This is a genomic window from Bhargavaea cecembensis, from assembly GCF_001619585.1.
Classification (GTDB): domain Bacteria; phylum Bacillota; class Bacilli; order Bacillales_A; family Planococcaceae; genus Bhargavaea; species Bhargavaea cecembensis_A.
In genome coordinates this window covers 1-55,155 of sequence record NZ_LQNT01000012.1, presented here as the reverse complement: position 1 = coordinate 55,155, position 55,155 = coordinate 1, and the positions used below count along the sequence as shown (strand labels likewise).

The 55,155-nt window shown below is 54.9% G+C and carries 63 protein-coding genes (1 of these 63 only partly in view); 14 read left to right on the top strand and 49 right to left on the bottom strand.

What is annotated here, in order from left to right:
* Positions 1-120, top strand: the 3' portion of a protein-coding gene (locus tag AV656_RS14235) for a DUF2187 family protein (RefSeq protein ID WP_008299381.1). 105 nt of this gene lie to the left of the window's left edge; the window shows 120 of its 225 coding nt (coding positions 106-225); its start codon lies beyond the left edge, outside the window; it ends in the stop codon at positions 118-120.
* 59 nt (positions 121-179) lie between these two features.
* Here AV656_RS14235 and AV656_RS14230 read toward each other — a convergent pair whose 3' ends face one another.
* Positions 180-1,178, bottom strand: coding sequence for a YeiH family protein (locus AV656_RS14230; protein ID WP_063183164.1), 999 nt, complete (start codon positions 1,176-1,178; stop codon positions 180-182).
* Positions 1,179-1,285: 107 nt separating this feature from the next.
* Between AV656_RS14230 and AV656_RS14225 the strand changes: the two genes are divergently transcribed.
* From AV656_RS14225 to AV656_RS14215, 3 genes are all read left to right on the top strand, one after another.
* Positions 1,286-2,167, top strand: a complete 882-nt coding sequence (locus AV656_RS14225) for a LysR family transcriptional regulator (protein ID WP_063183162.1) — start codon at positions 1,286-1,288, stop codon at positions 2,165-2,167.
* A gap of 143 nt (positions 2,168-2,310) precedes the next feature.
* Positions 2,311-3,537, top strand: coding sequence for a peptidase T (gene pepT, locus AV656_RS14220; RefSeq protein ID WP_063183159.1), 1,227 nt, complete (start codon positions 2,311-2,313; stop codon positions 3,535-3,537).
* Positions 3,538-3,549: 12 nt separating this feature from the next.
* The gene (locus AV656_RS14215; RefSeq protein WP_063183157.1) at positions 3,550-4,515 is read left to right on the top strand and encodes a multidrug resistance efflux transporter family protein; all 966 of its coding nucleotides are present in this window, start codon (positions 3,550-3,552) and stop codon (positions 4,513-4,515) included.
* 56 nt (positions 4,516-4,571) lie between these two features.
* Here AV656_RS14215 and AV656_RS14210 read toward each other — a convergent pair whose 3' ends face one another.
* The 10 genes from AV656_RS14210 to AV656_RS14165 form a co-directional block, all read right to left on the bottom strand.
* Positions 4,572-4,976, bottom strand: coding sequence for an NUDIX hydrolase (locus tag AV656_RS14210; protein WP_063183155.1), 405 nt, complete (start codon positions 4,974-4,976; stop codon positions 4,572-4,574).
* A gap of 1 nt (position 4,977) precedes the next feature.
* Entirely contained in the window at positions 4,978-6,321 is a 1,344-nt protein-coding gene (locus AV656_RS14205) for a peptidase MA family metallohydrolase (protein ID WP_063183152.1), read from the bottom strand.
* 109 nt (positions 6,322-6,430) lie between these two features.
* Positions 6,431-6,988 carry a YusW family protein gene (locus tag AV656_RS14200; protein WP_063183151.1) on the bottom strand — a complete coding sequence of 186 codons (558 nt, stop codon included), beginning with the start codon at positions 6,986-6,988 and terminating at the stop codon, positions 6,431-6,433.
* A gap of 519 nt (positions 6,989-7,507) precedes the next feature.
* Positions 7,508-8,602: an ABC transporter substrate-binding protein gene (locus tag AV656_RS14195; protein ID WP_063183149.1), complete on the bottom strand. Its 1,095-nt coding sequence runs from the start codon at positions 8,600-8,602 to the stop codon at positions 7,508-7,510.
* A 106-nt stretch (positions 8,603-8,708) separates the two neighbouring features.
* Entirely contained in the window at positions 8,709-9,488 is a 780-nt protein-coding gene (locus tag AV656_RS14190) for an ABC transporter ATP-binding protein (protein WP_063183147.1), read from the bottom strand.
* A 4-nt stretch (positions 9,489-9,492) separates the two neighbouring features.
* Positions 9,493-10,299 carry an ABC transporter permease gene (locus AV656_RS14185; protein ID WP_063183145.1) on the bottom strand — a complete coding sequence of 269 codons (807 nt, stop codon included), beginning with the start codon at positions 10,297-10,299 and terminating at the stop codon, positions 9,493-9,495.
* A 151-nt stretch (positions 10,300-10,450) separates the two neighbouring features.
* On the bottom strand, positions 10,451-10,948 hold the full coding sequence (locus AV656_RS14180; protein ID WP_063183143.1) for a hypothetical protein: 498 nt from the start codon (positions 10,946-10,948) through the stop codon (positions 10,451-10,453).
* Positions 10,949-10,996: 48 nt separating this feature from the next.
* Positions 10,997-11,995, bottom strand: a complete 999-nt coding sequence (locus AV656_RS14175) for a sodium:calcium antiporter (protein WP_063183141.1) — start codon at positions 11,993-11,995, stop codon at positions 10,997-10,999.
* Positions 11,996-12,466 carry a YaiI/YqxD family protein gene (locus AV656_RS14170; protein ID WP_063183139.1) on the bottom strand — a complete coding sequence of 157 codons (471 nt, stop codon included), beginning with the start codon at positions 12,464-12,466 and terminating at the stop codon, positions 11,996-11,998. It lies immediately after the preceding gene.
* Entirely contained in the window at positions 12,463-13,023 is a 561-nt protein-coding gene (locus tag AV656_RS14165; protein ID WP_063183136.1) for an ATP-binding protein, read from the bottom strand. Before AV656_RS14165 ends, AV656_RS14170 begins: the two co-directional genes overlap by 4 nt.
* Positions 13,024-13,115: 92 nt before the next feature.
* Here AV656_RS14165 and AV656_RS14160 point away from each other — a divergent pair, with 92 nt between their 5' ends.
* Complete coding sequence (locus tag AV656_RS14160; protein WP_063183134.1) at positions 13,116-13,823, top strand: hypothetical protein; 708 nt, start codon at positions 13,116-13,118, stop codon at positions 13,821-13,823.
* 70 nt (positions 13,824-13,893) lie between these two features.
* Here the strand turns inward: AV656_RS14160 and AV656_RS14155 are convergent, their stop codons facing one another.
* The 11 genes from AV656_RS14155 to AV656_RS14105 form a co-directional block, all read right to left on the bottom strand.
* Positions 13,894-14,628, bottom strand: coding sequence for a MerR family transcriptional regulator (locus tag AV656_RS14155; RefSeq protein WP_063183132.1), 735 nt, complete (start codon positions 14,626-14,628; stop codon positions 13,894-13,896).
* A 179-nt stretch (positions 14,629-14,807) separates the two neighbouring features.
* On the bottom strand, positions 14,808-15,365 hold the full coding sequence (locus AV656_RS14150; protein WP_063183130.1) for a sulfurtransferase TusA family protein: 558 nt from the start codon (positions 15,363-15,365) through the stop codon (positions 14,808-14,810).
* Between the two features lie 51 nt (positions 15,366-15,416).
* On the bottom strand, positions 15,417-15,806 hold the full coding sequence (locus tag AV656_RS14145; RefSeq protein ID WP_063183129.1) for a DsrE/DsrF/DrsH-like family protein: 390 nt from the start codon (positions 15,804-15,806) through the stop codon (positions 15,417-15,419).
* 62 nt (positions 15,807-15,868) lie between these two features.
* Positions 15,869-16,672, bottom strand: a complete 804-nt coding sequence (locus tag AV656_RS14140; protein WP_063183128.1) for a sulfite exporter TauE/SafE family protein — start codon at positions 16,670-16,672, stop codon at positions 15,869-15,871.
* Complete coding sequence (locus tag AV656_RS14135) at positions 16,669-17,022, bottom strand: rhodanese-like domain-containing protein (RefSeq protein WP_063183127.1); 354 nt, start codon at positions 17,020-17,022, stop codon at positions 16,669-16,671. Before AV656_RS14135 ends, AV656_RS14140 begins: the two co-directional genes overlap by 4 nt.
* A gap of 35 nt (positions 17,023-17,057) precedes the next feature.
* Positions 17,058-17,318: a metal-sensitive transcriptional regulator gene (locus AV656_RS14130; protein WP_063183125.1), complete on the bottom strand. Its 261-nt coding sequence runs from the start codon at positions 17,316-17,318 to the stop codon at positions 17,058-17,060.
* A gap of 44 nt (positions 17,319-17,362) precedes the next feature.
* Positions 17,363-18,766, bottom strand: a complete 1,404-nt coding sequence (locus tag AV656_RS14125) for an MBL fold metallo-hydrolase (protein WP_063183123.1) — start codon at positions 18,764-18,766, stop codon at positions 17,363-17,365.
* Positions 18,767-18,939: 173 nt separating this feature from the next.
* Positions 18,940-19,794 carry an MBL fold metallo-hydrolase gene (locus AV656_RS14120; protein WP_197462259.1) on the bottom strand — a complete coding sequence of 285 codons (855 nt, stop codon included), beginning with the start codon at positions 19,792-19,794 and terminating at the stop codon, positions 18,940-18,942.
* 58 nt (positions 19,795-19,852) lie between these two features.
* The gene (locus AV656_RS14115; protein WP_063183121.1) at positions 19,853-20,128 is read right to left on the bottom strand and encodes a hypothetical protein; all 276 of its coding nucleotides are present in this window, start codon (positions 20,126-20,128) and stop codon (positions 19,853-19,855) included.
* Positions 20,129-20,255: 127 nt separating this feature from the next.
* Positions 20,256-20,504: a hypothetical protein gene (locus AV656_RS14110; protein ID WP_063183119.1), complete on the bottom strand. Its 249-nt coding sequence runs from the start codon at positions 20,502-20,504 to the stop codon at positions 20,256-20,258.
* A 267-nt stretch (positions 20,505-20,771) separates the two neighbouring features.
* Complete coding sequence (locus AV656_RS14105) at positions 20,772-21,323, bottom strand: biotin transporter BioY (protein ID WP_063183118.1); 552 nt, start codon at positions 21,321-21,323, stop codon at positions 20,772-20,774.
* 89 nt (positions 21,324-21,412) lie between these two features.
* On the opposite strand from AV656_RS14105, the gene AV656_RS16220 reads away from it, so the two are divergent.
* Positions 21,413-21,760, top strand: a complete 348-nt coding sequence (locus AV656_RS16220) for a CHY zinc finger protein (protein ID WP_419865562.1) — start codon at positions 21,413-21,415, stop codon at positions 21,758-21,760.
* Positions 21,761-21,801: 41 nt separating this feature from the next.
* On the opposite strand, the gene AV656_RS14095 is transcribed toward AV656_RS16220, so the two are convergent.
* A complete protein-coding gene (locus AV656_RS14095) occupies positions 21,802-22,890 on the bottom strand; it encodes an AI-2E family transporter (protein WP_063183116.1) in 1,089 nt (362 codons plus the stop codon).
* Between the two features lie 151 nt (positions 22,891-23,041).
* Positions 23,042-23,902 (bottom strand): VOC family protein, encoded by an 861-nt coding sequence (locus AV656_RS14090; RefSeq protein ID WP_063183114.1) that lies wholly within the window; start codon positions 23,900-23,902, stop codon positions 23,042-23,044.
* 130 nt (positions 23,903-24,032) lie between these two features.
* Here AV656_RS14090 and AV656_RS14085 point away from each other — a divergent pair, with 130 nt between their 5' ends.
* Both AV656_RS14085 and AV656_RS14080 read left to right on the top strand, forming a co-directional pair.
* Positions 24,033-24,383: a winged helix-turn-helix transcriptional regulator gene (locus tag AV656_RS14085; RefSeq protein WP_063183112.1), complete on the top strand. Its 351-nt coding sequence runs from the start codon at positions 24,033-24,035 to the stop codon at positions 24,381-24,383.
* 215 nt (positions 24,384-24,598) lie between these two features.
* Complete coding sequence (locus AV656_RS14080) at positions 24,599-25,261, top strand: GntR family transcriptional regulator (RefSeq protein ID WP_063183110.1); 663 nt, start codon at positions 24,599-24,601, stop codon at positions 25,259-25,261.
* 52 nt (positions 25,262-25,313) lie between these two features.
* Here the strand turns inward: AV656_RS14080 and brnQ (AV656_RS14075) are convergent, their stop codons facing one another.
* The gene (gene brnQ / locus AV656_RS14075; RefSeq protein ID WP_063183102.1) at positions 25,314-26,672 is read right to left on the bottom strand and encodes a branched-chain amino acid transport system II carrier protein; all 1,359 of its coding nucleotides are present in this window, start codon (positions 26,670-26,672) and stop codon (positions 25,314-25,316) included.
* A 207-nt stretch (positions 26,673-26,879) separates the two neighbouring features.
* Here brnQ (AV656_RS14075) and AV656_RS14070 point away from each other — a divergent pair, with 207 nt between their 5' ends.
* Positions 26,880-27,071, top strand: coding sequence for a hypothetical protein (locus AV656_RS14070; protein ID WP_063183100.1), 192 nt, complete (start codon positions 26,880-26,882; stop codon positions 27,069-27,071).
* Between the two features lie 103 nt (positions 27,072-27,174).
* Here the strand turns inward: AV656_RS14070 and brnQ (AV656_RS14065) are convergent, their stop codons facing one another.
* The 5 genes from brnQ (AV656_RS14065) to AV656_RS14045 all read right to left on the bottom strand — a co-directional run bounded on the left by brnQ (AV656_RS14065) (position 27,175) and on the right by AV656_RS14045 (position 32,582).
* Positions 27,175-28,524, bottom strand: a complete 1,350-nt coding sequence (gene brnQ / locus AV656_RS14065) for a branched-chain amino acid transport system II carrier protein (RefSeq protein ID WP_063183098.1) — start codon at positions 28,522-28,524, stop codon at positions 27,175-27,177.
* 203 nt (positions 28,525-28,727) lie between these two features.
* Positions 28,728-29,651, bottom strand: a complete 924-nt coding sequence (tatC, locus tag AV656_RS14060) for a twin-arginine translocase subunit TatC (protein WP_063183096.1) — start codon at positions 29,649-29,651, stop codon at positions 28,728-28,730.
* 100 nt (positions 29,652-29,751) lie between these two features.
* Positions 29,752-29,961 carry a twin-arginine translocase TatA/TatE family subunit gene (tatA, locus tag AV656_RS14055; RefSeq protein WP_063183093.1) on the bottom strand — a complete coding sequence of 70 codons (210 nt, stop codon included), beginning with the start codon at positions 29,959-29,961 and terminating at the stop codon, positions 29,752-29,754.
* 134 nt (positions 29,962-30,095) lie between these two features.
* Positions 30,096-31,808, bottom strand: a complete 1,713-nt coding sequence (locus AV656_RS14050; RefSeq protein WP_063183090.1) for a GMC family oxidoreductase — start codon at positions 31,806-31,808, stop codon at positions 30,096-30,098.
* A gap of 18 nt (positions 31,809-31,826) precedes the next feature.
* The gene (locus AV656_RS14045) at positions 31,827-32,582 is read right to left on the bottom strand and encodes a gluconate 2-dehydrogenase subunit 3 family protein (protein ID WP_063183087.1); all 756 of its coding nucleotides are present in this window, start codon (positions 32,580-32,582) and stop codon (positions 31,827-31,829) included.
* Between the two features lie 313 nt (positions 32,583-32,895).
* Between AV656_RS14045 and AV656_RS14040 the strand changes: the two genes are divergently transcribed.
* On the top strand, positions 32,896-34,545 hold the full coding sequence (locus AV656_RS14040) for an SLC13 family permease (protein WP_063183085.1): 1,650 nt from the start codon (positions 32,896-32,898) through the stop codon (positions 34,543-34,545).
* Between the two features lie 62 nt (positions 34,546-34,607).
* Here the strand turns inward: AV656_RS14040 and AV656_RS14035 are convergent, their stop codons facing one another.
* Positions 34,608-35,816, bottom strand: coding sequence for an MFS transporter (locus AV656_RS14035; protein WP_063183082.1), 1,209 nt, complete (start codon positions 35,814-35,816; stop codon positions 34,608-34,610).
* A gap of 109 nt (positions 35,817-35,925) precedes the next feature.
* Between AV656_RS14035 and AV656_RS14030 the strand changes: the two genes are divergently transcribed.
* Complete coding sequence (locus AV656_RS14030; RefSeq protein ID WP_063183080.1) at positions 35,926-36,993, top strand: PQQ-dependent sugar dehydrogenase; 1,068 nt, start codon at positions 35,926-35,928, stop codon at positions 36,991-36,993.
* Positions 36,994-37,018: 25 nt separating this feature from the next.
* Here AV656_RS14030 and AV656_RS14025 read toward each other — a convergent pair whose 3' ends face one another.
* The 8 genes from AV656_RS14025 to AV656_RS13990 form a co-directional block, all read right to left on the bottom strand.
* Positions 37,019-37,855: a metallophosphoesterase gene (locus AV656_RS14025; RefSeq protein ID WP_063183078.1), complete on the bottom strand. Its 837-nt coding sequence runs from the start codon at positions 37,853-37,855 to the stop codon at positions 37,019-37,021.
* Between the two features lie 330 nt (positions 37,856-38,185).
* On the bottom strand, positions 38,186-38,863 hold the full coding sequence (locus AV656_RS14020; protein WP_063183075.1) for an ABC transporter permease: 678 nt from the start codon (positions 38,861-38,863) through the stop codon (positions 38,186-38,188).
* A 4-nt stretch (positions 38,864-38,867) separates the two neighbouring features.
* Positions 38,868-39,794, bottom strand: coding sequence for an osmoprotectant ABC transporter substrate-binding protein (locus AV656_RS14015; RefSeq protein ID WP_063183073.1), 927 nt, complete (start codon positions 39,792-39,794; stop codon positions 38,868-38,870).
* The gene (locus AV656_RS14010; RefSeq protein ID WP_063183071.1) at positions 39,794-40,447 is read right to left on the bottom strand and encodes an ABC transporter permease; all 654 of its coding nucleotides are present in this window, start codon (positions 40,445-40,447) and stop codon (positions 39,794-39,796) included. The genes AV656_RS14015 and AV656_RS14010 overlap by 1 nt, the downstream gene beginning before the upstream one ends.
* The gene (locus AV656_RS14005) at positions 40,447-41,607 is read right to left on the bottom strand and encodes a betaine/proline/choline family ABC transporter ATP-binding protein (protein WP_063183069.1); all 1,161 of its coding nucleotides are present in this window, start codon (positions 41,605-41,607) and stop codon (positions 40,447-40,449) included. Before AV656_RS14005 ends, AV656_RS14010 begins: the two co-directional genes overlap by 1 nt.
* A gap of 99 nt (positions 41,608-41,706) precedes the next feature.
* Positions 41,707-42,135 carry a hypothetical protein gene (locus AV656_RS14000; protein ID WP_063183067.1) on the bottom strand — a complete coding sequence of 143 codons (429 nt, stop codon included), beginning with the start codon at positions 42,133-42,135 and terminating at the stop codon, positions 41,707-41,709.
* A gap of 182 nt (positions 42,136-42,317) precedes the next feature.
* Positions 42,318-42,515 carry a CsbD family protein gene (locus AV656_RS13995; protein WP_063183064.1) on the bottom strand — a complete coding sequence of 66 codons (198 nt, stop codon included), beginning with the start codon at positions 42,513-42,515 and terminating at the stop codon, positions 42,318-42,320.
* A 35-nt stretch (positions 42,516-42,550) separates the two neighbouring features.
* Positions 42,551-43,603, bottom strand: a complete 1,053-nt coding sequence (locus AV656_RS13990) for a YsnF/AvaK domain-containing protein (protein WP_063183062.1) — start codon at positions 43,601-43,603, stop codon at positions 42,551-42,553.
* Between the two features lie 229 nt (positions 43,604-43,832).
* On the opposite strand from AV656_RS13990, the gene AV656_RS16215 reads away from it, so the two are divergent.
* Positions 43,833-44,129 (top strand): hypothetical protein, encoded by a 297-nt coding sequence (locus AV656_RS16215; RefSeq protein ID WP_082818770.1) that lies wholly within the window; start codon positions 43,833-43,835, stop codon positions 44,127-44,129.
* 167 nt (positions 44,130-44,296) lie between these two features.
* On the opposite strand, the gene AV656_RS13980 is transcribed toward AV656_RS16215, so the two are convergent.
* From AV656_RS13980 to AV656_RS13970, 3 genes are read right to left on the bottom strand one after another with little or no spacing between them, the layout of a single operon-like run.
* Positions 44,297-45,082 (bottom strand): ABC transporter permease subunit, encoded by a 786-nt coding sequence (locus AV656_RS13980; protein ID WP_063183059.1) that lies wholly within the window; start codon positions 45,080-45,082, stop codon positions 44,297-44,299.
* Positions 45,079-45,972, bottom strand: coding sequence for an ABC transporter ATP-binding protein (locus tag AV656_RS13975; RefSeq protein WP_063183056.1), 894 nt, complete (start codon positions 45,970-45,972; stop codon positions 45,079-45,081). Before AV656_RS13975 ends, AV656_RS13980 begins: the two co-directional genes overlap by 4 nt.
* A complete protein-coding gene (locus AV656_RS13970; RefSeq protein WP_082818769.1) occupies positions 45,969-46,178 on the bottom strand; it encodes a PLD nuclease N-terminal domain-containing protein in 210 nt (69 codons plus the stop codon). Before AV656_RS13970 ends, AV656_RS13975 begins: the two co-directional genes overlap by 4 nt.
* A 168-nt stretch (positions 46,179-46,346) precedes the next feature.
* Here AV656_RS13970 and AV656_RS13965 point away from each other — a divergent pair, with 168 nt between their 5' ends.
* Positions 46,347-47,249 carry an EamA family transporter gene (locus tag AV656_RS13965; RefSeq protein WP_063183054.1) on the top strand — a complete coding sequence of 301 codons (903 nt, stop codon included), beginning with the start codon at positions 46,347-46,349 and terminating at the stop codon, positions 47,247-47,249.
* 78 nt (positions 47,250-47,327) lie between these two features.
* Positions 47,328-47,759, top strand: a complete 432-nt coding sequence (locus tag AV656_RS13960; protein ID WP_063183051.1) for a FixH family protein — start codon at positions 47,328-47,330, stop codon at positions 47,757-47,759.
* Between the two features lie 60 nt (positions 47,760-47,819).
* On the opposite strand, the gene AV656_RS13955 is transcribed toward AV656_RS13960, so the two are convergent.
* From AV656_RS13955 to AV656_RS13925, 7 genes are all read right to left on the bottom strand, one after another.
* Positions 47,820-49,904, bottom strand: a complete 2,085-nt coding sequence (locus AV656_RS13955; RefSeq protein ID WP_063183049.1) for an MMPL family transporter — start codon at positions 49,902-49,904, stop codon at positions 47,820-47,822.
* Positions 49,904-50,302, bottom strand: coding sequence for a hypothetical protein (locus AV656_RS13950; RefSeq protein WP_063183047.1), 399 nt, complete (start codon positions 50,300-50,302; stop codon positions 49,904-49,906). Before AV656_RS13950 ends, AV656_RS13955 begins: the two co-directional genes overlap by 1 nt.
* Before the next feature lie 79 nt (positions 50,303-50,381).
* Positions 50,382-51,767: a sensor histidine kinase gene (locus AV656_RS13945; RefSeq protein ID WP_082818767.1), complete on the bottom strand. Its 1,386-nt coding sequence runs from the start codon at positions 51,765-51,767 to the stop codon at positions 50,382-50,384.
* Entirely contained in the window at positions 51,764-52,441 is a 678-nt protein-coding gene (locus AV656_RS13940; RefSeq protein WP_231877313.1) for a response regulator transcription factor, read from the bottom strand. Before AV656_RS13940 ends, AV656_RS13945 begins: the two co-directional genes overlap by 4 nt.
* 167 nt (positions 52,442-52,608) lie before the next feature.
* Positions 52,609-53,337: an amino acid ABC transporter ATP-binding protein gene (locus AV656_RS13935; protein ID WP_063183046.1), complete on the bottom strand. Its 729-nt coding sequence runs from the start codon at positions 53,335-53,337 to the stop codon at positions 52,609-52,611.
* A complete protein-coding gene (locus AV656_RS13930) occupies positions 53,334-53,978 on the bottom strand; it encodes an amino acid ABC transporter permease (protein ID WP_063183043.1) in 645 nt (214 codons plus the stop codon). The genes AV656_RS13935 and AV656_RS13930 overlap by 4 nt, the downstream gene beginning before the upstream one ends.
* Before the next feature lie 81 nt (positions 53,979-54,059).
* Positions 54,060-54,857, bottom strand: a complete 798-nt coding sequence (locus tag AV656_RS13925) for a transporter substrate-binding domain-containing protein (protein WP_063183041.1) — start codon at positions 54,855-54,857, stop codon at positions 54,060-54,062.
* Between the last annotated feature and the right edge of the window lie 298 nt (positions 54,858-55,155).

Below are 55,155 nucleotides of genomic sequence, written 5' to 3'. Positions count from 1 at the left end.
ATTGAAAAGATCCTCGAGAACTCGGTCATCGTACAGATCACGAAAGACGACGCCGATGCGATCGGCGTGCCGTCCGACCGCACCGTTGTGTCGCACAAGAACTATCACGTCTTTGAATAAGCTTACAGAAAAACAGCGCGCCGCTGTCCAATATGGACAGGCGGTGCGCTGTTTTTGTATCAGCCAATGAGTAAAACATATCCGTAGACAACACCGGCCAGCACGATGGAACCGATCAGGCAGGCCGCGAATGGTCTGAAGCCGGCTTTTCGGAATGCATTGAAGCTGACGCCTAGGCCGATGCCCGCCATGGCCATCGCCAACAGAACATAGGCGAGATCGACAAAGCGCGTCGCGACCGCTGCCGGCACGATTCCTGTCGAGTTGATCGCACTGACAGCTAGGAAGCCGACAATGAACCACGGAATCGGGAGCTCCCGGAACGTCAGGCGGCGTCCCTGTTTCCCTTCCTTCTGCATTTTCCGGGCGGCGTAGATGCCAATGCCCGCCGCGACAAAGACGAGTAGGACGACGCGTGTCAGCTTGACGACGAGTGCGAAGTCCAGCGCTTCGGCGCCTGCCGCGTCCCCGGCAGCGACGACGTTCGCAATCTCATGCAAGGAGCCGCCGGCAAACAGACCATACTGCTGCTCGGTCAGGCCCATGACCGGGTGCAGGAGCGCATACAGAAACGTGAACAGTGTCCCCACGATTGAGATGATCGCGACACTCACAGCGGTCTCTTCGGGCTTTGACTTGACCTGTGAGGAAACCGCTCCGATTGCAGCCGCTCCGCAGATGCCGGTGCCGGCCGCAGTCAGGAATCCGATCGACGGGTCCGACTTCAGGATCTTCGCCGCTGCCCAGACCGCGCCCATCCCTACAGCCACACTGATTGCCGCCAGACCGAAAGCTGACCAGCCGGCCTCTGCAAGGTCACCGAGATGGAGCCTCATCCCGAGCAGGATGATGCCCGCCCGGAGAAGTTTCTTCGAGGCAAACTTGAGTCCGCTCCCCCATTCATCCTTCACCGGCAGAAATGTATTCCACAGCATGCCGAGCAGGATCGCAAAGACAAGCGGCCCGATCAGCGATATATAAGGGAGGCCGGCTGCCAGCTCCGCGATGACAGCCAGCAACAGCGCCAGTCCGATCCCTGTCCAGAAACCTTTATTCATGAATGGTGCCCCTTTCCTTGTATTTATTATAGGCTTTGACCGTCAATCATTAAAATGAACCTTTATGATAGAATCAATCAGAAATACTGATGGAAAGGGTGCGGGTTATGCTTCTTGAACAACTGAGGACCTTCACGGAAGTCGCGGAGAGGCGGAATTTCACCAAGGCGGGAGAAGCGCTGAACCTTGCCCAGCCGACTGTCAGCCTGCACATCCGCCAGCTGGAAGAAGAGTTCGGCACACCGCTTTTTATCCGGTCAAGAAAGCAGTTCAGCATTACGCCGGCAGGAAGGCTGCTTTATGAACGCGCCAGGCAGTTGCTGGCGCTTGCCGAAGAAACGAAGGAAGACATGATGCGGCAGAGCGGCGAGCTCACCGGGACACTGACGGTCGCGGCAAGTTACACGATCGGAGAATATGTACTCCCCCGCCTGCTGGAAGACCTGCTCGCCGAGCATCCGAAGCTTGAAGTCGTCATTTCGATCAGCAATACCGAGGAAGTCGAGGCGAAAGTGCGCGAGTTCCGCTGTGACGTGGGCTGTATCGAAGGTACTGTCCGGCTTGAAGGGCTCCATGCCGTCCCATTCATGGAGGACGAGCTGATCGTCGTCTGCGGCACGGGCCATCCGCTTGCCCAAAAGACCGATGTCACTCCTGAAGACCTCCAGCAGGCACGCTGGATCACCCGCGAGGAAGGGTCCGGAACGCGAGAGCACACCGACCATCTGCTCCGCTCCCTCGGACATGTGAAACCCGGCCGCATGATTATCGGGTCTAACGGCGGCGTGATTCAGGCAGTCATCGCGGGCCTCGGCATTGCAGCCGTATCCATCCATGCCGCAAAAGACGGAATCGAAACCGGACGGCTTGTTCAGCTGGACGCCAATCTTCCGCCGCAGAAACGGACATTTTCCATGCTGCATGCGCCGTCGATGGCCGGCCACGCCGCCGTATCTGCGTTTCTGGAGGCGGTTGCCGGGAGCAGCTGAAGTCACCCCGGCAAAGCCGCCGGCTCCAGCCATAGTGATATTTACTGGGGTCATGTGATCTTTCGCCCCGCGCTCCCCCTCCTGAGGGAGAAATGCTAAAATGTTACTATTCCGAATTTATCCAACACCAGGGGGGTATTCCGTTGAAAGAAAAGCTGATCGAGCGCCTCGTGCGCTACGCAAAGATTGATACACAGTCCAATGAAGAAAGCACAACGACGCCGTCTACAGAAGGCCAGTGGGACCTGCTCCGCCTGCTCGAGAAGGAAATGGCGGAGATCGGCCTGACCGAGATCACGCTGGACGAAAACGGCTACCTGTTCGGTACGCTTCCGGCGAACACGGACAAGGAACTGCCGGTGATCGGTTTCCTCGCCCACGTCGACACGGCAACGGATTATACGGGCAAGAACGTCAATCCGCAGCGCATCGACGACTACGATGGATCCGACATCAAACTGAACGAAAACACCGTCATGGCCAAGTCCGTGTTTCCTCAGCTGGACAACTACAAAGGCCATACGCTGATCACGACGGACGGCACGACTCTTCTCGGCGCCGACAACAAGGCGGGCATCGCGGAAATCATGACGGCGATGGAATATCTCGCACAAAACCCGGATATCAAGCACGGCAAACTCCGTGTTGCGTTTTCGCCGGACGAAGAAATCGGCCGCGGGCCTCACAAGTTTGACGTCGAAGCGTTCGGTGCGGGCTACGCCTACACGATGGACGGCGGCCCGCTCGGCGAGCTCCAATACGAAAGCTTCAATGCGGCTGCGGCGAAAGTGACGTTCAACGGCACGAACATCCACCCGGGCTCCGCCAAGGACAAGATGATCAACTCGATCCTCATTGCGCATGAATTCCAGGCGGCGATGCCGGCGGACGAAATTCCTCAGAAAACCGATGACTACGAAGGCTTCATCCACCTCATGTATGTGGACGGCGCGGTCGAGAAGACCACGCTCTCGTACATCATCCGCGACCACAGCCGAGAGAAGTTCGAAGCCAAAAAGCAGCTGATCGAGGAGACGGCCGCCAAACTGAACGGCCAATACGGCGAAGGCACGGTCGAACTTGAGCTGAACGACCAGTACTACAACATGGCCGAGAAAATCGAACCGGTCATGCATATCGTTGACATCGCCTCCGATGCCTTCAAGAACCTCGGCATTGAACCGAACATCATCCCGGTGCGAGGCGGCACGGACGGCTCACAGCTGTCCTACATGGGCCTGCCGACACCGAACATCTTCACAGGCGGCGAGAACTTCCACGGCAAGTATGAATTCATCTCCGCCGACAACATGGAAAAAGCGGCGAATGTCATCATTGAGATGGTGAAGCTTTACGAAGAGCGCGCTTAAGGAGGCCGCTTCATGAAGGAGATCACGCTTGGCATCCTTGCCTCTCTATTTTTCGCGGTGACGTTCGTCCTGAACCGCTCGATGGAGCTGGACGGCGGCAGCTGGATGTGGAGCGCATCACTCCGCTTCTTCTTCATGGTCCCTTTTCTGTTCCTGATCGTGGCGGTGCGCAGGGGGCTGAAATCCCCGTTCACCGAAATGAAGCGCATCCCCGGTCCGTTCATTCTCTGGAGTTTTTTCGCGTTTGTGCTGTTCTACGCACCGCTGACTTTTGCAGCGGCATTCAGTCCGGGCTGGCTGGTAGCGGGAACGTGGCAGCTGACGATTGTGGCGGGCGTGCTGCTCGCACCTCTGTTCATTTTCACCGAGAAAACAGTTGACGGCGAAAAAACAGCGCGACACCGGGTTCCGCTCATCTCACTCGGCATTTCCTGCATCATCCTGCTCGGCGTCGTGCTGATCCAGCTGCCGCATGCCGGTGCGGTAGACGGCCGGACCGTCCTGCTCGGCATTCTGCCGATTGCCGTCGCGGCGTTTGCCTACCCGCTCGGCAACCGGAAAATGATGGAGGCGCTCGGAGGTCGGCTCGATACGTTCCAGCGTGTGCTGGCCATGACGATCGCCTCGCTGCCGTTCTGGATGCTGCTTGCCGGTATTGCGGTTGCGACTGTCGGGTGGCCTTCCTGGGGACAGGTCGTCCAGTCGTTCATCGTCGCGGTCTCGTCCGGTGTGATTGCAACGACGCTGTTTTTCATGGCGACGGACCTTGCCCGGCATGATCAGGGCCGGCTCGCAGCAGTCGAAGCGACCCAGTCGCTTGAGATTGTCTTCGCCCTTGCCGGAGAGATGATCCTGCTGTCGCTCCCGCTCCCCGGCCCGGTCGCCCTCGGCGGCATCGCCGTCATCATCGCCGGTATGTCGCTGCACAGTTTTCAGACCATGCTCGCTAAGCGCAAAGCCGTCGCACAGGCTTCATAAATCAGACATCAAAGGACCGTTCCGATTTACTCGGAGCGGTCCTTTCGCATGGGGATTCATCTGGTTTGAGAGGACGCTGATTCCTCAAAAAGAGACAGCAGGAACGGCAGATCTTCCGGAAAGGAAAGCGCCAGGTTACTGATCTCGGCCGCCGCTTTCCAGGCGATTTCATGAATCAGACCGTCCGGATCACGGACCTCCATGCGGCCGCCGGTCATGACCACTTCGAAATACCGGACCTCAACCGCGCCGTCAGACTTCACGAAAAGCGGACGGACCACCTTACCTTCATACCCGGTCTCTTCTTTCAGCTCACGAAGACAGCAGGTTTCAAACGTTTCCCCTGCTTCCTTTCCTCCTGATGGCACCGCCCATTTCTTCTCTTCTTCGGGTGTGCCCTGCAACACCATCAGCAGCCGGTCTTCTTCATCCAAACAGACCGCCGCAGCCCCCCGCCACATATTAATCCCCACTCCTCTCTCCAAAATCTTCATTTGGGAATTCTTTCTTCCATTTCGCAATCAGTTCCGTCCTGATTGCCTGATTGAAAAACATCTCTTTTTCAAACAAAGCCTGATACCCCTCTAACGGTTGGGTACCGGCAATCTGTTCATACGGTTCCGCCACTTCATTGATGAAATGATAATATGTGGCATCCTCCGGCAGGTTGGTCAGTGCTTCTTTAACCAAACCGGACGCCTGTTCAGGATGAAACAACAGAGTCACCTCCGCCAGCAGAGCATAGTTAAGGGAACTCATGTCATCCGGATAGGATGATCTCTTATCCTCCAGGTACTCCATCAGTTCTTCATATTCCCCTGCTCGCAGCAACAGATTCTGTTGATAGCTCTCCAATTCTTCAGGGGCCCGGCTGCCTGCAGTTGTAATCTCAGCCAAGACCTGTTCTGCAGCTTCAATTTCGCCACTGTCTAAGAGCTCATAGAAATGATTTTCGATTTTCTTCTTTCTTGCTTCATCGTCCAAATACGCTTCCATCAGGGATTCACTGAAATCTTCGATACTTTTTCCGGTCATCTTTTCCAGTCGGGTATAGAACTGATTCTGTGTAGAAACATGGAGGAGGCGGAAAGTGGATTCTTTTCCGTAATGCTCAATCAGGTGGGTGACGGCAAAATAACTTTCACTATATGCAGCTGTGCTCTCAAGAGCAGCCTGAAAACCTTTCTGACTGCTCATGCTTCTAAGATCTCCTGAAACCTCGAACCCAGTCGGATCCGCCGGTGGTACGTCATGTTGAAGATACATCGCCAATCCTTCCTCGAACCATATGGGTATGGCCTCAGGGGAGATGTTGCGGATTACTTGGTATTGATGAGAACGAAAATGGACGTATTCATGAATCAAGGTTGGTTTCCAATCAGGTATGTCAGATAACAATGTGACTGTATTCGCCTCCCAGTCATAGAAACCGGCAACTCGATCTGGACTCTCTGCTCTCCTAAGACGATCCGCCAGACGGACTGTCAGCCGCGTTTCTGTATCTTCGCCAAAAAACTCCGTGATCTCCGGTTCAATCCCAAGGAGTACCAAACTCACTTCTTCTGCTTTCTGCTCCTGTCCCTCCGGATAGATAATCGTGTACCGATCAGTCTCCAGTGCATTCTCGGTCTCTAATATTTTCTCGGTCTGACCTGGCAATTTGATGAGTACGAACGCCCCGGCAATCAATGATGCGGCGCTTAGCGCGATCAGCGGAACTGCTAGCCTAACCTGTTCGGTTTTATAAAGCGAAACAATACCCAAGATAAACAGTATGACACCGATTACCAGCACAAAATAAACCATGATCCCTCCAAAATCCCTATTTATGTAATATTAAAATTATATGGTAATTACTAATGTTTTCCAACACAAAAAAACGCCCTCCACTATGCCAGTGGCGAACGTTCTTTACTCATTGTTCCACTTCAAATTCATGCTTGGTCCCATCACTGGCCCTGAGCTTCAGGGAAAAGTCGGTGAAATCATCCGGCAGGCTGAACATCGAAAGCACCTTACGGACCTCTTCCTCCTGATTGGAAGACGGCGTGATTTCAAGCTGCTCAACGAGCGGATAAAGGTCATTGAAGGCGTGGATGCCCTGTTTGTTGGTGCCGTTCATGTCGTCTTTATAGCCGGCCATGACTGAGTTGTCCGATTTCAGCTCGAGCCGGGCTTCGTACTCTTCGTCGTTGTCGTATTCAACCTTTAGTTCAAACTCCGCATACTCAAGCTCCTCCATCTTCTTCCTCATTTCCGCCTGGCCGGTCCCATCCGAAGCCTGCGACTTGACCGGTGCCTCATTGTCCGTCTTGGAGGATGCTTTGTCTGCGGAATCATTGTTCTCCTCTGCCGTGGTTTCCGCAGCCTCCACTTCTTCCGCCGGTGCTGCTTCCTCCGCTCCGTCCGAACCGCATGCCGCCAATGCAAGCGACCCCGTGATGACGATCGGGAATGCAAATTTCGCCTTCATCCTGATCCCTCCTTCGGTGTCTTGTTATTCGCATTCCCGGTGAAAGGCCCTGTTACACGTAGACTTTTTGAGGAAATACTTGTCCACCTGATCAAATCACCTCGCAGACAGGGGCAAAATGACCGGATTACAGAAAAATCCCGGAGCGGATAAAGAACACACGTTCGCTTTTGTGGTATAATAGGGGAGCAGACTTGTCCGGACGGCATTCCCCGGGGAGGGGGTGATGCTTTTGACCGTCGCCGAAGCGACCGGATTGATCATTGAGGTGGCCGGCGCCATCGTCGGCCTGCTGACGCTTGTCGTGACACTGATTGTCGTCATCACCAAAAAAGAATAGCCGTCCCCCTCGGCCAAGGTTGGGACGGCTATCGTCGTATCCGCCTGCCCCGTCCGGGCACAGGCTGCATCGGGCCGGATGTTCGCGCATCCGGTCTTTTTCGTAGTTCCTCTTTCTCATGCCATTATACCTTATCGCACCGGCTGCCTCAAGAAAACTCCGGTTTTTGAAACACGCGGTCAGTCGCGGTCATACGGCCCGAGAATTTCGAGTGCCTCTTCCGTAATCGAGGTATCGACTGCCTTGTCGAAATCAATCTCTCCGGAGATGGCGCCGGCCGCCTTATAGTGTTCGTACTGCTCGCGGATGTTGTCGACGAACATCTTCCCGTCAGGATCAAGGCCGGTCACCTGCACTTGCTCCCACATTTCCGGATCCTTCAGCGCGGTGTGCTTCACCATGATATCGATGATCTCATCCTTGCCTTCATCCTTCTGGAACGCGTCGTTATAATCACGCAGTCCCTTCAGGTAAGCGAGCATGAACCTGAGCGAGATATCCTTTTCCTGGGTCATGAACTGAGGAGAGCCGAGCACCATGGCCACCTGGGTGTCCGGAGCGAACTCGGTCGCGTCACGGAAGCGCTCGTGCATGCCCTGAAGGACGCCCTGTGCAATAAGCGGCTCGATGCTGAGTGCCATGTCAACGGTGCCGTTGTCGACCGCTCCGAGCATGCTTCCGAAGTCGGCAATCAGGACGAACTCCACTTCTTCCTCAGTAAAGCCGGCGTGCTCGATCAGCTTATCAAAGAAGTAGCTGTCGATCGAGTTGCGTGACGAGACGGCGATCTTCTTGCCCTGAATATCGGCGTATTCCTCGATGCCGCTATCCACACCTTTGACGAATGTAAAGTACGACTCCCCCGGTACGTTATGGCCTTTGTCTGCGATGATCCGGACGTCGATGCCCTGGGCAATCGCGTTGAAGAACGATGCGGTCGAAACGCCGCCCGCGATGTCAACCTCGCCCGCTGCGACCGCAGGAAGCATCTCGTCACTGTTGGCGAACTGGGCAAACTCCACATCGATGTTGTAATCCTCGAAATAACCTTTTTCCTTCGCGATATAGAAACCGGCACCCGACGCTGCACCGTCTTCTGCAATCGTGACCGTCACACGCTCTTCAAGCGGCGCCAAATCCCCGGACGGGTGCTCGCCTTCCGGCGGATCCGCAGTTTCCTTCGGCGGCGCCGGCTCTTTCTGTGTGCATCCCGCCAGAAGCAGGAAAGCTGCCGCAGCAGCGGCGAAACCTGCTTTAAATCGATGTTTTCCCATGCTGATCCCCCATCTCCCTGTCTTTTCCCGCCAGGCCGGAATGCCGGCCTGGCGATTCCCTTGAGTCAGTCACCTTGTTCACGTACGAACGCAGAAAAATCGGCATTCACCCTCTCGACCGTTGCACTTCATCCTGGAGATGCTTAAGTACCCGGACGAACTGCTCCGCGACATCCGGGTCGGCCCTGATGGCCTCCATCATCCTCGGCCTCGGCGCCGCCACACGGATCTCTTCGGAAATCCTTCCTGGCTGGGCGCTCATGAGCAGGATCCTGTCGGACAAGAGGAGCGCTTCATCGATGCTGTGCGTGATGAACAGCACCGTCTTCCTCGTCTCCGCCCAGATCTGCAGCAGCTCTTCCTGGAGGATGAACTTGTTCTGCTCATCGAGAGCGGCGAACGGTTCATCCATGAGGAGGATTTCCGGATCGTTTGCAAAAGCGCGGGCGATGCCGACCCTCTGCTTCATTCCTCCGGACAGTTCCTTCGGGAAGCGGTCCGCAAACGCCATCAGCCCGGTCTTTGCCAGATAATAGTCGGTCCGCTCCTTCACGACCTTCTTCGGAAGCTTCCGCATTTCAAGGCCGAATGCGACATTGTCGCGGACGGTGAGCCACGGGATGACCCCCCGCTCCTGGAACACCATCGACTGGAGCGGCCGGTCCTCCTTTTCACGTGCAATCTCGTATGTGCCTGCACTCGGCTGCTCGAGGTCCGCCAAAATGCGGAGAAGGGTCGTCTTGCCGCAGCCGCTCGGGCCTACCAGACAGACAAACTCCCCGTCAAGGATGTCGAGTGTGACGTTGTCGAGCGCAGTGATGCTTTCGCCTTTCTGGTAGAACACCTTCGTCAGGTTGCGGATGCGGATCTTCACGTCGTCCTTCATCCCGTCACCTCCACCTCAGGATTTTCCTCTGGAGCCCGCGCAGCAGGAGCGAGAACAGATAGCCGAAGAATGAGATTAGGATAAGTCCGACATACATCTCCTGCAGGAGGAACGCCTTGTAGGAAGTCCAGATCAGGAACCCGATCCCCGATACCGAACCCATCATCTCCGCCGCAACAATCGTCAGCAGGGCAATTGCCTGACCCATCTGGATCCCTTCCAGCATGACCGGAAGCGCACCCGGGAAGGCTATCTTGAGAAAATAGTCTTTTGAATCGGCCCCATAGTTTTTCGCGAGGTCCATGTGGATCGGGTCAATGTTCATCACGCCCGCTGCCGTATTGATGACGACCGGGAAAAACACGCTTCCCGCGATGGTCACAATCTTCGAAAAATCGCCGATGCCGAACAGGATGATGATGATCGGCAAGAGTGCCAAAGTCGGAATCGGCATGATCGCCATGACGATCGGCTGGACAAAATGCCGGATTGGCGAGTAGAGCCCCATGAGGAGCCCGATGATCACACCCGGGATGACCCCCAGCAGGAAGCCGCCGAAAATCCGGTAGAGCGAGACCCCGATATGCGTGAGCAGTTCCCCGCTCGCCGCCAGATTCCAGAACGTTTCAAGGATCGCCGTCGGCGGAGGGAAGAACCTCGGATCTAGGACAGCCGTCCGGGAAAGGATTTCCCACAATAGCAGCATGAAGATTGGGGAGGAGACGGTGAGCAGTTGCTTCATCCGTTCCTTCATCTGCCGTTTTTTCCATTCGGCCCGTTCGACCGCGACCGGATTATGGTCCAATGCCATACGCCTTCACCCCTTCCCGTACAGGATATGAGCCCGCCCGGGCGGATGTCTGGGCACCAAAAAGCCCGCCTCATTTATTGAGGCGGGCAAAAGGTTGTCCGGCTGTACATATAGGCGGACGGCCTTTTCGGAGCCGGCTGCGCAGGCCCCTTCAAGTCCAGATTAGCCAGATGAGGAATCCTGTGATGAAGAAGGCGTCGGCAATTGCCAAAAACATGCCGAGATCGCGCTTCCGCTTCCTTTTCCATACCGACGTCTTCTGCCGGGGCATGCTGTTATGCAGGCTCACGGCAAAAAGCGATGCCGACAGGACCGTGACCAATGGGTTGCCGGTCACAATTGGCGCCAGCATATAAAACAGCCACCTGCGGCTGAAGTTAAATGCAAGCGACAGAGTCAGCAACGGAAGGCTGTCCTGCTTGATGGCAAGATCCTCACCGGGCGAAAGCTCGGCAATGCCCCTGGCTTCTTCAGGCTGATCGTGAAGATAGCCAAGATTGATCCACAGGACCACCAGGCAATAGACCATAATCATGAACTCATCGAAGATACCGGCCATTTCACTCATCTCCACTCTTTCCCAGAAGATTTGCATCTCCCTGCGGATGAATGTTTCGGCGCGGAACAAAACCGCGTCTGTCCCTATCATGGCCGCCGGGAAGGTCTCTTAGACTCTATACCCGGATTATTCTTCCACTTATCCCCGGAACATGAGATAGGACGCGACGATATAGCCGATGATGATGAGAATGGACGGCACCATATAAGAGGCATGGGAAACGGTCTTCTTCCTGGCAAGTGCAACCAGGATGATGACTGAGAGTACCATGACGACAAGTGCAGTGATCTGATGGGACGGGTCAGCGACGGAAAGCACAGGTCCCTCCCGGTAGAACAGATCGGACAGGAAAATGATGAGGATGTTGAACATGTTGCTCCCGAGAATCGAACCGAGGGCAAGGTTGACGTTCTTGGCCCGGAGAGCCACAAAGACCGAGACGGCTTCCGGTAGAGAAGTGGTCGCAGCGATCAGGAAGCTGCCGACAAAACTGGATCCGAGGCCGGTGATGACCGCGATTCTGTCGCCCATAATCGACAGGACGGTGCCGGCCCCCATGATCAGCAGGGCCGCTAGGGAAAAGCCGATCACCGCGCGGCGGACGGTGATGCCGTCGTCTTCATCAGATACAACAGTTTCGTCAGGTTCCGTTACAGAAGGCGCTGCAGCTCCGCTTTTGGAAACACGCCCGACGACGCTTATTCCGATGGCGTACAGCACAACGAGAAGAATCGAGTCCAGCCCGACACCGAACACTTCCCACTCGGGGCGGAACAAAAGTGACAGATAGGTCACCGCCATGAGAACCAGACCGGTTCCTGCCGTGTATAGATGGTTGCGGCCTGCGAGTTCCAGAAGGTGGTGTCTTCGGTAGGCCAGGTCGAAACAGGCAAAGATGAAAAGGTTGAACATATTGGATCCGACAACGTTTCCGATTGCAATATCAGGGTTGTCGATCAGTACCGCCGAGACGCTCGTCGTCACTTCGGGAAGCGATGTGGCCCCTGCGAGAAGGAGCGTTCCGACGAGGAGGCCGCCCATCGCGGTCTTCGTGCTGAGCACATCCGCGTAATTGGAAAGCTTGATGGCTGCGAACACCGTGACAGCGGCGGCGAGTATAAACCAGACAAATGCCATTTACTCTTCGTCCCTTTCATTACACACTTCATCTCCTGCGATATCTGAGAGAAGCGCATTCAGATTGCGCTCAAACCGGTAATCCGCTTCCGGCTTGCGTTTTTTGGGCCCCTTCATGCGGCCGCCCGCTTCCCGCACTTTCTTTGAGACATAGCGGCTCATGAGCAGGCTGTCGATATTGTCTTCCGTGTACATTCGGCCGTTCTGGTCAATCGGCCGTCCGGCTTTGGCGAGCACCATGGCGGCAAGGCCGTAGTCCTGTGTCACGACGATGTCCCCGGGGCTCACCCGGTTCACAAGAAGAAAATCCACTGCATCGGCACCTTTTGAGACGATGACCGTCTCCGCGCCTTCCCGGTGCATCTCATGTGCGGTATCACAAAGCAAGGTGACCGGGATGCCATGCTTCCTCGCCGTACGGATCGTTTCATCGACGACCGGGCAACCGTCCGCGTCTACCAGAACTTTCATCGGCGGTCCTCCGTTCCCCGTGCAAGCCCGGTAATCCGTCGGATGACGGATTCCGTATCATCCGGCAGGCGTACCGTGAACAGATGGTCCGCCTCATCTTCTGCCGGAGCGGCAACCGGAAAGGCAGCTTTCTGCCGGTCGAGCAGTTCATCGAAGGTCAGGCTGACCCTGAAGATCTTCGTGCTCCGGCCGCTTTCCCTGATGCGGATCCGAAGATGGTCCTCCGGAATATTGAAGAAAACGAGTACCGTTGTGAAGCCATGTCTCCTGTAGTAGTCCAGCCACTCAAGACGTGCTTCCTGACCAAGATTCGAATTGGAGATGATGAGATGGAGGCCAGTATGGCGGACGGCGTGGTCGACCAATGTCTGCGTAAGGGCATATTTGATCGTGTTTGGCCCCTTGACGGGCAGCAGTTCCGGATAATGCCTATTGAGAAATTCCGCCTGAAGATCCTGGTCGACCACCATGGATCGGGGCAATGCTTCTGCAAGCCGGTTTGCAAATGTGGTCTTCCCGCTATGTGTCTTCCCCACTGTCATGATGGCCAATCGCATGCCGGCCGCCTCCTTTCTGAATAATTTCAAGATAGCACACCGGACCGGCGGAATCATTACGGAACCCCGGCCTGATGCGGTATAATGGCTGTATGATGAATCTGACCCAGGAACAGAAGCGTCAATTGAATAGTTACAGCATCTACATAGGTGAACCTGCACACCCCCTCTTTACCCTAAAAACACTGAGATCCGACCCGGAGAGTGCATTGCCGCTTGTATGTGCAGTAAGCGGTGCGGACAACCCTGCAGTCGCGGCCTCCTACTTCAGCAGGCGGGTCGGCATGTTCACGGCGATGCAACTGTACACACTGATCGTATATGAAGAGGTCTGGAAAGGGCCGGATGATGCTCTGCAGTTCGGTGCAGTCGAAGAATATGGCAAGCTCTCCGTCAGCATGTTCCTGACAGGCGGCGGCTATGTCATGGTTGACGGGGCAGAACGCCAGGAATTGATCCGGAATCTCCTGCAGTCCTATACAAAAGAGGTGTCAGATGCGCTGCGGATGGTCTCGGCCGCTCCGTCCCTCACTCACTGGGAGAATATGTTCGGATTCCTGCTGTACCACCTGCATGTCCTGCTGTCTGATCCATGGACAGCGGAAGAGGCCGAGGCCATCATGGAGATCCTGAAAGATGACCGGACTTGGGAGGGCCTTGCAAAGGAATCCCTCTTCGCCAAGTATCTCCGGGGCTCGAGTCCGTCACTCCTCCTTAATACGACCGTGCGGACCACTTGCTGCCACTCCAAGGACGTGCCGGGCCTCATGCAGTGCGGGTACTGCCCTCTGAAGAGATAGTCAAAATCAGGTTGATTGCATAACAAAGGAGCTGCGGGGGGATTCTCCATCCCTGCAGCTCCTCTTTTATTTATCCGAATATCCTCGCAAAAAAACCTTTTTTCGGTTCTTCCGCCGGAGCCGTCTCAAGGCTTGCCTGCTTTTCCCGGTCTTCCTCAATCTGCAGCAAGACTTCGTCCAGCACTTTCTTCATAAGCTGGACTTCCTGCTTCAGCGACTGATTTTCCTTGATGACGGTGTCGGCCTGTTCCTTCGAGATTGCCGGTGTTTCGGGAAGGGTTTTGCTCAACGCTTCACTTGTGCGCGCGGGAAGATCCTTGTTCAGCTCCACGATCATCTCCCTGACTTCACGGATCTCCTTCATGTCCTCTTCCTGTTTGGCCGTGTTCTCGACAAGTGCCTGGTGGATCCGGTCATTTCCTTCCACCTGACTTTTCGCCATCGTCATCAGCAGCTCTTTCAGCTGCTCATTGGCCTGCTCCTGCTTCTCGAGTTTCTTCAGCAGGTTGATGAATGTCTCCGGAGTGGCCGGAATGTTTTCCTGGCGCTCAACGACCAGGCCGCCGAACCGGTCCAGCAGGACATCTTCCACTTCCCGATAGTCGGTCCGCTTCATGCCCTTTTCGCGCTGGGCGTTAATGACTTCCTGAATGGTCCTGATCCGTTCAATCTGTTCGTCGTTGTACATGCGGCCGTGGACGAAATCCTGCTCCACGTCCCCGATGAGGCCGCGGTCTTCCCAGTTGCGCAGTGTATGAGATTCAATGCCGAATTCCTTCGTAACATCTCCTATGTATTTAACCATGGGTCCTCCTCTTTCCGGTTATTTGCTTATGTTAGCCGTTCTCCATCTCCCATTGTAGCACGGAACCAAGCTAATGTTAGGGGTGAATCATCCTAATGTTAGACTGACAGTGCCGAAGATTCATGCATATGTAAAAAGGACGGTAACGGAGCGAATCCGTTGCCGTCCTTTGAGAGTTCTTATTCGACAGGGCCGTTCCAGTCCCCCATGCCCGGTGCCACACGGATAAGGTTCTTGTGTCCGAGTGTTTCGAGCGTGTCGCACGCCATGCCCGCACGGCCGCCGGAGCGGCACATGATGTAGACTTCTCCCTGTGCAGGGATTTCATCCGCACGCTGGTCAATCTGGCCGAGCGGGATGTTTTTTGCGCCAGGCGCATGGCCTGCAGCGAACTCATCCGGTTCACGGACGTCGATCAGTGTGACCGGCCCTTTATCTGCGATTTCGATGTATTCTTCATTCGTAATGGTTTTCAACTGGGATTCCTCCTTGTCAGATGCCTGTTCTCCGCCTTTGCGGACATAGTGCTTTAATACGTCGCCTTCTTCTACGAGTTCCAGATATTCGTGTCCCGTGTTCTTTGCCCACATGGGTATATCTGCGATTGATCCGCGGTCGGTCACCACCAATTCCAGTATGTCTCCGGCCGATAGCTCCTCAATCGCTTTTTTCGTCCGGACAACCGGCATCGGGCACGCGAGCCCTTTTGCATCCAATGTCCTTGTCATGTTTTCCATTTCTGCATTCCCTCCTGAACGTTCAATGAATCTTTACCTGTCATCCTTCAATCAGAATGTGAGTGTGATGTCCGCATCTTTCGCGTAGCCAAGGAACGTCACGGCCCCGCCGACTTCTGTTCCGTCCGCGAAATCTACTTTCTTGAGGCCCATGACGTCCATCGTCATCTGACAGGCGATGAATTTGACGCCCAGTTCCTGCGCCATGCCGACAAGTTCTCCGATCGATGGGACGTTCGCATTCGCGAATCCTTCTGCAAAATGCTCCTTGCCTTCCGGCATCGGAAGCTGCTTCATGCCTTCCTGATGAATCAGGTTCAGACCTTCGAACGTGAAGAAAATCTCGACTTCCCCGTCCGTTGCCGCTGCTGCGGTTGCGATGTTGAATACTTTGTAGGCGTCGAACATACCGCCGTTTGCTGCGATGATCGCTACTTTCATTGATGTTCCTCCTTATATACATGTACCCGTATGGGTATTTTTCAGTTCAAAAAAATATCTACTTAAAGCATCTGCATGAACAGGTCTCGCCATATGTTGATGGCGGTCGCTGCGATGAGAATCGCAAGAATCCCCTTGAGAACCTTTGTGTTCATCTTCTGGCCGGCCTTTGCTCCGAGCGGTGCGGCAATGAGGCTTGCCACGATCATGATGACCGCAGGCCAAAGCAAAACCTGGCCGGTGAACACCTTGCCGGCAGTCGAGCCGATCGATGAGATGAACGTGATGGCAAGCGATGTCGCGATGGTCATCCGAGTCGGGATGTTCAGCACCGTCAGCATGATCGGCACGAGCAGGAACGAACCGGCCGCACCGACGATGCCTGCCCCGATTCCCACAATAAACGCGAGCCCCGCCGCCAGTGGAATTGAAAACGAAACGTCTTCCGTTGGCATATCCGGCACTTCCTTTTTCGGAATAAACATCATAACAGCGGCAATGGCAGCCAAAATACCGTAGACAACGTTCACCGCAATTTCACTCATTCCGGAGGAACCGAATCCTCCGATGAAGCTTCCGGCCAGAATGGCCGCACCCATCACAATGATGAGCTTTTTATGGAGATATCCGCCGCTTCGGTAGGCCCAGACCCCGCCGATGGTCGCGAAGATCACCTGTACCGCGCTGATGCCGGCAACTTCATGGGCTGTGAATGCCGCAAAGCCAAGCATCGGCGGAATATAGAGAAGCATCGGGTATTTGATAATCGACCCGCCGATTCCGACCATGCCGGATACGAATGAACCGGCAAACCCGATCGCGAACAGGGCCAGGATGAACGGCACTGTCAGTTCCGCGCCGCTCACCCGTTATAGGCTCCCATGCCGCCGCGCACATTCACGACGGTCTCAAAACCGTGCTTCTTGAGAACACGTGCTGCCTGCGCGCTCCGCATACCGCTCTGGCAGATCACAACGGTCTCTTTGGACTTGTCCAGAGAATCTGCCTTTGACGGCAATGTGTTCAACGGGATATTTTTAAATTCCTTGATATGGCGGGCTTTGTATTCCGCAGGGGTCCGGACATCGACAAACTGCACCGACTTGTCGCCGAGCTTGTCCTTCAGCCCTGCTGCATCGATGGTCCGCACGCCCTTCGCCGGCATCATCCGCCAGGCGAAAAATGCGACGATGATCAAGATAACGATCCATTCCATTTAATTGACTTCCTTTCGCAGCCCTTCAGCGACGATCAGTTCGATTTGACGAGCAGGTCGATCGCTTCCTGGACCTTTTCGCTTGTGTCCTCACCTGATTCAATACTTTCACGTACACAGGCTTCGAGGTTCGTACTGACGACCACGCCGACGGTCCGGTCGATGGCACTCTTGATCGCCCGGAGCTGCATGACGACATCCCGGCAGTCCCGGCCTTCCTCCATCATCTGGAGGACACCCTTTACCTGTCCTTCCACACGCCGCATCCGGTTTTTGACTTTCTGATCGTATTCCATCTGCTGTTCTCCTTTCCGGACCGTCCAGCCCGGGCGGTCGGGTTTTATTTCACTGTATCATATCCCTTTCCTTCGTACGCACCGAATCCGCCTTCCATGTGGGAGACTTTATCGAAACCGCGTGCCTTCAGGATGCTGGACGCGATCGCGGAACGTGCACCGCTCTGACAGTGAACAAGCAATTCCTTATCATGCGGCAGCTCCTCGTCCCAGAGATGACCGAGGAAGTGATGGGCAGCCTCGGACAGATGTCCGCTTTCCCATTCGGAATCGTTCCGGACGTCCAGGACATACGTATTCTTCTTTTTCTTCGCTTCCACGAACTCTTCGACGGTCAATGTTTCGTACGAATCCGTCTCAGCTGCGGAAACTGCGGTTTCCGGACGGGCAAATGCAAGGATCCGGTCCAGGTGGATCGATTCGAGCGCTTCACGGATTTCCTCTTCCTTGCCTTCTTCGGCAATGATGAGGAGATGCTGGTCGTATCCGATCAGCCAGCCCGCCCAGTTGGTGAACGATTTATTGAAAGGAATATTGATGGAGCCTTTAACAAGCGCTTTTTCGGCTTCTTTTGCAAGGCGTGTATCCAGTACGAGTGTGCCGCCGTGTTCACGGAGCCGGTTGAATTCCGATGCATCCTCAATTACCCGGATGTCTTCCCTGTTCAGAAGCTCCGGGCCTTCCTTGTTCACTTTCTTCATCATTGCAAAATACTTCGGTGCTTCCGGCTGGCCGTCAAGCAGCTGCTTCACAAACTCTTCACGGTCGTTTTCCTTCATCGCCCAGTTAAACTGCTTTTCATAGCCGACTGTCGTAAGGGGAACCGCTCCGAGCGATTTTCCGCATGCGGAACCTGCGCCGTGGCCCGGCCAGACGATCATATGGTCAGGGAGCTTCTTGAACTTCTGTACCGAATCGAACATCTGAACAGCACCTTTTTCTGCGGTGTCTGCGATGCCTGCCGCTTTCTCGAGCAGGTCCGGACGGCCGATGTCCCCGACAAATACGAAGTCACCCGTGAAAATGCCCATCGGTTCTGTCGCGCCGCCCCCGCGGTCCGTCAGGAGATAAGAGACGCTCTCCGGCGTATGGCCCGGTGTGTGCATCACTTTAAAGTCGATATTTCCAACAGAGAACGTATCCCCGTCCTTCAGAAGAACAGCATCAAGCCCATCTGTATATTGGTAAGTCCAGTCTTCTCCGCCTTTACCCGGCAGATACAGCTTGGCTCCAAGGTCTTCTGCCAGCTGACGGGCACCGGAAGTGAAGTCTGCATGGATATGGGTTTCGGCGGCAGCCGTGATGTTCAGGCCCTCTTCTCGGGCGCGCGCACGGATGGCCTCCGAATGCCTTGGCGGATCGATGACAATGGCTTCACCTGTACGCTGGCAGCCCACAAGGTAGGCGTATTGTGCGAGACGTTCGTCAAAAAATGATTGGAAAAACACTCTGCTATCATTCCTTTCGACTTTTTATACCCTAATGGGTATTTATAATATACTCCCATGGGTATATTCCGTCAATACGAATGCTTACCGGTACCGCCAGGCCCTCTATTCCTCTGGGCACGCCGGCTAAAAGTAAAAGCCCCGCCGGATACCCGGCGGGGCAGTTGGCTCAATTATTTCTCGCCGTCCACAAACTTCCCGTGGTCCGGAACAGCCTTTTCCCTGAAGTGCTCGGCGAGCGCAGCCAGTTCATTCTGCAAATACTCTCCAGTAGCCGGGACACCGTGTCCGGTTATGGCTGCCTGCGGCTGCAGCTGGGCAAGGGTCTTCACCGATTGCTCGGCCGATTCCCAGTCAGGGGTCAGATAGACCGGAGGGCCGCTGACCTCGAGCTCCTGGGTCATCACTTTGTACAGAGAGTCCTGTTTCACCGTGACAAATGCATCGCCCGCGATCAGCGATCCGTCAGACTCCCGGAACAGTGATACGTGACCCTCTGTATGGCCCGGTGTATGAATCCACCGCCAGCCCGTCATATGCGGCACCGTTCCGTCTGATGGCAATTCACGGGCCCGGGAGCCGATATCAATCGCCTCATGCGGGAACATTTTGGACATCTTCGCTACCAGGCCGCCTTCTACGGTCACATCCGGGTCCGGATAGTCCCGTTTGCCCGTAATGTACGGAAGCTCAAGCTGGTGTGCATAGACCGGCACATCCCAGATTTCGAGCAAATCGATCAGGCCGCCGATATGGTCAAAATGGGCATGTGTCAGGATGATTGCCTTTGGCGGGTTGTTGTCACCAAAACGGGCGCCCGCGGCCTCCATGATCTTACCGCCGGATTTTGGCATGCCCGCATCAATCAGTACCCATTCATTTCCGATACCCGGTTTTCCGTAGAAAATGACATTCACAACCTGGTTCGTATAGCTGTACAGGTCTTCTCCGAGCGGGATGCCGTCCCCGCTGTTCACGGACGTCACCGGCTGAAACCTCTCGGTCGATGAACTTCTCTCCATATCCATGAATGATCCCTCCTGTAATGACATCACCTAATTCATTCCCGTTATCAGGCAAACTAATCTAGCGGGATCGGTACGCCCGGATGGCGAGCTTAACTGAAACGTAAAATGAAACCGCCGCGGCCCCGTACATGACACCCATAAATATACCCGCGGGCAAATCTCCTCTGTGACTGAAAAATATGGAGATCAACAGGCCGATCAGAGTTGCCAGTGTCGGCACGAACGCCGGTGGAATCGGCAATGTTTTTTTCAGCAACTGTGTGGCTATAAGCACCAATGGAACGGCGACAAAAACATCCCAGACGTTCGTGCTGATTTGCGGAAACTCCGTCATGTCCGGACTCCTCCCTGATTCTGCATTCTTGCTCAGTATGGGCGGATGCCTTTCAGGTTAGACGTCAAGAAAGCTTGCTTCAGTTATTGGTAAAAATAAAAGGCACACGCAACCCAAATACAAAAGGTTAACTCAACAGAAACATGAATACATAGCTGCCAAATCCTGCAAGAGAAATCATGAAGCCCAGGGCGAGTTCTTTGCTGGACCACTTTTCTCCCTCATCCGCTTCCTCCACCCACTTTACAGCGTCCGCCTCTATTCCAGAGTTGTCCATCTGCTCGATTCTCTTCATCATTTTTTTGCCCCGTTCCTCCAGCGCAAATGTGAACAGCAGAATCGGCACGAGCAAAATGGCCATTCCGATCAATTGCATTTGTTCTGCTCTCCTCATCCACAGAAAAGTGTTTATCACAGAACTAATTGTTCCTTTCAGCGGCCTTTTCTATACTAAAATCGCTCGTATGATGCTTTACATTAAAAAAGAACTTCCATGAATTGATATGGAAGTTCTTGAACGGAGTTCTCTTGGCGGATGATTCGTATTCTGATGTTAGTGGAAAGGTTTTCAGACAAAAGACTGCAGATCAGGAGACAGTGAGAGCACTGTCCGATCTGCAGTCCGATTGATCCGATCAGGCCATTATTGCACAGCCGGAAGCAGCCGTGCAGAGGCAAGCCGGTTCCGGACCATGACGCCGAGGATAGCCGCTGCCACAGCCTTGATGCTGTCCGTGACGATAAACGGAAGCATGCCGCCGGCAAATGCACCAGTCCAGGAAAGGTTCCCCATGAACTTCAGCCACGCGGTGCCAATCACGAGAATCATCAGTGCCCCGATGATATTTGCTGCAACGACAGCCGGCGTGCGGAAACCGCCCTTTTCCGAAATCCATCCGATGATGAATGCCACCGGTATATAGCTCAGGATATAGCCGCCGGTCGGCCCGAGCAAAATGCCGAGACCCGATTTCATCCCCGCAAACACCGGAACACCGATTGCGCCGATCAGTACGTAGAGTGCTGCCGCAAGTGTTCCATAGCGTTTTCCGAGAATTGTTGCGGCCAGCGCCAGCGCCAATGTCTGTGCGGTGAATGGCACCGGCGGAATCGGGATGATGATTTGCGCCCCGATCCCCATAATTGCTGCAAACAAGGCAGCCATGATCATCATTTTCAGTCGTTCGTTCCCCATTTTCCCCATCCCCCAATTGGTTAACTCATTTAATCTTTTAGTTTACTAAATCCATCATATATAATGAGAAGATATTCAGTCAACCGGTTTTGGAGGAGGAGTTAACATTGATTATTCATGGACACGAAATACATGGCGCGGTCATCGATGAAGAGACCCGGTGCCTCCATTACCATGGAGAAACCGACCGGATTGCAATCAAGTTTTTCTGCTGCGAAAAATGGTTTCCCTGCCATGCCTGCCACTCGGAATCCGGTTGCGGCGGGCATGCAGTCTGGCCGGAGGACCGATTTTCCGAGAAAGCCGTCCTCTGCGGCGCCTGCGGTCATGAGCTGACGGTGGCAGAATACCTGGATGGAGACTCTGCTTGCCCTTCCTGCGTCGTTGCCTTCAATCCTGGCTGCAGGCTCCATCGCCATCTGTACTTCGGAGGTTGACATACAAAAGCCCGCGGATTTCACCGCGGGCTTTCCTCTGCCTATTCCTCCGCCACATCGCTGGTAGCAACTTCGCGGATATTCGTTCGCTCTTTGTAAAAGTTCTTGACGATCGACTTCCCGACCGCATAAATCGGAACTCCAAGGAGCACGCCGACGAATCCGGCGATGTTCCCTGCGGCCAAGACGACCGTGATGACGGTGAGCGGGTGGATATCAAGCGTTTTGCCCATGATGTTCGGTGTAATGAAGGTGCTCTCAACCTGCTGGGCCACAATCATGATGATGCTGACCCCGATCACGAGCTTCGGATCCTGGATGAGCGCAATCAGAATTGCCGGCACCACCGAAATCCAAGGCCCGATAAACGGAATGAGGTTCATGAAGAGACCGAAGATCGCCAGGATCAGCGCATACTCCAGGCCGATAATGAGATAGCCGATTAGCAGCATGATGCCGACACAGAGGCTGACGAGCATCTGGCCCTGAACATAGTTCGAAATGGTCCTGTTGACATCTTCCAATGTCTTAATGACAAAAGCTTTCTTATCCCCTGTAAAAAATCGGGACACGAACGGAATGAACCGCTCATGGTCCTTCAGCATGTAGATGAGGAAGAACGGGGCAAGGACAAGCATGAAGATTGTCTGGAAAAAGCCCGTGATAAAGTTGACCATGCCCCCGCCGAGGTTCACGGCAATTTCATTCACCCGGTCCTGCGCTGTTTCAATCGCATTTTCCATGAAATCCGGAAGTTCATCCCGCCGGTCCAGCCAGTAGCTGACGTTCTCCTGGACATCTTCGGTAATCTGAGGAAGATTGTTGGTGAAAGAATTGACCTGTTTCGTGATCATCGGACCGATCATGGCGGAAAGGCCCCAGAACACGCCGATGAGCAACACGAATACGCTGAGGATGCTTGCCCATCGAGGGAAGTTGCGCTTTTCCAGATAGCGCTGCACGGGCTCCGTCAGATAAAACAGCAGGCCACCCACGAGTAGCGGAAGGAAAATCGTCCTCAAAATGATGCCGATCGGTGCGAACAGGCCTTTGATATCCATGAAGAATTGAATGATGAGCAGTGCGAGGAGAATGCCGACTCCCGCCTGGAACCAGAGTTTCTTAGTCATAGGGACCCCTTTGCTATATTGGTTTCTACCAATCTTATTCCCAGTATAACCGATTCCATGCACAAATCGCATTCCCCGTCCCATTTCTTGCGGAATCATTCAGCCTTTTGAACACAAAAATAAACCGCTCCGGGTTTCGGAGCGGTTCGGGTCAGGCGCCTGCCTGCAGGATGATGCGGTTTCCGGATGGATCTGCGGTTACGGTTTTTCCGCTGTCTTCGCTGACTTCCGCACCGATCGCACGGAGCTGTTCCGCGGCTTTCTCTACGGCTGTGCTGTCCGGGAAGACAAGTGTATAGGCCTTGAGGCCGGCACTGTCTTCTTCTTGCGCCGGAATGCCCTCGCCGTTCCAGATGTTCAGTCCGAGATGGTGGTGATAGCGTGCCGTGGACATGAAGAGTGCGCCCGGGTAGTTTGTCGCGATCTCAAACCCGAGCCCTTCGCGGTAAAAGCGTTCTGTTTCGTCGAGGTCCGAAACATGCAGATGGACATGTCCCATGAGGGTTTCTTCAGGCAGGCCGTTCCATGTGCGTCCCGCTTCCTGTGCGGAGCTAACAACCCCATCTCCGTCCAGCGCGACGGTGGCCATTTCGACCTGGCCATCATTCCAGTTCCATTCGTCGGCCGGGCGGTCACGATACACTTCGATGCCGTTGCCTTCCGGGTCGTTCAGATAAAGCGCCTCGCTGACATAATGGTCGCTCGCGCCCAGACGGACACCTTTCTGGATAAAGTGAAGAATGGCTGCGCCCAGGTCTTCACGTGACGGAAGCAGAATCGCGAAGTGATAGAGCCCTGCCCGGTTAGGCTGCTTCGGATGAAGGCCTTCGCGGTTTTCAAGCACAAGAAGCGGCGTCTTGCCGTCAGCCGTTAGTTCAATCCGGCCTTCCGTCTCGCTCAGCACACGGAAACCGATGATGTCTGTATAAAATGCCTTCATGGCCTCCAGATCAAGTACATTCAGGTAAACGGCACCGGTATAGATGGCCGGTGCTTCGTGGAAAGATGTCATTATGATTGTTCCCCTCTCTCAGTTACGAATTGTAACCATCATATCGGATTTCTAAGGTTATTTCAAGTAACTGAATTACTTTCGATTAATTAATTCCTGTGATACAATATTTACAAGGAGTGAATGCCATATGGTACAGCCAGAACTGTGTCCCCGTTTTGAACAGGCTGTCGGCATGCTGAGCCGGCGTTGGAACGCGCTGATCATCTTTTCCCTTCTCGGTGAATCGCAGCGCTTCTGCACGATGACCGAGTCGATCGGCATCAGCAACCGGCTGCTGTCGGAGAGGCTGAAAGAACTGGAAAAAGACGGCATCGTCGAACGGAACGTCTTCCCGGAAACACCAGTCCGCATTGAATATAGTCTGACCGAAAAAGGACGTGCCCTTGCACCGGTCATGCAAGAAATCGAGAAATGGTCCCAGGAGTGGCTGCCCGTCCAGGAAGCGGCCGAAGATGAACAGGAACCTTCTGTCCGCTGATCGGCCAACTGAAGATGATGATCCAGCTGACATCTGCCGAAGCCGGTTAACCTGATCATAACAGGGAAGGCCAAGCGGATGCCGGCTATTTTTGTCGTTCAGACAGGTATTAGCTGATTGGACTGGTTTTCCGCTCGCGCGATATATTGTATACCCCTTTTATTGGGTTTCATGTATAATGGATGAAAGAAGATTTCCGATTGGGGGACGGGAACATGCCACTACCTACACAGCTGTCCAAGCCGGTTCGCATGACCGCAAAAGAAACCGCATTCAATCAGGTCCAAAACTGGATTATCGACGGGACACTTCGTCCCGGAGAGAAATTAAACGATATGGAAATTGCCAAGGCACTTGGTGTCAGCCGGACACCGGTCCGGGAGTCGCTGCAGCTTCTCGAGACACAGGGCTTTGTGAAGATGTATCCCGGCAAGGCGACCCAGGTGACGGAAATCGATCCGGACGCGATCAACGACCTGCTTCCGCCGCTTGCTGTCCTGCAGGCCCTTTCCGCAGAACTCGCAATCCCGCACCTGACGGATGAAATCATCAGCCGGCTCACTGAGACAAACGAACGTTTCGGCAAGGCGATCCGGGAAGGCGATGAACTATCCGCCATCCGAATTGATGAGGAATTCCACCAGATTATCGTTGAAGCAGCCGGCAACCCGTACATTACAAGCATTGTCGGCAATCTGCAGGCCCATGTCCGCAGGCACTTCTATCATGATGCCATCGTGCTGCGGGAGCAGTCGTACAAGGAACATTCCGACATCATCCGTTCCATGATGGAGGGGGATGCCGGGAAGGTGACCGGCATTATGACCAAGAACTGGCTCACCGCGATTGAAGAGCTCCGTGCACTGCGCGGCCAATAATAAAGTAACACAAACAACCCGCAGGGACTTGGATTCCCTGCGGGTTGTTTTATTAATTAGGACGTTCTTCGGTGTCCGGCCCTGCCAGCCTGGCGATCGTACCGGTAATGACCAGGGCAGCGATGACCGGAAGAACCCAGCCGAGTCCTTCTGAATAAAGCGGAAGATTGGCTGTGAGGAATTCGTCCACCGGCACGAGCCAGCCGAACTCCGTATCGAGCGAACCAGCAAGTGCCTTAAGCCCGTCAATGATGCCGATAATCAATGCCATGGTGGTAGCCGCCACATAGACGATCCGGGAGTGATGGAACAACTTCGATGTAAACGTCAGCAGCAGCAGCGAAATCGCCAGCGGGTACAGCAGCATCAGCATCGGAACCGAGAATGTGATGATATTCGAAAGCCCGAAGTTCGCAATGGTGAACGTGAACACCGTAAAGATCCATACAAACGCCTTGTAGCTGATTTTCGGGAACAAGGAATGGAAGTATTCGCCGTTGGCCGAAATCAGCCCGATTGCGGTTGTCAGGCAGGCCAAAATGATGACCACCGACATGAGAAGTGTGCCGAACGAACCGAAAAAGTGTGTGGCGGCACTGCTCAGCACCGGCCCGCCGGTCTCAAACATGCCGAACAGCTGTACACTCGTCGCTCCGATGAAAGCAATTCCGATGTAGAGGACCGCAAGCAGCAGAATGGCAATGAGGCCGGCCCTGAAGGTGGCACTGGTGATTGCTTTCTTCGACTTCATGCCCATCGCTTTGACTGCATTGACGACGATGATGGCAAATACCAGCGCGGCAATCGCGTCCATCGTATTGTAGCCTTCCGTAAATCCTTTTGTGAAAGCCCCTTCTGCATAAGGTTCTGTCGCGGGCTGGATGTCCCCCATTGGCCTGAAGACCGCCATGGCGATCAAAATGGCGAGGAGGATGACAATTCCCGGAGCCAGGATTTTCCCGACCCGGTCAACGATTTTTGCCGGGTTCAGCGACAGCCAAAGTGTGACCGCAAAGAAAGCCAATGTAAACAGGAAGAGCGGCATTCCTCCTGCATCCGTGCCAACATACGGCGTAATACCGATTTCATAGGCGACTGTCCCTGTACGGGGAGCCGCAAAAAACGGTCCGATGGTCAGGTAAAGGATCGATGTGAACAGTACTCCATACAGCGGGTGTACGCGGCTCGCAAGCTCCTGAAGATGATTGCTTCCTGAATAGCCGATGGCGATGACACCGAGAAACGGTAGGCCGACTCCCGTAACCAGAAAGCCCAAAATCGCCGGCCATAGGTTTTCGCCTGCCTGCTGGCCGAGCTGTGCCGGGAAGATCAAGTTGCCCGCACCGAAAAACAGGGCAAACAGCATGGAGCCGACTGCAATATAGTTGGATAATGACATTTTTTCCTGCATGAGACGCAATCCTTTCTGCCTGAGCTATATAATTAGCTGTTCTGTCAGATTATATCGATTGTTGTCGGTTATCAAACCAATGTTTCTCATCCTACTGTATTTTCAGCGAAATGACAAATCCAATGTTTTACTCTGTAAAAGTGTTGTTTATCATTTTGTCGTCCGGGAATATAACGGTCAGACGCACCACACAAGGAGGAAAACAACATGAATCGGAATAAAATGCTGATGACTGCCCTCGGATTGGGTGCCGCTTATCTCATGCGAAACAAGGAATCCCGTGACAAGTTAAAAGGCCAGGTAAACGACTTTGCCGGAAATGCGAAGGGCTCTAACCGCAGCCATGCAACCACTGCCAACAACAAAAAAGGCGGACTGCTGACCAACTTCTTCAGCTGATCGGCAACCGTGCTACTCCCCCGGGGGGTCTCCTCCGGGGCTTATATAATAGAAAAGAAAACATCCGGCGGACAAAATCCGCCGGATGTTCGTTTTAATAGATTTAAGCTTCTGCCGTATTGGTTGCAGGTCCTGTGACGCGTGCGATGATGCCTGTAAGGATCATCACGGCTACCACAGGGATCAGCCAGCCAAGTCCATCCGCATAGAACGGAAGGTATGCAGTGTAGAAGTCCACAATCGGCTGGAGCCACGCAAACTCCGTGTCGAGCGTGCCTGCCAGTGTCTTCAGGCCGTCAACGATGCCAATGGCAAGTGCGACGACTGTCGCCGATACGTATACCAGGCGAGAGTGATTAAACAGCTTCGAAGTGAATGCCATCAGGATCAGGGAGATGGCCAACGGGTAAAGCAGCATGAGAACCGGCACCGAGTAGGTGATGATGTTCGCGAGCCCGAAATTCGACACCACAAACGTGAACGTAGTAAAGATTGTAACAAATACTTTGTAGCTGATTTTCGGGAACAGCGAGTGGAAGTATTCGGCGTTCGCAATCATCAGTCCGATTGCCGTTGTCAGGCAGGCCAGAGTGATGATGATGGCAAGAAGCGCCGTGCCAAATGCCCCGAAGAAGTGCTCGGCCGAAGTGCTGAGGACCGGGCCGCCCGTATCAAAAAGACCGTATTGCTCAACACTTGTTGCCCCGATATAGGCGATTCCGACATAGAGGATCCCGAGAAGGGATGCAGCAACAACTCCCGCTTTGAACGTCGCGTTCATAATCCCTTCTTTCGTCTTCAGGCCCATTGCCTTGACAGCATTGATCACAATGATGGCGAATACGAGCGCCGCAAGGGCATCCATCGTGTTATAGCCTTCGGTGAAGCCTTTGGCAAACGCATTGCCCAAGTACCCTTCTGTCGCCGGCTGAATCGCGCCCATTGGGTTGAAGAGTGCCGCCGCGATCAGTACCAGGAGAAGGATGACAATGCCGGGTGCCAGGATTTTCCCGACCCGGTCGACAATCTTCGCCGGGTTGAGCGACAGCCACAGTGTGATGCCGAAGAAGACGGCCGTGAACAGCAGGAGAGCCAGAGGCCCGTTTGCATAAGGGGTGATGCCCACCTCAAAGGCAACCGTACCTGTACGGGGTGCCGCAAAGAACGGCCCGATTGTCAGGTAAAGGACAGATGTGAAAATCACTGCATAAACCGGGTGAACCCTGCTTGCAAGATCTTGCAAGTGACTGCTTCCGGAATAGCCGATGGCGATGACGCCGAGGAACGGCAGTCCTACACCTGTGATGAGGAATCCGATAATGGCAGGCCAGAAATTGTCTCCGGCCAATTGCCCCAGCTGGGCCGGGAAAATCAGGTTCCCTGCTCCAAAGAACAAGGCGAACAGCATGACTCCTACAGCGATAAATTTAGAAAACGACAAGTTTTCTTTCATGATGACAAATCCTTTCTTATGATGACTTTTAATATTCGGAAAATTGATTTTGTGGTGATGTTTTATATCCTACTATCGATTCATGAAGAATGCAATATATTAGTGCGATTTTTTTATCAGAATTATAAATGCAGAGTTTCAATCTCTTGATCAACATTGAAAAAGCGGCTCCCAATCGGGAACCGCTCTTTGAATCGTTGTCATTATTCTGCCACTGCAGCCTGTTCCTGCCTGCGCTCTGCGCGCCGGACAAGCCAGATGCTCGCTTCATAAAGAATTGCCATCGGAATGAGGACAAGCAGCTGGCTGATAAAATCCGGAGGCGTAATCAGGGCAGATATGACCGCCAGCGCGACATAGGACCATCTGCGCACCTTTTTCATACTATCCGCCGTCAGCAGGCCGATTGACCCGAGGAAAAGCGCCACGATCGGCAGTTCGAACAGCAGGCCGACCGGCATCGTCGTCATGAGCAGGAACCGCATATACTCCTGCGCCGACACCATGATGTCGAAATTCACTGCCCCGAATCCCAGGAGGAACTCGTAGCTGAGCGGGTGGATGATAAAGTACCCGAATGCCACGCCTCCGAGAAAGAGCAGCAGCATCACCGGCGAATAAAGACCGATGAACTTCGACTCATTTTCATTCAGGCCCGGCTTCACGAACTGCCAGATAAAGTGGCAAAGGAACGGAAGAGAGAGTCCAAGGGCAATCGCCGCGGACATGGTCATGTAAAACTTCACGACCTCAAGGGGGCCGAGAATGACCAGGTCATGGCCCTTCGTGACATACGGAAACCATAGGTTGATTGTCGAAAAGACCGCAAAGAACACAAGCAGGAAAACACTGATGCCTTTGATCAATGATTTCCTGAGGTCGGAAAGGTGGGTAATGTAGTTTTCCCCCTCCCCGTCCGCAGGCCTTTCCTGCGGCGGCTTTTTCGGCGGAGGTGTTCCTGCGCCCTGTTCCTGGGCCGCCTGAACAAGCGTTTCGGCAGTTGCTTCCGCCTCAGCCTCCTCTTCGGATACCTTTTCCCGCTTCTCGATTTCAGCCTTTTTCGCCTCGGCTTTCCGTTTGTCAACCGGGCTTAATGTGGCATTATAATCATTTCCGTACGGATCCATATCGATCACTTCCTGTCTTTGAACGCCTCATGATTCACAGAGAAGCGCCAAAAACGGCAGACCGGGCCCAAGCCGCCGGGCGGCCCAGCCGGTCCTGCCGTTACGCTTCTTTACGCTCTTCTTTCAATTCATCTTTTCTCGGCTTGTCATCGTCGTCGTCCATGATGTCTTTTGCCGACTTCTTGAATTCGGACAGCGTCTTTCCGACGGCCGAACCGACTTCAGGCAGCTTCCTTGGACCGAACAGGATCAGGATGATGACGAGAATAATGATCAGTCCCGGAACACCGATGCTTGCGATGCCACCCATGCGGATCGCCTCCTTTTATTAATAGAGTTCCACTGGGAAGGTTAGGGTAAACCTCCATGCCTTCCGTACTTGGACTATCCGGCTTCTGGCACCAGAGGCTCGGGTCATAAGCCTCTTAACGGCGCTATCAGCACTTAAACTAGCGAGCCGCCTTCTTTGCTGTACTTAATGATGCCTTCTGCCGCACGGTAGGCCAATGCGCCGACCGTACCGGTCGGGTTATAGCCGCCGTTGTGCGCGAAGTTCCCCGCACCGACGACGAACAGGTTGTCCATGTCCCAGTGCTGCAGATAGTTGTTGACGACACTTGTGGCCGGGTCGGCGCCCATGACGGTACCGCCGGTGTTGTGCGTCGTCTGGTAAGGCACGATGTCATAGTCGGTGATCGGGTTGCTTCCGATCGTCTGCTTAGCTCCCATTTCCTCCATGATTTCGACCGCTTTCTCCGTAATGAACTTATGAAGGGCACGGTCCTGGTCTGTGAAGTTGTAGGTAAGCTGCAGGAGCGGCACTCCGTAAGCATCCTTGTAAGTTGGATCAAGTGTCAGGTAGTTGTCCCGGTGCGGAAGCGAGGCACCCTCTGAGCCGACCGAAAGGACTCTTGTGTAATTCTCGATGGACGCTTTCTTAAATTCGGCTCCCCAAGAAGGCGTGTCCGGCGGCACAGGGTTTGTGGCGATCGGCCGCACCCCGGTCTGGGTCATTGTCAATAGGCTTCCGTGCAGGAAATCAAGGTCGCTGTGGTCGAAGTTGTCTCCATTAAAATCGTCAATGGCCATCCCCAGAGATCCGGCACCCATGAAGGTATTGAATTGTTCATCAAAGAAACCGGTCGCCCCCGGAAGAATCTGATAGCAATAGTTGCGACCAAGCGTTCCGCGGCCCGTCTTTGGATCGTACATCTCTCCGATGTCCGAGACCATGAGCAACTTTGCGTTATTCATGACATAGCTCGTCAGGACGACGGTTTCCGCCGGCTGGATGAATTCCTCTCCGGACATCCAGTTGACGTACCGGACCCCCGTCGCTTTTCCGCCCTCATGAAGGACTTCTACAACATTGGAGTGGAACCGGACTTCGAAATTCCCCGTCTCCCTCGCCGTTGGGATGACTGTGATCTCAGGTGATGTCTTTGCACCGTATTCGCAGCCGAACCGCTCGCAGAATCCGCAGTACATGCAGGCATTGATCGTCTGGCCATCCGGGTTCGTATAGGCTTCGGACAGGTTGGCCGAAGGGATCATGAATGCGGTATACCCAAGGTCTTTTGTCGCATTCTCGAATTTCTGCAGGATCGGTGTTTTCTTCATCGGCGGTGTCGGAAACGGATTGGATCGCTTTCCGGCGAACGGGTTTGTATCATCCCCTGATAGTCCGGCAGTTTTCTCAAATGTATCGTAATACGGCTCCAACTCGTCGTATGTAATGCCCCAGTCCTGGAGTTGGTATTCCGGTCCCAGCTTGTCCGCGCCGTATTTTTTATCAGATAATGTCTTGATCTCGAAATCATATGGCAGGAACCGCCAGGTCTGACCGTTCCAGTGCGTACCCGCACCGCCGAGCCCTTCACCCAGAAGGAACGAACCCATCGTCCTCATCGGGAGTGCCCGCTGGTCCCTCTTGTTCCTGAATGTGATGGTTTCCTTCGACAGATCCTGCATCAGTTCATAACGGATGGCATACCGGTATTCGTCATGGACGCGAAGGAAATCTTCAGTTCCCCGCTCCCGACCTCTTTCAATGCTTACGACTTTCAGTCCCGCCTTAGCCGCTTCCGCTGCAATGATGCCGCCGGTCCAGCCTGCACCAACCGTTACGACATCTACTTTGTCCAATGTTGTGGCCATTCCTTTACCCTCCTAAAATCAGTGATGTCCGCCAAGGGACTGTGGATCGATCTCGACGAAATCCTCGCTGTCGATCTTGTCGATGTAGGCTGCCTGGTGACCAGGGAAACCTTTCATCTTCCAACCTTCCATCCCTTTGTTGCCGCCGTACATCGGATCCGAATAGGCTCCCTCGAGCACTGCAGAACGGAGCAGGCGGAAGAAGAAGGCGGCTGACACACCTTCCATTTCAACTTCATCCTTCTGGAAGGCCGTGATGATTTCATCCATCTGGTCGCCATCCAGTTCGGCAAAGCTCGTTTCGAACCGGTTCTGCGCCTCTTGCTCCATTTTGTGGATACCTTGAAGGAAGATATCCTTCCGCCTTAAACGGCTCTGGTAGCCCTGTGTCGCCTGCGGAGCGTAGAACGGCCCCTGCATATACTCTTTTTCATTGTTGCCGTAAGCGCCGGCCAGCTGATGGTCGATAAAGTACGGCACTCCCAGTCCGATGGCACCCGGTCCGAGGTCGTCCTCAGGGAAAATCCGCTCCGTCGCCTCTGAAAGGATATTGAAGTCATGGTCGTTCGTGAAGAACATGCGGCCGCTCGGTGAACCTGCCGACTGGTCCGCCCTGCCACCGCTCCGTTCCCCCTCCTTGGTCGCATTGCCGCCATCCTTAGCGTTGTATCCGATGAGACCGCCAATGACGCCGCCTCCGACCAGGGCACCGGTCGCTACGCCCGCCGTCTTGAGAAAATCTCGACGGGAGACGTCTTTCTTTTCATCCGCCATGCCTGTTCCTCCTTTGTATGTTCTTTGAATATGAGAAATCTACAACGAAGCATACCTCCCGGAATTCCTTTTTATACCGGTAATGCATGCTTCGTCCTCATATTCATACCCTTCCCGCCTCTTCCCTCGCCTCTCATCTATTAAACTTCCACATTTTAAAATCATTCTAATAGATTGGAGATTCTCTCTGACAATGAGTCTTTCGTAGCAACAGTCTGCATTCTCCCAAAAAACTGATTGTTTCTGTGATGGAACACCCCGTATAATAATTATGACTGTTTAGTTACAGCGAACTACGAAGGGGGTTATACATATGTTTCAAAACGCCTGGTCCCGGATGTGGGATTGGCACGATGAAGTCAAACGGCTTTTTACGTTCTTTATCCGGCCAAACAAGGTCATGATGAATGCCGAAGGCTCGGGGGCGCCATTCGGCTACACGGAGAAGGACCCGGAAAGCAAGCGGAATGAGCGCAGCTACACGACTGCCCAGCTGATCGGGCTCATCGCCGGCCCGCTGCTCTTTTTCCTGATTCTGTTGTTCTTCGATCCGGAAGGGCTGTCGCCGGAGGCACGCGCCATCTTGGCGGGAACGGTCTGGATGGCGGCCTGGTGGATCACCGAGGCCGTGCCGATTCCGGTTACTTCCCTGCTGCCGCTTGTCCTCTTCCCGCTCGCCGGCGGAATGGACGTGAAGGCCACCGCTTCCGCCTACGGCGACGAAAACATCTTCCTCTTCATGGGCGGCTTCATGATCGCGCTCGCGATGGAAAAGTGGAACCTCCACCGGCGCATCGCGCTCACGATCATTTCTGCGATCGGCACGAATATCAATAGAATCGTGCTCGGCTTCATGGTCGCGACCGGCTTCCTGTCGATGTGGATCTCCAACACGGCGACTGCGATGATGATGGTGCCAATCGGCCTGGCCATTACCTATCAGGTCGCCGATGCACTTAAGAACGACCCATCCGTGGATACATCGCAGGAAAACTTCGGTTTCGGCAAGGCGCTGATGCTGGGGATCGCATACTCTGCTTCTGTCGGCGGGATTGCGACGCTTATCGGCACTCCGCCGAACACGGCGCTCGCTGCCGCGATGGAGAAAATGTATGGCATCGAAATTTCATTCGGCCAGTGGATGCTATTCGGGACGCCGTTCGCCTGGCTGTTCATTTTCCTGATCTGGCTGTATCTCGTAAAGATCGCCTACCCGCAAAAAATAAAAGAATTGCCCGGGGGACGCGAGATGGTCGACAAAGAAAAGGCAAAGCTCGGCAGTGCATCCACGGAAGAGAAGCTGGTGTTTGCGGTCTTCGTCCTTGCTGCGCTTTCCTGGATCACGCGTTCGTTCTTCCTGCAGAACTTCCTGCCGGGAATCAGTGACGGTGTCATTGCGATGTTCTTTGCAATTGCCCTGTTCGTCATCCCGGCGGTGAACGTAAAGGGTGACCGGCTGCTTGACTGGGAGACGGCCGTCAAACTTCCATGGGGCATTCTGCTTCTGTTCGGCGGCGGTCTCGCGATTGCAGCCGGCTTTGTCGGGTCGGGGCTGTCCGAATGGATCGGCAGCCAGCTGACGGCACTTGATGCCGTTCCGCTCATCGTTGTCATCATTGTCGTCACGGCACTCGTCATCTTCCTGACCGAGATCACGTCCAACACCGCGACAGCCGCGATGATGTATCCGATCATGGGCGCACTCGCTGTCGCACTCGGCGTCCATCCATTCGCGCTCATGGTCGCAGCCGGCGTTGCTGCTTCATGCGCATTCATGCTGCCGGTCGCAACACCGCCGAACGCCGTTGTGTTCGGTTCCGGTTATCTGCGGATTCCCGATATGGCGAAGGCAGGACTTGCCCTTAACATCATGGGCATCATCCTCGTGCCGCTGTTTATCTGGTTCCTGTTGCCGGTCGTGTTTGGCATCGACCTGAACACGCTGCCGGAGTTCCTGAAATAAGAATTAGAAAAAGCCATGCATCCTCAATGGGTGCATGGCTTTTCGTATGGATACATAGGGTATTACGCGTGTGCCGCAAGCCGCTTCCGCAAGGTGATGGCAAACACCAGGTAAACGACCGGTATGGTCGCTGTGAACAGGATGAGGAGCGTCCAGCCGCCAGCCATCCAAAGCGGCGACAGCAGCGTACTTCCCGCGGCGACTCCGACATAATAGGAGACGAGATAAAGACTGGAGGCGCTGCCCTTGTGATGGGTCGCATCGCGGCCGACCGTGGCCGCTGTGAGCGAATGGGCAGTAAAGAAGCCGAGGCAGATGACACACAGCCCCACGACAATCATGGTGACACTTTCTGAAAGTGCGATCAGAATCCCCGCCGACAGGATGAGCACACCGGCCATCCGGACCGGCCTGATGCCGAGCCGGTCGGAAAGCCAGCCGGCAAGCGGCGAGCCGATTACGCCGATTCCGTACGCAAAGTATGTATAGGAGATGGCTTCCAGCGACAGGCCGAATGGATCCCCCTGCAGATGGAACGGCAGGAATGTCCAGACGCCGGTGAAGCTCAGCTGAAGGACGATTCCGAGGCCGAACGAAATGAGCAGGAGCGGGTTCTTCAGGTGGAACAGGAACGCTTCCATGTCCTGACGCGCAGTACCGTCCGCCGCCTCAAACCGTCTGGACTTCGGCAGGAGGAAGATGACTGCAGCCGCGATCAGTGCCCCGGCGATGCCAAGTCCATAGAACGCAGTCTCCCAAGAATAATGCTCGGTGACATACCCCGTCAGCACGCGCCCGACCATTCCCCCGAGCGCGTTTGTCGAGATGTAAAGCGAGGTTGCGAAGCTGACACTTCTCCGGTCCACTTCCTCGTTAATATAAGCGATTGCCGCCGCTGGAACCCCTGCGAGCGTGAAGCCCTGCAGGAAACGGAGAGTGAGAATCAGCCAGAACGAATCGGTCAGCGGCATGATGAAAAATGGAATCACGGAGAGCGCGACCGACCATTTGATGTAAAGCGTCCGCCCGTGGCGGTCGGACAGGAAGCTGATGACAAGCAGGCCGACGATCAGCCCGAGCGTTGTGAGGGAGACGGACAAACTGGAAGAGGAGACCGATACGCCGAACTCCTCCGTGAACAGCGGCAGGAGCGGCTGCGTCGTATACATCGCCGCGAACACAAACAGCGAGGCAAATCCAAGTGCCCCGATGATCTTCCAGAATGCAGAGTCCCTCATCGTATATGCGGGTCGGTCCGTCCAGTTATCCATTAACAACACTTCCCATCCACTGATTCTCCCATTATAGCAAAGTGCAGGCGGGACGGAAAAAGGCCCATCGGGTATGATGAAGGAAACACCGGCGAAAAGGAGGGTCCGGATGAGACGGATTGCGGCTGTATTTGTTCTCCTGTTGGTCATGGCAGGCTGTTCGGACGAAGCGAAGGAAACGATCGGACCTGTTGAAGAAAGTGCTGAGCAGGAGCAGGATCAGGACGGCGCGCAGGAAGAGATTACGGAAGTCGCAGCCGGTTTGCGTTCCCCCTGGTCGATCGCCCGGCATGGGGATACCTTTTACATCACCGAACGGGGCGGGACCATCGCGGAAGCCGGAACAGACGGGGCAGTGAGACGGCTGGATGCCGAGCTTTCCGCTCGGCTGTCCGGTGCGTCAGAGGCGGGCCTGATGGGCTTTGTCCTGAAACCCGGATTCGGAGAAAATCAGGAGGCTTACGCCTACTACACCTACGAAGGGACAACCGGTCCGGTCAACCGGATCGTTACGCTCAAGCGCGGTGACAGCGGCTGGCAAGAGACGGAGATCCATCTGGATATGGTGATGTCGGGACCGGTGCACCATGGGGGCCGGCTCGCCATGTCCCCCGACGGCACCCTTTTCGCGACTGTCGGCGACCGGCACGAGCCCGGCACCGCACAGGACCCGGAGTCGCTGAACGGCAAAATCCTCCAGATGAATAAGTCCGGCGAATTCGAGGTGTACACGATGGGACATCGAAATCCTCAGGGGCTTGCCTGGGACGAAAACGGCGTGATGTATGCGACCGAACACGGGCAGACGGCAAACGATGAACTGAACCGCATTATTGAAGGGCGAAACTACGGCTGGCCGGTGATCCAGGGGACAGAACAGCAGGAAGGCATGGAGGGTCCGATTGCGACTTCCGGAGCCGCTGACACCTGGTCCCCTTCCGGCCTGGCCTATCACGAAGGCCTGCTCTATGCGGCTGCGCTTCGGGGTGAAGCGGTCCTGGTATTCGATCCCGGGACCGGCAGTCTTCTCCAGCGGATCGAAGGCTACGGGCGGGTGCGGGATGTGTTTTCTGACGGAGAATCGGTTTATTTCATTACCAACAACACGGACGGGCGCGGCACTCCCAGGGAAGGAGACGACCGCCTCATGGAAATCAGACACCCGGGCAGCGGCTGAACGCCGTACCCGGGTGTCGCTTTCGTTATTCGGATTGGAGGGTGACGGAGACAATCTCCGGTGTATTGAGGAGGCGGATCGGAATTTGGCTGTTGCCGAGCCCGCGGCTGATGACAAGCTGTGTTCCGCCCTGTTCATGGATGCCCGATGTCAGCTCCGGAAACCAGCCCTGCCCGGGCGAGTTGAGCCCGCCGACAAACGGGATTCGGACCTGTCCTCCATGCGCATGTCCGGAAAAAACGAGCGGAATGTCCATGTCCGCGTATGTCCCGAACTGCTCCGGCCGGTGGGCAAGCAGGATGGTGAACATCCCTTCCGGTACATCCGCGGTCGCCTGTTCGATCGAATGCCGCGTGTATGCCGACTCTTCTTCTGTGCCGACACCAGTGAGCGGATCGTCAATTCCCGCAATCGCAATGCGGCTGTTTCCCGAGCCGACCACCATCGCCTGGTTCCGGAGCACACGGACACCCGCATCCGAAAGGGCGGCTGTGAATTCATCGACCTCATTGGTCGCGACTTCATGGTTTCCTGTTACATAGAAGACTTCAGCCATCCCGGTAAGTGCGGGAATCATCGCCAGGCTGCGATCCGGGAAATACCGGTTGCTGTCGATGAAGTCCCCTGTCAGGAAAATATAATCCGGATTTTCCCGGCGGACAGCCTCGATCAGATCCGCCTGCTCCCCGCCGAATTCCGCGTCATGGACATCCGAAATCTGGACAATTTTCAGTCCGTCGAATGACTCGGGAATCCGGTTGTCCGACACGGTATAGTCCGTCACCGACAGCCGCCCGTTATCATAGACGACATACGCGGCAAACGCGGCGATCAAAAGCAGGAACAGGACAAATTTCTTCATTATAGTCTTCCTTTCTCCCTCTGAAACGGGAGTTTCAAAGTGTTCTCATTGTACCGCATGAAGACTGATGACGGAAATGAAATCCGGCTTTCGGAATTGTGCGATCATGGTCGGAGAAATAGAGGCTTTTTGGCGACTGCAATTGGCAGGTCGCTGCGGCTGTACAGGGGTACGCAGCTGGAGAATTTGGATTCGCGTCGGCAACCAACGTTTTCACGACCTCAACACTCAATTTCGCGCCGGCAACCAAACAATTCGCGACCGCATCACAAGAATTCGCGTCGCCAAGACAAAAACCACCCCCGCATGTACTCGCGGGGGTGTGGCTCATCACGTATTGGCTGTGCCTGCTTTGCCTGCCCGCTTCTGATTTGCGGGCGAGAGGGCTTTTTCGATCCAGCTCATGACAATGTCCGCAATAACTGCCATGAGGGCGGTCGGGATGGCGCCGGCGAGGATGATCGCTGCGCCGTCGGTGACGTTTGTGCCCCGGATGATGATCGACCCGAGACCTCCGCCGCCGATGAACGCGCCGATGGTGGCGACACCGATCGCAATGATGAGCGCGGTGCGCAGGCCCGCCATGATGACCGAGAGCGACAGCGGCAACTCTACCATAAACAGCCTCTGGGCACCCGTCATCCCCATGGCACGCCCCGCCTCCAAAATCGCGCCGTCGACGCTCCGGATGCCGGTGTAGGTGTTCCGGATGATCGGCAGCAGCGAGTAAAGGAATAAACTCATGACAACAGTGTTAGCGCCGAGCCCCATAGCAAGCATGAGGACTGCCAACATCGCAAGTGCCGGGATCGTCTGGATCAGGTTGGCCGCAGTGAGCACCCATCCGCTCAGTTTTCCGTAACGGGCGATCAGGATGCCCGCCGGGATGCCTACGACGGCGGCAAACAGCACACCGTAGGCCGACATGAGGAAGTGGCGGATGAACTGCTCCATGACGTAGGATCCGTTCATCTGGTAATAATTCCACAGTTCCTGGATGGTCTCCATTCCATCACTCCCCCTTGTCCCTGAAATAATTGTGTTCTTCGAGGTACTCTTTTGCGACGATGGCCGGTTCTTTCTTGTTGACGTCGGCCTCGTAGTTCAGCTGAGTCATCGTCTCCGCGTCAATCTTTCCGGTCACCCGCCGGATCAATCCGTCCAGTTCCGGGTGCTTCTCGATCACATCTTTACGCGTGACAGGCGACGTTTCGTACGGCGGGAAGAATTTTTTATCGTCTTCGAGTGTCTTCAGGTTGAACGCCTTGAGCCGGCCGTCGGTGCTGTAGGCAAGAACGACATCCATTTTGCCGCTTTTGACCGCCTGGTAGACGAGACCGATCGACATCGGGAGCGCCTCGCTGAATTCAAAGCCGTACGTCTCGATAAAGCCCGGATACCCGTCGCCCTGGCGGTTCAGCCAGCTATTGTCCACGCCGAGTGTCAGGCTGTCGGCCACCTTCTCCAGGTCAGACACCGTCACGAGCCCCTCTTGTTCGGCAAGTTCCGCCGTCACTGTGAACGCGTAGGTGTTTTGAAAACCGTAGGAGTCATACCAGATCTGATCAAATCGTTCGTCGAACTCCTTCTGTACGAAGGCCATCGCCTCTGCCGGGTCCTTCATCGGCTCGATATCAAGAATCGCCGCCATGTCGGTACCCGTATAGCGCGCCGCCGTGATGTCCACCTGCCTGTCGGTGAGCGCCTGATGCTGGATGATCGACGTGCTTAGGTTTTCGACCATCTCCACTTTCAGATCCGTCTCCTCTTCGATTAGATGGCGGAGCATGTGGCCAAGCACCTGTGTCTCGGTGTGCGTCTGCGTCGAGATGCGGATTGTGCCATCCGCACCGCCCCCGAGCCCCGGAAGCGAGCAACCCGCAAGGAGGGCGGCGGCAAGCACTGCAATCAGTCCGGTCCTCAGAAGTTGATTCTTCATCACGCCTCCCCCCTTTCCAGACGGATGCCGATCGGCGTCGCCGCTTTCTCCAGCTTCCCGAGCAGCCAGTCGAACAGGATGGCGAGCAGTGTGACAGGAACCGCTCCGCCGATAATCAGGTCCGGACGGAACAGGTTCAGCCCGTCAAAAATGAAATCCCCGAGCCCGCCTCCCCCGATGAACGAGGCAAGCGTCGCCCAGCCGATCAGATAGACCGCGGTCATGCGGATCCCCGCCATGATGACGGGAACAGCCAGCGGCAGTTCGACGCGCGTCGTCCGCTGAAGGGCGGTCATGCCCATTCCGCGTGAAGCCTCGAGCAGATTCGGATCCACATTTTTCACGCCTATGTATGTATTTCGCAGGATCGGCAGCATGGAGTAAAGGAATAGCGCGACGATCGCCGGGACTTTCCCGATTCCGAGGAGAGGAATGAAGAATGCGAGGATTGCGAGACTGGGAAACGTCTGGACGACCCCCGCGATGCCCATGACGACCCCTGCGATCTTCGGAAGCCGTACAAGCAGGATGCCGAGCGGCACCGCTACAATTACGCCCAGTGCAAGGGCTGCAAAGGAGATCAGAAGGTGCTCCCAAGTCTTCTCGAAAAGCAGTGCGCCGTACTCGGAGAAGAAATTGCGGATGCTGTCCATCAGGCTCCCTCCCCGTCAGCCAGGCCGGAGGATTCGTCTTCCGCGTCTCCCCAGACGGAGTCATACAGGACGTCGACAAGACTTGTCCGGGTGAGGATGCCGGCCAGATGTTTCCGCTCGTCCACGACCGGGACATATTTCAGACCGCGGACGAGGATGTTGCGTGTGGCGTCCCGGAGAAGCGTATCCTCGCGGACAGTCGGGACATCCGTTTCCATGATGTCCGCGACTGCGGCATCCCAGTTTTTATGCCTGTCAATCATTTCAACCGTCACCCAGCCCCGGAACACGCCAGCCCCGTCCGTCACAAGCAGCGAGTCCACCCGGCGTTTGCGCATGAGCCGGACGGCCTGGGACAAAGTTTCTCCCATACCGACCGATACCGGATCCGTATTCATGATCTGGCCGACTGTCTGGAGCTGCTGCCGTGCCTGGGCAAGACGTTCCTTGCCGATAAAGTCTTCGACGAATTCATCAGCCGGATCCCGGAGAATCTCATCGGGCGATCCGATCTGCACAATTTTCCCCGCACGCATGATGACGATTTTATCGGCCAGTTTCAGTGCTTCGTCCATGTCATGGGTAACGAAGATGATCGTCTTGCCGAGCGTCTGCTGAAGGTTCTTGAATTCCGCCTGCAGCGAATCACGTGTGATCGGATCGAGTGCGCCGAACGGCTCGTCCATCAGGATCAGCGGCGGATCGGAGGCGAGTGCACGCAGGACACCGATCCGCTGCTGCTGGCCGCCGCTCAGCTCATACGGATAGCGGTCCAGAAATTCTTTCGGCATATTGACGAGTTCCATCAGCTCTTCCGCTCGCCGGTTCCGTTCTTCTGCCGGCATTCCCTTAAGCCGCGGAACGAGCGCAATATTGTCACGGATCGTCATATGCGGAAATAGGCCGATCTGCTGGATGACATAGCCGATCGAACGGCGCAGCTCGACAACATTTTTGTCGAGCAGGTTCTCTCCGTTCAGAAGGATCTTCCCTTCTGTCGGACGGACCAGCCGGTTGATCATTTTCATGGTGGTCGTCTTGCCGCAGCCGCTCGGGCCGATCAGGCAGACAAACTCCCCCTCACCGATCTCAAGATTCAGATGGTCGACGGCCCGCTTGCCGCCCGAATAAACTTTGGAAACATTATCAAACACAAGCATCTCAAAACCCCCGCCTTCTCTTTGATTATTGGTGTGGAAACTCTAAAAAGGTTCACCTGTGCGGCGAACCTTTTTCTTATTATAACATATGCAATTTTACTACTTCAGAAATTTCCGGCAATTAGTCGATTGACCGTCAAACCCCAGGATGCCTTTGCACTCCTCTGCAAGGTCGACTTCTTCCGGCGACGCCTCAATGATGAATTCATGGCGGCCGTACGGCTTCACATTCATATCATTCCGGACATAGGGGTCGCTCGTGACCATGACGAGTTTCCCGTCCTTGGTCTCGCCCTCGACAGTGAACCGGTGACTTTTATAGATGGTATAGGGAATAATCTCGTAGGCATCCTCAAGCTCCTTGACAGACACTTCCCGGATGTAGCGGCCCGGTCGTCCTTCCTGTGGCGTGAATCCTTCATCTGCAAGAGAAGGATCTTCTGTCGTCAGGTAATAAATCCGCTGATAGGATGCAAGCTCATAGTCCCTGCCATTCCATTTGGCATACCTGCCCTTTCTCAACTTCAATTCACTCCCGCCTTTCCCCGTTCTCTATTTCTTCCAGTATAAATTTATTAGAAAATTCTTTCAACAATAATTAGACGATTTATTGTTTTTTCCCGCATTTTTTTGGTTTTTCATCTATGGACTTTCGTACTAATATGACAAAAAAATGCCGGGGAGGCTATGCCCCCCCGGCTTAAAGGTGTTTATCGCTCGCCGTCGGAGAATCTGTCCTTGACTGCTCCGATCTTGTCCTGGACATCACCTTTGGCTTTATCGTACTTGCCTTCGGCCTGCATGGACGTATCGTCCGTAGCGTTGCCCCATTGGTCTTTTGCTTCACCTTTTACTTTATTGACCGTGCCCTTCACCTTATCCGAGAAGCCATTATCCTTGTCTGCCATGTGATATTCCTCCTTGCTGTATGAGTATCTTCGTTTTATAGTCGGTCCCGATCGTTCAGATCGCGATTATTCACGTCGCGGTTTCGGAGTTCGAGATCTTCGTCATCAGTGAGGTCGAAATCTGCCGCTGCCTCGTTTAACCCGCGGCTTTCACCGCCTGCACGGCCGATTCCTTCGTGCACGTCGCCGGTTTTGTCAATGTCCACTTCTTCACGGCGTACCGTTTCGCTGACGGTCTCGGTGTCCTGGACTTGGCGCTTGCCGACGACAATCTCCTCGTTTACGACTGGGCGCTTCGTGACTTCCACATGCTCTTCCGTCACCGGGATGCGGATGCTGTCTTCGTCCTCAAAGACCTCGCCGTCTGCCATTTCGCCGTCCACTTTGCGGCGCTCGACGTAGACTTCCTCACGTGTGACCGGAACTTCAACGGTCTGCTCGTCCGTGACGACATGTTTGTCGATGTCCACTTCGCCCGTCTGGACCCGCTCCTTGTCGACATTCAGTTTTTCTTCATGGAGGCGCAGGCGTCGTGTCTCGTCATCTTCGTGGAGATGATCCTCTCCGTGCAGATGGTCATGATCATGTGCATGGGTGTGGAGATGCTCGCTTTCCACGTAGTTGCCGGAGCCGACTGTCTCGCCGCGGCCTTCGCCGAGCGGTGGCGCATCCACTGTCATGCCATCCTCGTTTACCACGCCGGAGTCGTAATGCCCGACATTCGTGCTGTTCATCATATCACCGCCGGCATGGCCGTAATCTGCATCGGCAAACAGCAGGATCCCGCCGTCTCGCGCATCGTTGTAATACTGGTTCGCCTCTTCTTCCGTGAAGCCCATGTCATTGAAGGCGCCGCGGTTCGCTTCATCGCCACCGAGGAAGTCCATGAAGCGGTCGAGCCAGCCGCGATCTTCATCTGTGGCCCGCGCATCAACATCCATCCGTCCCCGCAGCGTATTCAGGTTATCCGAATTGTTCGTCACGACGTAAAGGCTGGACTCGTCATACCCTTCCGTCTTCAGCTGCTCGATCTTGTTCATCACTTCTTCTTCTGTGCGATACGTACCGATATACTTTCTGTTTACCATTCTGAATCCCTCCATCGTTTGATTATTGATGTTGAGGTGCGACTACTTGATGTTTACCCGGGTCACAGAGTCTGAAACTATTACAAAAATGACAGAATCATTACTCGCAGCACACGCTGCTCCTGGTTTGAAGCCTTGCCGGCATGGAAATAATAGAAGTAGGAAAACCTCCGGAATGCCCTTGAAAATCGAGGCAGAAACCGGTTAATAAAGGAAAGAGGTGCGGAATATGGAACATCGTCAGGAAAAGAAAAAAGTTGAGGAAACTTGGGGAGTCGAAGAGGAACTGGACCTGACCCCCGAGAACAAGGACAACCCTGAAAACTTAAAAGGAATGGAAGGCGAGAGCATCTACGACAGGGATGAGGATATGAAGAATGTCGATGCCATTCCCGAAGAGGACCGTAAACAGGAAGAGATCGAGGAAAATCATAACCGGATGACCAAACATGATTCCTCGACTACCCAAAAGTTCCCCGGTGCCGACTATCAGCAGAATGAAGAGACGCTTGAGGACGAAAACTGATCACGTGAAAAGCCCCCGGACGGCAGTTTGCCGCCCGGGGGCTTTTGCGTTCTTTCCCGGCAGCGGCCGGGTTTAATATGTCGGATTATGTCGGAAACAGTCGTTATTTCCCGGGAAATGACGTCTTCACCATCTGTTTTTCCCTGTATTCCCGGGGCCCTTTTTCCTTATACTCTTGCTTTTGCTGCATTTCTCCTTGCCATCAGGATGCCGCACATGACCAATACTGCAATCAGTACCGAAGTCACGGCGAGAGCCCCTGCCAAGTCACCAGTGTCAGGACCGCCCATGAGATACGCCAGCCCGTAAGACTGAAGCTTCCATGGGGACCAGGTCCAGTACGTCCCTACCAGGCCGTCAATCATCATGCCGATAAACAGGATGCCGAGCGCCGCACCCGCAGCTCCGCCCGTCGGAAGCGCTGCGCTTGCCGTCAGCGTGAGCGTTACGACAAATATGATCCAGACTGCCATGACCAGGAGAAACAGGATCAAATCCGAGAAGCCGGGCATATCATCATACAGCTGGACGATATAGGTGGCCGCCATGCCGTAACCGAGCCACAGGGAGGCAGCTGCAAGCAGAACGGCCGCTGTCCATTTCGACATGTAATAGGCTGCGTATGAGATGGGACGAACGTATAAAAGAGTGCCGGTGCCGCTTTTCCGTTCCCCTGAAAGCGAGCCCATGAACGCCAGAACCAGAACGAGCAGACCGACAGTCTGGTACTGCCCGGTGAGCGAAGCGTATACGTCCGCTCCCGTCATCTCGGGGAGTGTGAACTCGGATCCTTCCGGCATGTTGCCGACGCTCTCCAGAATTTGAGGAAGGAAATGGTAGGTGAGCGGTTCCAGAGCTCCGAAAAAGATGAAGACGAGCGGCACCCACACCAGTTTGAAGCTTCTTGCCTGCTCGCGCCATTCTTTTCCAAGGAAAAGGCCAAACTGCTTCATGGCTTCTCCACCACCTTCATGAAGATCTCCTCAAGTCTCACGGAGGACCTGCCGATGTCTGTGATCCCCTCCGGATGTTCAGAGGCGTAACGGAGCAGTTCCTGCATGGAAACCTCTTCCCCGGAGATCATGACGGCTGAGCCGTCAGCACTGCCGGCCCATGGTGCCGCTCCTGCAAACCGTTCCGCCGCCTCCGGATCACGGAATAGGACCCGATATCCGGAATCCCCGTACTTTTCCCGAACCTCACGAAGCGGTCCCTGCTCGATCAGCTTGCCGTTCCGCAGAAACAGCAGCTGGTCGGTCATTTCCTCCGCGTCGTTCAGAATATGGGTCGAATAAAGAATTGTCGAGGATTCGCCGAGCTCCTTCAGCATTTCCATCACTTCCCGCCGGCCGGCGGGGTCGAGTGCGGATACCGGTTCATCCAGAAGAAGAAGGGCCGGCCTGTGGATGATCGCCTGGGCAAGCCCAAGACGCTGCTTCATCCCCCCGGAAAATCCGCCGATGCGCTTTTTCCCGGCTTCACCGAGCCCCACGAAACCGAGTGTCTTCTCACATGCTGTACGCACTTCCCGGCCCCCCAGGCCGCTCAGCCCGGCGGCCAGCTCCATGTACTCGATTGCCGTCATCCAGGGAAAGAATTTTGGATACTGGGGAAGAAACCCGATCGCACTGCGCGGATCCTTCCCTGAGCCGCTGAACCGGATTGTGCCTGATGACTGCCGGAGCAGTCCGGCAAGCATGGAAAGCGTTGTCGTCTTGCCGGATCCATTCGGCCCGATTAGTGCCGTCGCGGTTTGCTCCGCGAGCGAGAACGTCAGTCCGTCAACAGCACGGAACCCGTCATATTGCTTGGTGAGCGCCGATACCTCCAGCACCGCGTTCACGAATGCCGCCTCCCTACCGTAAAGTAAAGTACCGGACCGATTGTGTTGATGAAGATGATGATGAATACCCAGAGAATGACCGGTCCGTTCGTCGAGCGCTTTCTATTCAGATCAATCAGTGCAGCCGTCATGAGAACAAGCTGGATGGCAATCAGCGGCCAGACCAGACCCCATGGAACATCTGCAAGCTGTTCCGTGATGGACATGAGAATCCCTCCATGATCTTGATGATTATTCTACGTTTCGGAAGGGGCAGGAGTTTCATGGAAAAGAAAATTTTCCCGGCTCTTTGTTTACTCCTCAGCCAATAGTCCCACTCCCTCCATACCCTCCAGCCATGCTATACTATCGGTTGGAATGGAGGAAACACAGAAATGCCAAAATGGATTTATCCTGTGATGATCGCAGTGGGTTCGTCCTGCTACGGCATCCTTTCAACTAATATCAAGCTCGCCATGAACGCCGGCTTCACGGCATCTGAAGCGGTCACTGCCCAATACATGACCGGCTTTTTCCTGGCCCTGCTGCTGTTTGCAGCCATCAACCGGCGGCTGCCGAACCTGAAGGGGGCATCTGCACTGATTCCTGCCGGAGTCTTCACGGCGGCGACCGGGATCGTCTACGGAAAGTCGCTTGTCTACCTGCCGGCCTCCCTTGCCGTCGTCCTGCTGTTCCAGTTCACCTGGATCGGCATGCTAATCGATTGCATCGCCAGAAAGCGGCTGCCAAACCGGGCGGAAGTTTTTTCGCTCGTCCTTCTCTTTATGGGTACGGTGCTTGCCGCCGGACTGATCGGCACCGACCTGACCGGAATTCCTTGGCAGGGCTGGGCATGGGGGATGGCCGCAGCACTCACCTTCTCTCTTTTCATCTTCTCGAACCGCAAGACTGTGGAAGGCATGGATACGCTCACCCGCATGCTTATCACATCTTTTATAGCCGTGATTGTCATATCGGCTTTCCAATCCCCGGAAATCCTCTGGGACGGAAGCCTGCAGGAAGGGCTCTGGATGTACGGGCTACTTCTCGGCGTCTTCGGGATTATTGCGCCGATTGCTTTGTTCGGGATTGCGGTGCCGCATGTCGGTTCCGGACTCTCATCGATCCTCAGCTCTGCCGAACTGCCTGTCGCGGTGACCGTTTCCGTGCTGCTATTGCATGAACCGTTCTCTGGCATTCAGCTGGCGGGAATCATTGTCATCCTCGTCGGCATGGTCCTGCCCACTCTGTTTGAGCACAGGCGGCGGTCCGCGCCGCCTGTCACGGAATCGTCGTAAACGTCTCCGGTCTGTCACCCTTGCCGGATGCCCATATGGTTTGATAAAGTCAGCACAAATCGAAAGAAGGTCAGTCTGATGAAGAAATTCAAATTTACGATTTTGTCCGCGTTCCTGATCCTCCTGCTTGGCGCTTGCGGTTCCGCTGATGACCAGAACCAGACGTCAGGCAGCGATGAACATGCTAAGCATGGCGATACGGAAGAGGATGCAGGCGTGTACCCGCTCAAAGTCGATATGCAGCTGCCAGAGAAAGCGGCAGTCGGAGAGGAAGTCACGATCCGCACCATTGTCACGCTGAACGATGAAATCATCGAAGACGCGGATGAAGTGAAGTATGAAATCCGAAGCGAGTCCGGAGAAAGCGAAATGATCGTGGCCGAATTTGACGGTGAAGAATCGTATCCCATCACGAAAACCTTTGACGAACCGGGCACCTACAAGGTGATCCCTCATACGACAGCCCGCGGCCAGCACACGATGCCGGCCAAGGAAATCATTATTGAATAACCGATGCAAAAAACCGCAGGCCCTGTCAGCATGACTGGGCTTGCGGTTTTGTTTGTTCGATCAGATGCCGCTCCGTTTCCCGAGCAGCAGTATAATGGACGGGATCAGCAGCGGCCGGACAACGAACGTGTCGATCATGATGCCAAGTGCCATCATGATCCCGAAAAGCTTCAGCTCATAGACCGGCATCGTGCCGAGCACCAGGAAAGTCGCCGCCAGGATCAGGCCTGCAGAGCTGATGACACCGCCCGTTTTTTCAAGCCCGAGCTTGACCGCTTCCTTCAGATCATGGTGCTTCCGTTCTTCACGGATACGGGCAATGAGCATGATGGAATAATCGACACCAAGCGCGATCAGGAAGACGAAGGTGTAAAGCGGAATTCGATAGCTGATTTCATCCGTCCCGAAGAATAGGTCGAACAGGAAGATCGACAGCCCGAGCGTGGCTGCGAAGGACAGCAGCAGCGTGCCGATCAGATACAGCGGCGCAATCACCGAACGGGTCTGGAACGCCAACATGAGCGTGATCAGGAGCGCGACGGCGATCATGATGATCAATGTGTCACGGTCATTGATGTCCCTCAGGTCCGCGTTGATGGCGCTCTGGCCCGCCAGATGAAACTCGGCCGCATCGATCCCCGCCTCTTCCGCGATCTCCATGCCCCGGTCCCTCAATTGGTTCGCCGCATCAAGCGCTTGGCTTTCGTACGGGTTAGCGTCGAATGTGACCGTGACGTGAACCGCCTCGCCGTCTTCCGAGACCGGCATGCCCTGGAACGAGGTTCCGGCGATGCCCGGTTCTTTTTCGATGGACGAAGCGAGTTCCTCAGCCTGTTCCGGCGTGATCGTGTCATCGGAGACGACAAGCACCGTACCCGGAGCGAGTTCCCCTTCACCGAATGCGTCACCCAGCACCTCAAACCCCTGCCGTGAAGACAGGTCGTCCGGGAACGACTTGATCAGGTCGAAGGACTCCTTGTAGTTCACCGTGTTGATCGAAGCGATGACCAGCAGGGCCAGAACCGGCACGAGGAAAGCGACCGGACGGGCCGTGACTTTCTCGGCGATTCGGGTCCAGACGGTCTTCTTCTCGCTCTGTTGTTCGCCATATGCAGGAATCCTCGGCCAGAATGCCTTCCGTCCGGCAATGGCAAACAGGGCCGGCAGCAGCGTCAGTCCAGCAATCAGGATGATGGCCGCAGCAATCGCGAACACCGGCGCAAAGTTCCGATAAGACTCGTACAGTGCGAAGAACAGCGTCAGAACGCCGAGGAAAATCGTGCTTCCGCTGAAGAAGATCGGTTCCCGGACGCCGCGGACCGCGGCATCCATCGCCTCGGCGGTGTCTTCATGCGCCCTCAACTCTTCCCTGAAACGAGAAAACACAAGAAGCGAGTAGTCGGTAACGACCGCAAACAGGAGGACCAGCATGATCGAGATGGACTGGTTCTCGGTGACATACCATCCTGCCGATGCCCCGAGTCCGACCACTTTGTCGACAACCACATAGACAATTGATGCGCCGACCAGCGGGATCAGGGCCAGGAGCGGCGAGCGGTAGATGATGAGTAGCAGGACCAGAATGATGGCGACAGTCGAAAGGATCAGGACGACATCCGCCCGCGAAAACAATTCGACTGCATCGGCCGAGATGCCGGCAGGGCCGGTCCAGTAGATCTCCATGCCGTCATCCGCTTCTGAAGCGACCGTTTCTTTCATGTCATCAAGCAGCACTTTCAGCTCAGTGCCTTCCAATCCGGGCAAAGTGACAGGCGCGAAAAACACGGTGCCGTCTTCCGAGAGGAACGCATCCGGCGTGCCGAGCAGCGCCTGTGCCGGTACTGTGGTCACATCCTGATACTCTTCATTATCGGAAAGTCCGCCGATCGCTTCCGCAAAGGCGGCGATCTGTTCCTCGGTCAGGCCATCCGCGTTTTCAGCGACGACAATGGCCGGAACCCCTTCCTCAGAAGGGAAGTAATCGTTGATCCGCTCCGAAGCGATGATCGACGGCTCATCCGCCGGAAGTCCGGAATTTTCATTCGGCTCGAAAAAGTCCCTTGCTCCAGGTGCCGCCACGGACAGCACGGACGCCGCGATGACCCAGATGAGCAGGGTGGCCCAATACTTCCGTTTTCCTTTCATCAGCGGCCTGCCCCTTTCTCCGTCATAAACGTAACAGCAACGAAGAGTGCAAATGCCACGAGAAGGATCGTGCCGCCCACAATATAGAAGACGAGCGAGAAGGTTTCATTGACGCCGAACGGCTGCATGAACTGCAGCCACATACCGGCAGTCAGACCGATTGCTCCGATGATTCCGGCCCAGCCGTGGATGGTGACCAGCTTTTGGGAACGAACGGCATACAGCTTATAAAAGACGCCCCAGGAAAACACCGACAGCCATCCGACGAGCAGGATATGGGCATGGATCGGGCGGAACGCATACGACCCCGCCCCCGCCATGTGGGAACCGATCACCGTTCCGATCAGCCCGAAAATGGCTGCAATGCGCATAAGGCGCAGACTCCATTTTTCTTGCATGTGATCTCCTCCGTTCACTTAATGATTTCATTATAAATTTCCAAGTTGAACGGAAGATGAACTCTGAGTGACAAAACGGTCAAGCCGGACGTTTCTTCGGGAGCGTTACCGTGAACCGGGCGCCGCCCGCCGGCGACTCCCCGGCGGAAATAGTGCCGCCGTGCAGCGCAATGACCCCCTTTGCTATCGACAATCCGAGTCCTGTTCCTCCTCCTGCGCTCCTGGCTTTGTCAGAGCGGTAGAAACGATCGAAGATCCGGTCACGCTCCCCGGGCGGAATTCCCGGACCGGAATCCTCCACGGTGACCGTCACGAAATCAGCCGCGCCGCTAACCCCGATCAGCACCTCCCCGCCCTCGGGCGTGTACTTTGCTGCATTGGACAGGAGGTTCTCCCACACTTTTCCGAGCAATTCCCGGTCTCCTCTGACAGATGCCTCCTCCGCATCGAGTGTCACGGAAATCCCCTTTTCCTCAAACGGCCAGCGGGACTTGCGCACCGTCTCCTTCAGCTGCTCCGACACACTGAAAACATTGTGCTCCGGCAGCTCCTTGAACTGGTCGATCGATGTGAGGACAAGCAGCTGGCCTGACAGTACCGAGAGCCTCGAGGATTCGCTCCGAATGATTTCCGCGTATTCCAGGCGCCGACCCGCGGACAGCTCCGGATCCATGAGGAGCGTCGCGTAGCCCTTCATGTTCTGCAGCGGGGACTGGAAGTCGTGGGACACATCACTGATGAATGCTTTTCTCGCCAGATCGTTTTCCGCGAGCTTGCCGGCCATCCTCCGGAAGCTGTCGGACAGCTGGCCGATTTCATCGGCCCGGCGGATATCTGGCAGATCCGTGAACCGCTCTTCCGCCACCCGGTTCGTCGCCTCCGTCAGTTCCGTGAGCGGACGGATCAGATGTTTCGCGGTGAGCAGGACTGCCAGAAAACCGATCACCGCGATCGACACGAGCATGATCGCCGTCAGCCAGTGCAGCTCATTGAACAGGAGGGCGATGTCCGGCCGGATAAAGAGTGCGTGCGGCCGGCCGTCATAGGTGAACGGGACTCCTGCCGTATTGGCGAGATCATTTGCGAAATATCCTGCCCAAAATGTTTCCGCAGGCAAATCGCGCATGCCGTGATAGATTTCTCCTGAAAGCACGTTTTCGACCGTACCCGGCGGAAGGGTCTGATCATCAAAGGGACCTCCGTAGAAAGTGCCGCCCCCTTCTCTGTCCGTTGCATACAGGATATAGCCGGCATCTGCCTGTGTCCTCAGGTACCGGTCTAGATCGAGATTATCGTTTTCCCCGATGAAGCCGGCCATCGAACCGGCAATTGCGACGTGTTTTGCATCATTGTCTTCCTTCATCACACGGTGATACGCCGAATTGACGATCAGATAGGACAACACAAGTCCTGCCGCGAGTACGAGGACAGAGGACAGGACGAACTTTCCGTAGAGCGATTTCATGTCCGCACCTCCAGCTTATAGCCGACCCCCCTGACGGTCACGATCGCGATACGGTCCGTGAGCCCTTCCAGGCGGCCCCTGATGCGTTTGATATGAACGGACAGTGTCCGGTCATCCCCCTCGTAATCCAGGCCCCACACACGCTCCAGAAGCCGCTCACGCTCAAACACCACGTTCGGACGGGATGCGAGGATCGCCAGCAGCTCGAATTCCTTCAGGGGAAGCAGCAGCGTCCGGTTTCCGCATGACACTTCATAACTCTGCCGGTCAATTTCAAGAGGGCCCGCCAGGATCGGCGCTTCCCCGTCCTTCCTGTAACGGCGCAGGATCGCCTCCACGCGGAACAGCAGCTCCTTCGGCTCGAACGGCTTGACGAGATAGTCATCGGCCCCCGCCCGGAACCCCCGTTCTTTGTCTTCCAGCGCCCCCTTCGCCGTCAGGAGCAGCACAGGCATATCCCCGAACGACTTCAGCTCCCTCGTAAGCTCAAATCCGTCCATCCCCGGCATCATGACATCGACAACCGCCAGATCCGGACTTTCAGAGCCCAGTATTGAGAGTGCGCCGATAGCCTCTCCCGCAGCATGGACTTCGTACCCCGCATCCTGAAGGGTGATCCGGACCAGTTCCCGGATTCCCGGATCGTCATCCACAACAAGAATCTTCACGTTCATCCCTACTTTCCTGACTACATTGTGCAATACGGCGGGTAGCAGGACAAGCGGGAGCAATGCTCGTTCACGGGCTTTCTATAAGTGTTCATGAACATTTGTGAGCCTAATATTAACCGGTTGCCGAACAAGAAAAACCGCCCCTCAGCAGAGAGACGGTTTCGGGATGTCTATAGCACTTTGCTCAGGAAGGCTTTGGTCCGCACATGCTGCGGATTGCCGAACAGCTCGTTCGGGACATTCTCCTCGACAATGTATCCTCCGTCAATGAACAATACCCGGTCTGCGACCTCGGCGGCAAAGCCCATCTCATGGGTCACGACAATCATCGTCATGCCTTCCTTTGCGAGATCCTTCATAACGCCGAGAACATCCCCGACCATTTCTGGATCAAGTGCAGAGGTCGGCTCGTCGAACAGCATCACCTTCGGGTCCATCGCGAGCGCTCTCGCAATGGCCACGCGTTGTTTCTGTCCGCCTGACAATTCCCCGGGATAGGCCTTCGCCTTGGCACCCAGACCGACCTTATCCAGAAGGCCAAGCGCCTTTTTCTCGGCAGCCTCCTGTTTCAATTTGCCGAGCTTAACCGGGGCTAGCGTCAGGTTTTCCAGCACCGTCATATGCGGAAACAGGTTAAAGTGCTGGAACACCATTCCGACTTTTTGACGGATTACATTGATGTTGTTTTTCGGATCAGTGATATCCGCGCCGTCTATATAGACGTGTCCCCCTGATATCTCCTCAAGCCGGTTCAGGCACCGCAAAAACGTGCTTTTCCCGGAGCCGGAAGGTCCGATCACACACACCACTTCAGAAGGCTCCACGGCCGTTGAGATGTCTTTGATGACCTCCAGCTCCCCGAATGATTTCTTCAGATTGCTCACTTGAATCATGCTCATCGCAGGACAAACCTCCTTTCCAGATAACTGGACAAGAGTGATAACAGATAGATGATGATGAAGTACATGACACCAAGAGCGAGGTAGATCGTAAATGGCTCAAATGTCGCACTGACAATCACCCGCCCCCGCTGTGTCAGATCGGCGACTCCGATGATCGACAGGAGCGAAGTATCTTTCAGAGAAATAATCGCCTGGTTCGTGATCGTCGGCAGCATCCGCCGAAACGCCTGGGGCAGGATGATATAGCGCATGTTCTGTGATTGGTTCAGCCCCAGAGACCGCGCCGCTTCCGTCTGACCCTTGTCGATGGATTGGATTCCAGCACGGATGATTTCTGCGAAATAAGCTCCGGCATTGATGGCAACGGTTACAATTCCCGCCCAGACGTTATCAAGGGACACCCAGGAAAACGAGTTCAGTCCGAAGTAAATAAAGAACAGCTGGACGATGAAAGGCGTCCCCCGTATCGCATCCACGAAAATCTTGGCGATCCAGTTCAGGACCTTGACCGGCGCCAGACGCAGAAGCGCCATAATCAGGCCAATGAGAAAGCCCAGGACAATCGCGATTGCAAATATATATAGCGTCATTTTCAAACCTTCCCACAGCATGGGAAGGGACTCAATAATCGTATCCATTCATTCACTCCCCCATCGTTGCAGATCTCGGATGTTGTAAATGGAAAAGGCGCGCCTCAGCGCGCCGTTTGCCTGTCCGGCTTATTCTGAGATGTACGTGTTCAGGATCTCATCATACTCGCCGCTGTCTTTCAGTTCCTGAAGCCCCGCATTGATTTTGTCGAGAAGATCTGCATTTTCACCCTTCAGGACGGCAATGCCGTAATTGTCACCATTCAGACGGTCTCCCACGATCTTCAGATCCAGGTTGCTTTCCGCGATGGCATACGCGATTACCGGATAGTCTTCAATGAGGACATCCGCATTGCCATTCGACACTTCCTGGAACATCGATGGGCTGTCTTCAAGCACGGTGATTTCAAAACCATATTCCTCCTGGTTGTCCTGTGCGAACTGGGCACCCGTTGTGCCGGATTTGACAACAACCGTCTTGCCATCAAGATCTTCAAGCGTTTCAATCTCATTGTTGTCATTCTGGGCGACAAGCGTCAGCCCCGCTTCAAAATACGGTTCGGAGAAATCAACGATTTCCTTCCGCTCATCCGTGATGCTCATCCCTGCAATTGCAACATCCAGCTGGCCTGCCTGGAGTGCCGGAATAATGCCTCCGAAGTCCATCGGTTCAAGCGTCACCTCAAACCCCTGATTTTCCGCAATGGCATTGATCAGGTCAACGTCAATCCCCTTGTAGTTCCCGTTGCTGTCTTCGAATTCAAATGGCGGATAGGTTGTATCAATACCGACTGTATACGTCTGACCTTCGCCACCGCCTTCACCCGAGCCGCTCTCTTCTTCAGACGCCCCTTCATCATTGGTGCCGCATGCAGCAAGGAACAGAACCAGCGCCGCCATAGTCAGCAATTGTTTGAACCCCTTCATTCAAAAGCCCCCCTGTCTTTAGAATCATCCAACTCCACAATACCACAATGGAGGTTTTATTAGAATGACAATTCTATAATTTCCGTCTTTTAAACCTTCATGACAAGTCAGAAATAAGAATCGCTTCTCTGGATTGATGTTCCGGCGATGATTCCGGATGCTTAAGATATGAGGATTCCATATGATGTATTTGCTAATAAGACCGGACGAGCGGCCCACGGTCTTAAATAAGACTCTTGGGGAGTGTCCTGCGGACTGATTTAAAGCACAAAAAAACCGCCTCCATAAGGAGACGGCT

What these genes read in the sequence shown, in the direction of transcription:
- brnQ (WP_063183102.1), bottom strand. Translation starts at nt 26,672, where the DNA reads ATGCAGGAAAAAATGTCATTATCCAACTATATTGCAGTCGGCTCCATG.
- AV656_RS16215 (WP_082818770.1), top strand. Translation starts at nt 43,833, where the DNA reads ATGGAACATCGTCAGGAAAAGAAAAAAGTTGAGGAAACTTGGGGAGTC.
- AV656_RS14170 (WP_063183139.1), bottom strand. Translation starts at nt 12,466, where the DNA reads ATGAAAGTTCTGGTAGACGCGGACGGTTGCCCGGTCGTCGATGAAACG.
- AV656_RS14215 (WP_063183157.1), top strand. Translation starts at nt 3,550, where the DNA reads ATGAAGGAGATCACGCTTGGCATCCTTGCCTCTCTATTTTTCGCGGTG.
- AV656_RS14155 (WP_063183132.1), bottom strand. Translation starts at nt 14,628, where the DNA reads ATGGTTAAATACATAGGAGATGTTACGAAGGAATTCGGCATTGAATCT.
- AV656_RS14230 (WP_063183164.1), bottom strand. Translation starts at nt 1,178, where the DNA reads ATGAATAAAGGTTTCTGGACAGGGATCGGACTGGCGCTGTTGCTGGCT.
- AV656_RS14150 (WP_063183130.1), bottom strand. Translation starts at nt 15,365, where the DNA reads ATGGAAAACATGACAAGGACATTGGATGCAAAAGGGCTCGCGTGCCCG.
- AV656_RS13990 (WP_063183062.1), bottom strand. Translation starts at nt 43,603, where the DNA reads ATGGTAAACAGAAAGTATATCGGTACGTATCGCACAGAAGAAGAAGTG.
- AV656_RS14145 (WP_063183129.1), bottom strand. Translation starts at nt 15,806, where the DNA reads ATGAAAGTAGCGATCATCGCAGCAAACGGCGGTATGTTCGACGCCTAC.
- AV656_RS13960 (WP_063183051.1), top strand. Translation starts at nt 47,328, where the DNA reads ATGAAGAAATTCAAATTTACGATTTTGTCCGCGTTCCTGATCCTCCTG.
- AV656_RS13925 (WP_063183041.1), bottom strand. Translation starts at nt 54,857, where the DNA reads ATGAAGGGGTTCAAACAATTGCTGACTATGGCGGCGCTGGTTCTGTTC.
- AV656_RS13995 (WP_063183064.1), bottom strand. Translation starts at nt 42,515, where the DNA reads ATGGCAGACAAGGATAATGGCTTCTCGGATAAGGTGAAGGGCACGGTC.
- AV656_RS13970 (WP_082818769.1), bottom strand. Translation starts at nt 46,178, where the DNA reads ATGTCCATCACGGAACAGCTTGCAGATGTTCCATGGGGTCTGGTCTGG.
- AV656_RS14025 (WP_063183078.1), bottom strand. Translation starts at nt 37,855, where the DNA reads ATGAAGAAATTTGTCCTGTTCCTGCTTTTGATCGCCGCGTTTGCCGCG.
- AV656_RS14105 (WP_063183118.1), bottom strand. Translation starts at nt 21,323, where the DNA reads ATGGGGAACGAACGACTGAAAATGATGATCATGGCTGCCTTGTTTGCA.
- AV656_RS14200 (WP_063183151.1), bottom strand. Translation starts at nt 6,988, where the DNA reads ATGAAGGCGAAATTTGCATTCCCGATCGTCATCACGGGGTCGCTTGCA.
- AV656_RS14225 (WP_063183162.1), top strand. Translation starts at nt 1,286, where the DNA reads ATGCTTCTTGAACAACTGAGGACCTTCACGGAAGTCGCGGAGAGGCGG.
- AV656_RS14195 (WP_063183149.1), bottom strand. Translation starts at nt 8,602, where the DNA reads ATGGGAAAACATCGATTTAAAGCAGGTTTCGCCGCTGCTGCGGCAGCT.
- AV656_RS14050 (WP_063183090.1), bottom strand. Translation starts at nt 31,808, where the DNA reads ATGGCCACAACATTGGACAAAGTAGATGTCGTAACGGTTGGTGCAGGC.
- AV656_RS14070 (WP_063183100.1), top strand. Translation starts at nt 26,880, where the DNA reads ATGAATCGGAATAAAATGCTGATGACTGCCCTCGGATTGGGTGCCGCT.
- AV656_RS13955 (WP_063183049.1), bottom strand. Translation starts at nt 49,904, where the DNA reads ATGAAAGGAAAACGGAAGTATTGGGCCACCCTGCTCATCTGGGTCATC.
- AV656_RS14160 (WP_063183134.1), top strand. Translation starts at nt 13,116, where the DNA reads ATGATGAATCTGACCCAGGAACAGAAGCGTCAATTGAATAGTTACAGC.
- AV656_RS14180 (WP_063183143.1), bottom strand. Translation starts at nt 10,948, where the DNA reads ATGATAGGGACAGACGCGGTTTTGTTCCGCGCCGAAACATTCATCCGC.
- AV656_RS14080 (WP_063183110.1), top strand. Translation starts at nt 24,599, where the DNA reads ATGCCACTACCTACACAGCTGTCCAAGCCGGTTCGCATGACCGCAAAA.
- AV656_RS14015 (WP_063183073.1), bottom strand. Translation starts at nt 39,794, where the DNA reads ATGAAGAATCAACTTCTGAGGACCGGACTGATTGCAGTGCTTGCCGCC.
- AV656_RS14165 (WP_063183136.1), bottom strand. Translation starts at nt 13,023, where the DNA reads ATGCGATTGGCCATCATGACAGTGGGGAAGACACATAGCGGGAAGACC.
- tatC (WP_063183096.1), bottom strand. Translation starts at nt 29,651, where the DNA reads ATGGATCCGTACGGAAATGATTATAATGCCACATTAAGCCCGGTTGAC.
- AV656_RS14010 (WP_063183071.1), bottom strand. Translation starts at nt 40,447, where the DNA reads ATGGACAGCATCCGCAATTTCTTCTCCGAGTACGGCGCACTGCTTTTC.
- AV656_RS14020 (WP_063183075.1), bottom strand. Translation starts at nt 38,863, where the DNA reads ATGGAGACCATCCAGGAACTGTGGAATTATTACCAGATGAACGGATCC.
- brnQ (WP_063183098.1), bottom strand. Translation starts at nt 28,524, where the DNA reads ATGAAAGAAAACTTGTCGTTTTCTAAATTTATCGCTGTAGGAGTCATG.
- AV656_RS14205 (WP_063183152.1), bottom strand. Translation starts at nt 6,321, where the DNA reads ATGGTTTATTTTGTGCTGGTAATCGGTGTCATACTGTTTATCTTGGGT.
- AV656_RS14175 (WP_063183141.1), bottom strand. Translation starts at nt 11,995, where the DNA reads ATGGCATTTGTCTGGTTTATACTCGCCGCCGCTGTCACGGTGTTCGCA.
- AV656_RS14045 (WP_063183087.1), bottom strand. Translation starts at nt 32,582, where the DNA reads ATGGCGGATGAAAAGAAAGACGTCTCCCGTCGAGATTTTCTCAAGACG.
- AV656_RS14030 (WP_063183080.1), top strand. Translation starts at nt 35,926, where the DNA reads ATGAGACGGATTGCGGCTGTATTTGTTCTCCTGTTGGTCATGGCAGGC.
- AV656_RS14135 (WP_063183127.1), bottom strand. Translation starts at nt 17,022, where the DNA reads ATGGAATGGATCGTTATCTTGATCATCGTCGCATTTTTCGCCTGGCGG.
- AV656_RS14130 (WP_063183125.1), bottom strand. Translation starts at nt 17,318, where the DNA reads ATGGAATACGATCAGAAAGTCAAAAACCGGATGCGGCGTGTGGAAGGA.
- AV656_RS14210 (WP_063183155.1), bottom strand. Translation starts at nt 4,976, where the DNA reads ATGTGGCGGGGGGCTGCGGCGGTCTGTTTGGATGAAGAAGACCGGCTG.
- AV656_RS13980 (WP_063183059.1), bottom strand. Translation starts at nt 45,082, where the DNA reads ATGAAGCAGTTTGGCCTTTTCCTTGGAAAAGAATGGCGCGAGCAGGCA.
- AV656_RS14110 (WP_063183119.1), bottom strand. Translation starts at nt 20,504, where the DNA reads ATGCAATTGATCGGAATGGCCATTTTGCTCGTGCCGATTCTGCTGTTC.
- AV656_RS13930 (WP_063183043.1), bottom strand. Translation starts at nt 53,978, where the DNA reads ATGGATACGATTATTGAGTCCCTTCCCATGCTGTGGGAAGGTTTGAAA.
- AV656_RS14120 (WP_197462259.1), bottom strand. Translation starts at nt 19,794, where the DNA reads ATGGATATGGAGAGAAGTTCATCGACCGAGAGGTTTCAGCCGGTGACG.
- AV656_RS13945 (WP_082818767.1), bottom strand. Translation starts at nt 51,767, where the DNA reads ATGAAATCGCTCTACGGAAAGTTCGTCCTGTCCTCTGTCCTCGTACTC.
- AV656_RS14115 (WP_063183121.1), bottom strand. Translation starts at nt 20,128, where the DNA reads ATGACGGAGTTTCCGCAAATCAGCACGAACGTCTGGGATGTTTTTGTC.
- AV656_RS14035 (WP_063183082.1), bottom strand. Translation starts at nt 35,816, where the DNA reads ATGGATAACTGGACGGACCGACCCGCATATACGATGAGGGACTCTGCA.
- AV656_RS13940 (WP_231877313.1), bottom strand. Translation starts at nt 52,441, where the DNA reads ATGAACGTGAAGATTCTTGTTGTGGATGACGATCCGGGAATCCGGGAA.
- AV656_RS14090 (WP_063183114.1), bottom strand. Translation starts at nt 23,902, where the DNA reads ATGACATCTTTCCACGAAGCACCGGCCATCTATACCGGTGCCGTTTAC.
- AV656_RS14190 (WP_063183147.1), bottom strand. Translation starts at nt 9,488, where the DNA reads ATGAAGGACGACGTGAAGATCCGCATCCGCAACCTGACGAAGGTGTTC.
- AV656_RS13965 (WP_063183054.1), top strand. Translation starts at nt 46,347, where the DNA reads ATGCCAAAATGGATTTATCCTGTGATGATCGCAGTGGGTTCGTCCTGC.
- AV656_RS14185 (WP_063183145.1), bottom strand. Translation starts at nt 10,299, where the DNA reads ATGGCATTGGACCATAATCCGGTCGCGGTCGAACGGGCCGAATGGAAA.
- AV656_RS14095 (WP_063183116.1), bottom strand. Translation starts at nt 22,890, where the DNA reads ATGACTAAGAAACTCTGGTTCCAGGCGGGAGTCGGCATTCTCCTCGCA.
- AV656_RS14040 (WP_063183085.1), top strand. Translation starts at nt 32,896, where the DNA reads ATGTTTCAAAACGCCTGGTCCCGGATGTGGGATTGGCACGATGAAGTC.
- AV656_RS13935 (WP_063183046.1), bottom strand. Translation starts at nt 53,337, where the DNA reads ATGAGCATGATTCAAGTGAGCAATCTGAAGAAATCATTCGGGGAGCTG.
- tatA (WP_063183093.1), bottom strand. Translation starts at nt 29,961, where the DNA reads ATGGGTGGCATCGCAAGCATCGGTGTTCCGGGACTGATCATTATTCTC.
- AV656_RS13950 (WP_063183047.1), bottom strand. Translation starts at nt 50,302, where the DNA reads ATGCAAGAAAAATGGAGTCTGCGCCTTATGCGCATTGCAGCCATTTTC.
- AV656_RS14085 (WP_063183112.1), top strand. Translation starts at nt 24,033, where the DNA reads ATGGTACAGCCAGAACTGTGTCCCCGTTTTGAACAGGCTGTCGGCATG.
- AV656_RS14005 (WP_063183069.1), bottom strand. Translation starts at nt 41,607, where the DNA reads ATGCTTGTGTTTGATAATGTTTCCAAAGTTTATTCGGGCGGCAAGCGG.